This is a genomic window from Streptomyces sp. NPDC088261 (assembly GCF_044740805.1).
GTDB lineage: Bacteria > Actinomycetota > Actinomycetes > Streptomycetales > Streptomycetaceae > Streptomyces.
In genome coordinates this window covers 170402-228072 of the sequence record NZ_JBIURL010000010.1, presented here as the reverse complement: position 1 = coordinate 228072, position 57671 = coordinate 170402, and the positions used below count along the sequence as shown (strand labels likewise).

Genomic DNA, 57671 nt, shown 5'->3' with positions numbered 1-57671 from the left:
CAGCCGGGCGGCGACGGAACCGGCCAGGACTGGTGGGCGCAGCCGCCCCGCGCGGACGAGCGCTACCGCGCGGGCGGCGCCGGCGCCGACGACTTCGCCGACGAGCCCGCCGACGACGATGACGACGACCCGCCCCCGCCGTACCGCGCGGAGCTTGCGGGCACCTGGCGCGACGGCCCGTCCCCCTGGAACGACTCCTCGGGCTCGGTCCCGGCGGGCGGCGGCAGCCCGTACGGCCCCCACTCGACCGGCCCCTTCGGCGCGAGCGGGAGCGCGGGCGCGGGCGGCGGCGGCCGCTCGGGCGGCGGTGCGACCGGCCAGGGCGCGGACCCGGCGTCCGGGGACGGGCGCGACGGCCGCGACGGATCGTACGGCTCCGGCGGGGACGGACCCCGGCAGCTGCCCGGCGGCAGCCGGCCCGCGCTGCCCGCCGGAGGCGGCGGCACGCCAGGCGTGGCCATGGCACGCGGCGGCGACACGCCGTACACCGGCCCCGGCAGCGGGAGTTGGCAGCCCAGCGGGGCCCGCGACGCGCTGCGGGCCGACGCCCAGCGGCACTCCCCGCACCTCCCCGCCGTCACCGGCCAGGCCGCCGCGGGCCGGTGGGACGAGGTCGTGGCGAGCGGTTCCGTACCGGCGTACCGAGGCCCCGCCACCCCCCTTGCCGCCGAGCGGGCCCGCCAGGCGCGGATCGCGATCGTCGGCGCCGTCACCGAGCGGTGGGCCCCCGAGCAGGCCGGGCCCGTGCACGAGAACTGGCAACTCGCCCCGCCCATCGGCCCGTCCACCGACCTGTGGGCCCTCGGCGCGCTCCTGTACCGCGCCGTGCAGGGCCACGCCCCGTACCCGGAGGAGAGCGCCGCCGAGCTGGTCCAGCTCGTCGTCGCCGAGCCGCCCGCCTTCGCCGAGGAGTGCGGCCCGCTGCGGCCCGTCGTCGAGTCGCTGCTGCGCCAGGACCCCACGGAGCGGCCGGACTTCGAGGAGCTGCGCGGCTGGCTGCGCTCGCTCGTCCGGTCCGCGCCCGAGCCGGAAGCGGGTCTGGACGTCGTACAAGTTCCGTCCGTGGACGCCAAGTTGCCCATCAAGCGCCGCCGGGGCGAGCTGGTGCGCAGGCGCCGCGGCGGGCTGACCGGCGGGCGCCACCGGCACAAGAAGGGCAAGGAGCGCGCGGCGAAGGACGGCGGCAGGGCCGCCGTCGCGCCCGACCAGCGGGACGAGTCCCGGCAGGAGCAGCCGGAGAGCCGGTACGAGAGCGACGGGTACCAGAACCAGCGCCGGGGCGAGGGCCGTTACGAGCGCCCCGACGGACGCCGGGGCGGCCGGCTCCAGAACGACCTGTACCGCGACGAACGCCCGCAGTTCGTCCGGCAGCAGTTCGACCGTGAGGAGTACGAGACCGAGGAGCTGTACGACAGGTCGTCGCGCTCGTCGCGCGGACCCCGGAACCGCACGCCCCGTTCCCTCGGCCGCACGCTCCTCCTCCTGATACTCCTCCTGCTCGTCGGCGCCATCGCCTTCGCCGTGATGTTCATGCCGAAGGCCGACCCGCAGGAGGGCCAGCAGGGGCAGAGCGTCGGCGAGGCGAGCCCCACCCCCTCCGCCGGGGACCCCTCGTCCGACCCGCGGCCGTCGGACGACAACTCCGGTACGGAGAAGGCGGATCCGCCCCCGAAGAAGTCGACGGCGCCCCCCGCCTCCGGCCCCGCCGTCGACCTCGCCAAGGGATACGCCCTGCGCAAGGACCCCGAGGGCTTCCAGATCGCCGTCGGGGAGAACTGGCAGCGCCGCCCCATCAACGACAGTGGCCAAGTCCGTTACGTCGGCGGCGACTTCACGCTGATCGTCGTCCCCGGCCGGGACTCCGTCGCGGAGAACGGCGCCGACCCGATGGTCTACCAGCGCGAGAAGGAGCAGGAACTCCAGCCGTTCCGCGACTCCTCCTGGTCCAGCGCCTCCGGGCTGCGGCGGATCGACGTCGGCCGACAGGCCATGGCGGAGGGGCAGTTCACGTGGACGGACAACAACGGCCGTGAGGTGTACGTCCGCAACCTCGCGGTGGTCATAGCGGGCCGCTACCACGTCATCCAGGTCATCGGCCCGGACAGCCAGCGCGACCGGGTCAGCGAGATGTACCAGCAGGCCACGTCCGCGTACCAGGTGACCGACTGAGCGCCTCGTGGCCTCCGTACCCGCCGACACGACTGCCCCCGGGGGCAGTTGTCCCCGCCCGGCCCGGCGGCCCCGGGCGTCACAGTGTCGTCTCCGTCGGCCACCCGAGGTTCCCCGCGCGCACCTCCTCTCCGTAACCTGTGGGCAAGGAACGGGGCGGGGGACGTGGAACACTCACAGGGAACGGGCGCGGAGACCGGCGCCGGACTGATGCTCGCCGGGCGGTACCGACTGGGCGAGTGCATCGGCAGCGGCGGCATGGGAAAGGTGTGGCGCGCGCACGACGAAGTGCTGCACCGCACGGTCGCGGTCAAGGAACTGACCGCCGGACGGTACGTCAACGAGGCCGACCGGGCCGTACTGCACCAGCGCACCCAGAAGGAGGCCCGGGCCGCTGCCCGGATCACCCACCCCGGTGTGGTGACCGTGCACGACGTCCTCGACCACGACGGCCGGCCCTGGATCGTCATGCAGTACGTGGACGGCCCCTCGCTCGCCGACGCCGCCAAGGACGCCGGGCGCATCGACTGGCGCGAGGCGGCCAGGATCGGCCTCCAGGTGCTCAACGCGCTGCGCGCGGCCCACGGCGCGGGAGTGCTGCACCGCGACGTGAAGCCCGGCAACGTGCTGCTCGCGCGGGACGGCAACGTCCTGCTCACCGACTTCGGCATCGCGGCGATCGAGGGCGACGCCACGATCACCAGGACCGGCGAACTGGTCGGCTCCATCGACTACTTGGCCCCCGAGCGGGTCCGGGGCGCCGACCCGGGACCGGCCTCCGACCTCTGGTCGCTCGGGGTGACGCTCTACACCGCCGTGCAGGGCGTCTCGCCGTTCCGCCGCACCTCACCGCTGTCGACCATGCAGGCCGTGGTCACGGAGGAGCCGCCGCGCGCCGACCGGGCCGGGGAGCTGGAGCCGGTGATCGCCGCGCTGCTCGCCAAGGATCCGGCGGTACGGCCCGGCGCGGCCGAGACCGAGATGATGCTGCGGGAGGTGGCGGCGGGGCGGACGTCCGCGGGGGAGCGGGTGTACGCGCCGACGCGGACGACGACCCACATGCCCCGCCCCGCACCGGAGTCGGGCGCTCCCGCGCCCGCCACCGCACCGGCCGGTCCCGCCGCGACCTCCTTCGGGCCGCCGCTCCCCGCCGAGGCCACCGCGCCGACGGGATCCGGGACGCCTCCCGGGCCGCACACCGCGCCCACCCCGTACCACCCGCCCACCCCCGCCCGGCGGCCGGGCCGGCACCGTACCGCGGTCATCGCGATCGTGGCCGCCGCCGTCCTCGGCATCGGCGGCGGCTTCGCGGCGCTCAAGTTCGGTGGGGGCACGGACGGTTCGGCGGATCCGGGGACCAGCTCCTCCGGCGGATCCGGCGGGACCGCAGCGGGCCGGACCCTCAACGGCGACACGACGGACGGGAACGCGCAGGACACGGCGGACCCGGGGAAGCCGGAGAACGACCCGACCGTCCCGGCCGGCTGGCACCGTGTCGAGGATCCGGAGGGGTTCAGCCTCAACGTCCCGGACGGCTGGGAACGCCGGACGGACGGCGACCAGATCGACTACACGCCCGACGAGGGCGACCACTTCATCCGGATCAGCGTCGACACCCCGCAGTTCCGGGATCCGTACGCACATCTGCTGGACCTGGAGGACCAGTTCAAGAAGCGCGCCACGTACGAGAGGGTCAGGCTGGAGCCGAACACGTTCCGGGACCAGACCCTGTCCGCCGTCTGGGAGTTCACCTGGACCGAGGAGCAGGGGCACCCGGGGCCCCGGCACGCCATCGACCAGATGTACTACTCGGACAGCGGCGAGACGGAGTACGCGCTCTACATGTCGGGTCCCGAGGAGGACTGGGACACCACCCGACGCCAGTTCGACGCCGTCCTGCGCAGCTGGGAACCCCCGGCCGAGGCCGCCCCGTGACCGCCCCCGGCTCCCGCAGCGCCGTGCGGACCACCCTGACCTCCCTGACCTCCCTGACCACCCTGGTCGCCCTAGCCGCCACCCTTTCCCTGGCGGCCTGCGAAGCCGGAACCCCGGGTGGCGGCACCGGCACGGGCGGCGCGGTGGGCGCCGACGGGGTCTCGACCGTCCCGAAGGGGAAGCGGGTCCTCCCCGGCGAGCTCAAGGGCGACACGCTCGACGGGAAGCGGCTCGACGTCACAGGCAGCAGGGGACAGGTCGTCGTGATCAACGTCTGGGGCTCCTGGTGCCCACCCTGCATCGCCGAGGCCCCGCACTTCGTGGAGGTCGCGAAGGAGACCGAGGGCAAGGGCGTCGCGTTCATCGGCATCGACACCCGCGAGTCCGGCCGGATCGCCCCCCTCGCCTTCCAGAAGGACCTCGGCCTCCCGTACCCGAGCCTGTACGACCCGACGGGCAAACTGATACTCAACGGCTTCCCCAAGGGCACCCTCAACCCCCAGACGCTCCCCTCCACGATCTTCCTCGACCGCGACGGAAAGATCGCGGCCCGCGCCCTGAGGGCGATCAGCGCCGACACCCTCCGCAAGGTGATCGAGCCGCTGCTCGCGGAGAAGTGATCCGGCCGGGCAGCCAGTAGGGTGCTCGGGGTGACTACATCCCCCGTACTCCCCCGTTCGTTCCGGCTGCTCGTGACAGGCGGAGGAACCGGCGGTCACACCTACCCGGCCCTGACGGCGATCCGTACCCTGCAAGCCCGGCTCGCGGATGCGGGCAGCACGCTGGACGTCTTGTGGATCGGGACGGCGGACGGCCTTGAAGCGCGCGTCGCTCCGGCGGAGGGGATCGCGTTCAGGACCGTGGCGACGGGGAAGATCCGCCGCTCGTCCAATCCGCTCAAGATGCTGTCCGCCGCGAACGTGAAGGACATGGCGCGGGTACCGCTCGGCGTGGCTCAGGCCCGGTCGATCGTGTCGGACTTCCGACCGGATGTCGTTCTGGCGACGGGCGGGTACGTCGCGGTCCCGGCCGGGCTCGCCGCGCGGCTGTACCGCGTACCGCTGGTGCTGCACGAGCAGACCGTCCGGCTCGGGCTGGCCAACCGCAAGCTCGCCGGTTCGGCGACGCGGATCGCGGTGTCCTCCGAGTCCTCGCTGCCGCTTCTGCCGGCCGAGGTGCGTGAGCGCGCCGTGGTCACCGGGAACCCGGTGCGGCCGGAAGTACTGGGCGGCCGCGCGGACAAGGCGGTCGGGGCGCTGGCACTGCACGGCTTCGACCGGCGTCTGCCGACGGTCTACGTCACCGGCGGCGCGCAGGGCGCCCAGCAGATCAACGGTGTGGTGCGTGAAGTGCTGCCCTGGCTCCTGGCACACGCGAACGTGATCCACCAGTGCGGCCCGGCCAACGTGGACGACCTCCGGTCCGCGGCCGCCGGGCTGGACCCGCTCCTCGCCGGCCGTTACCACCTGACCGGGTTCCTCGGGCCGGAGCTGCCGGACGTCCTGGCGCTGGCCGACGTTGTGGTGTCGCGGAGTGGTGCCGGGACCCTGGCGGAGCTGACCGCGCTCGGCAAACCGGCGGTATTCGTCCCGCTCGCCACGTCGGCCGGGAACGAGCAGGCCCACAACGCCCGGCACCTGGCCGACGCGGGGGCGGCGCTCGCTCTGCTCACCGAGGTCACCGGCCCCTCTCTGCGGAGCGCGGTCGGCCCGCTCCTGACCGACCCGGTCCTTCGGGCGACGATGTCGGAGCGGGCCCTGACGCACGGGCGACCGGATGCGGCGGACAGGCTCGTGGACGTGGTGCTGTCCGCCGCGTCCGGCTGATCAGCCGAGCCGCGGGCGCCGGTGTCCGAATGATCCACCCACGGACGTGAGGGCCTGTTCGAGTGAGGTCGCCACGAAGTCGATGTCCGCCTCGGTGAGGTGCTGATGGAACGGCAGGCTGAGGATCTCCTCGCCCACCCGCTCGGTGGCCGGCAGGTGACGATGCCAGGCGGTGAAGGCGGGCTGGGTGTGGTTGGGCGGGTAGTGGACGCCCACGCCGATGTTCCGGCCCCGGAGGGTGGCGAACACCGTGTCACGGTGAGGAACGCGGACCTGGCACAGGTGCGGCACGGCGCGTTCCACATCGACGTCGATGAGCGTCACGCCGTCCAACGGGGCGAGGGCGTCCCGGTAGGTCTGCCACAAGCGGCGGCGCGTGTCCTCGGCAGCCTGGAAGCCGTCGAGCTGGACCAGGCCGATGGCCGCGTTGATGGCGGAGAGCTGGTAGCGCAGGCCGAAGCCCTCCACGCGACAGCTGGTGGTGTTCGCGCGCCCACCCCGGGGCTGGACGACGCCCAGGAGCCGGAGGCGGCGGATCGTGTCGGCCTCCTCGGGGGTGCGCGGGATGACCATGCCGCCCTGGCCGCAGGTGAGGTTCTTGATCGGCCCGAACGAGAAGCAGGTCAGTGCCCCATGGGCCCCCACACGCCGTAAGCCGTGGCGGGAGCCGAACGCGTGCGCCGCGTCCTCGATGACGACGACGCCCCGTTGGTCGAGTTCCTCCTGGATGACGGAGAGGTCGACGGGCCGACCGCCGAACAGGACCGGCAGGACGGCGGCCGTCCGGTCCGTGACGGCGTCCATGACAAGTTGGTCGCTGACGCACAGGGTGGTGGGATCGACGTCGACGAAGCGCGGGTCGGCGCCGACGGCCAGGATGGCTTGTACGGTCGCGCAGAACGTCATGGACGGCACGATCACCTCACAGCCGGGACCGATCCCGGCGGCGAGCAGGGCGGTGTGCAGGGCCGCGGTGCCGGAGGCGACGGCAACAGCGTCGGGGACGCCGAGGAAGCCGGCGATCCGCCGCTCGAACTCCTCGGTGACTTCGGTGTGGCCGTAGTGGCCACCCTCAAGGACCTGGGCGACCGCCTCGTTCTCCCGCCCGTACAAGTACGGGGCGGCGTTGCGCCGGGCATCGGGCCTCGTTGACGCACTCACGATGTTTCTCCCTTCGCCGGGGCGGTACGTTCCAACTCGGCGGCGTCTCCAACGGCCAGGGTTTCGGTGCAGCTGGTCAGGAACACGCCGGTCCGGTAGGTGAGGCGGCTGTGATCGACCGGCAGGCCGAACAGGCCCTTGACCATCTGGCCGACGAGGTCCGCTCCGGCAGCCTCGGCGAGAGGGAAGCCACCGGCGATCCGCGGGTTCAGCTCGGTGATGGTGACCGTGCCGTCGGCGGAGACGAATCCCTGCACGCAGCAGAGACCGCGTGCGCCGACAGCGCCCAGCGTCCGCACGACGAGGGCACGCACGTTCTGGTCGTCGAACGTGATGGACACCACGGCCAGGCCCGCCTTGACCAGATTCCGGCGGCGCAGAATGACGGAGGCGCGTCCGGCACGGTCCACCAGGCAGTCCGCCGTGAACTCCGAGCCGTGGATCCGCTCCTGCACGAGGGGCTCCGGGACGAGCTCGCACAGCAAGCGCGCGTGCTCCCGGCGACGAACGAAGTGGACATTCCGCGCGCCGTGACCGCGTCGAGGCTTGACGACGAGCTCGCCGTCGTCGGGAACCCGGTCCATCTCCCACGGCTGCCAGGTGCGCGGTGTCGCGATGCCGTGCTCGGTCAGTACCTCGTGGAAGAGGGCCTTGTCGGTGCACGCACGCACCGACAGCGCCTCGGGGAGCCACAGGCGCACGCCTGCGGCTTCGAGCTGGGGCACCATCTCCGTCAAGGGTTCCAGGTCCGGCTCGATGCCGGCCACCACGGCCTCCACCGCCAGATCCCTGCACAGGCCGGCCATGACGCCCGGAAAGTCGGGGTCGTCGGCGAAGGGGATGACGACGGGGATCACGGAGGGAATGAGGAATCCGGGGGCGAGGCGGTTGGCGTCGGCCGCGACGACCGTGTGGCCCAGGCGGATCAGGCTGCGGGTCAGTGCGAAGCCCGGGTTGCCGCCGACACCGGTCACCAGGATCCTGCGCGCGGTGCGCTGGTCAGTGGGCACGGGCTTCCTCTCCGGCGGCGGGAGTGGTCGCGTCAGTGGCGCGGGCCACGTACGGGGTACGCGTCAGCGGAGCCCAGCGGTCGGGGTTGCGCCGGTACCAGGCAACGGTTTCGGCCAGGCCCTCGTCGAGGTCGTGGATCGGCCGGAAGCCGAGAGCGGAGATCTTGTCCCAGAGCATCGAATACCGCAGATCGTTGGCCTGCCGGTCGGGAACGTAGGTCACCGAGTCCCAGTCCTTGCCGCACAGGTCCAGAAGTTTGGCGGTCAGGTCCCGGCAGGCGAGGTCGGTGCCGCCGCCGACGTTGTAGATCTCGCCGGGCTTCCCCTCGTACAGCCCGAGTTCGACGCCGGCGCAGTTGTCCTCGACGTGCAGCCAGTTCCGCACGTGCTGCCCCTGGCCGTGCAGCGTCACCTTTTCGCCCCGCAGCAGGCTGGTGATGAAAAGGGGGACCACCTTCTCGGGGAACTGGTGGGAGCCGTAGTTGTTCGAGCTGCGCGTCACGCAGAGGGGCAGGCCGTAGGTCTGGAAGTGGCTCAGGGCCACGAGGTCGCCGGCGGCCTTCGACGCGGCGTACGGGACGCCGGGCCGTAAGGGGGCGTCCTCGCCCGCCGATCCTTCGGACAGTGATCCGTACACCTCGTCCGTCGAGACGTGCACGAATTTCTCGATGCCGTGGCGTCCTGCGGAGGCGGCGAGGGTCTGGGTCCCCAGGACGTTCGTGGTGAGGAAGGTGCCGGCACGGGTGAGGGAGCGGTCGACGTGGGACTCGGCGGCGAAGTGGACGACGGCGGTGTGCCGGGCCATGAGCTCGTCCACGAGCGGGGCGTCGAGGATGTCGCCGTGGACGAACGTCAGCCTCGGGTCGAGCAGGGCCTTCCCCAGGTTCTCGGTGTGGCCCGCGTAGGTCAGGGCGTCCAGCACGGTCACCCGGGACACGTCGTCCCGGCGCAGAAGCCGCCGGACGAAGTGTGAACCGATGAAGCCGGCACCGCCGGTGACGAGGATTCTGTACATCTGACACCTCACTTGGTCGTGGACCGGAGCAGGGACGGCGGACCCCCGGAACTCCGGGGCGAGGGCCTTGCGGCGCGTTGCCGCCCGCATCCAGAGAACCGTCTGAGCCGGTGTGCGCGGGAGGCGAACCAGGGGGGCGAACAACGCACATCCGGTTCCCGGCGTCACCCTCGCGTCCTACGCTCGGATTTCGCACCCGCGGCATCCATGTCGCAGGACGCCGGCTGGCAGGAGGGGGCTCGGTGGCATCCACGAAGAGACACCGGGGCGATCCCAACGAGGATCTGGCCCGGCTCGTCAAACAGGCCGGCGCGAGCCACAAATCCCTGGCCGCGCAGATCAACAAGATCGGGGCCGCGGCCGGGGTGCCGCTCAGGTATGAGCACACCAGTGTCGCCAGATGGGTGAATCTCGGAATGATCCCGCGCGGCCGGGCGCCCGAGTTCCTGGCCGCTGCGCTGGGCGAACGCCTCGGCAGAGCGGTGAGCGTGGACGAGATCGGTATGTACAGCAGGTCGGGCGGAAACCCTGACGTGGGGTTGGATTTCGCCCGCGACCCCGTCGACGCGATCCGCGTCGCCGCGACCTACTGGAGAACCGTGGACCGCTCACGCCGCCGGCTCGTCAACAACGGCTTCGCCATCGCCGCCTTCGCCACCCCGGTCACCCGTTGGCTGGCCAAGCCGAGCGACGCCCCGATCGCGCATGAAGGGGGCCGTCAGGTCGGCCGCAGTGACCTCGACGAGCTGTGGAAGGCCGCTGACGAAGCACGCCTGTGGGACTCCCGTTTCGGCGGTGGGAACTGGAAGGCCGGCTCCGTCACCGAGTGCCTGCGCCTGAGCGCCGCACCGTTGTTGACCGGCACCTACACCGAGACCATCGGGCGCGAGCTGTTCGCGGCGACCGCTGAGCTGTCCCGGGTCGTCGGCTGGTCGGCGGTCGACACCGGCCACCACGACGTCGCCCAGCGCCACTTGGTCCAGGCTCTGCGCCTGGCGCGGGCCGCGGGCAGCGTGGAGAGCGGCTGCTACGTGCTGGCCACCATGGCACTCCAAGCCTTCCTGCGCGGCTGTCCCGAACAAGCCGTCGACATGGCCGAAGGCGCCTACGAACGCGGTCTTGGACACGCCGCACCCCGGGTGCTGGCCTTCGCCAAGCTGGCCGAAGCCCGCGCCCACGGGCGTACCGGAAACGCCGAAGCGGCGAAAGCCGCGCTCGGCCGTACCGAGGAGCTGCTCGACTCCGTCCGGCCGGGCAGTCACGATCCGGCACGGCTCGCTTACATGACCCATGCCCGGCTCGCCACCGACGCCACCGAAGTACACCGCGACCTCGCCGACCCCAAGGGCGCCTTCGCCTGGAACGAGCTGGCCGAGCCCATGCCGGCGGATCGCTATACCCGGGCCACCGGGATCCGTATGGCCGTTCTGGCCGCCAGCCACCTCCAGAACCGCGAACTCGAACGCGGCGTCACCGCCGCGAACACCTCGCTGCGCATCCTCAGCAACGTCCACTCCGCCCGTGCCCACGGCTACCTTCACGACGTCACCCGCGCCCTCACACCCTGGAAGGGGCACCCCGAGGTTGCCGACCTCATCCGGCGCACGCGCACCGAGCTGCCCGCCGCGGTCTGATTGCGGCGGACGACCGCCTCCCTTCCTTTCGTCGTGTCCCGGCCGGCGTTCAAGGAGTCCGGTGGGCCCTGTCCGGACCCCGGTCGGCGTGGTGGAAATTGGTTACCGTCGGGTATCCAAAGCGCGTGGGGGCGGCATACGCTCGGATTCATGACCGACTCGCAGGGCCGCGCCGCCGTTCTCGGGACCAATCCCGTCGCCCCCGCACCGGCCGGTGCGCGTACGGCCGGCGACGTGGTGACGCCCGAGGTCGTCGCGCAGTTGACGCACGGTGTGGTCGGGTCCGGGCGGACGGCGGGGCACAGCCCGTTCACCGGGGAGAAGCTGGCCGACCTGCCCGCGTCCACGCCCGAGGACGTCGCGACCGCCTTCGCGCGGGCCCGGGCCGCGCAGCCGCTCTGGGCCGCGCTTCCGGTGCGGCGGCGGGCCGCCGTGCTGCTCCGGTTCCACGACCTGGTGCTGGAGCGGCAGGCCGAGGTGCTCGACCTGATCCAGCTGGAGACCGGCAAGGCCCGGTTGCACGCGCACGAAGAGGTCCAGGGGCTGGCGGTGGAGGCCCGGCACTACGGGCGCAACGCCGTCTCCTATCTGCGGCCCCGGCGCCACACCGGAGTCGTACCGACGCTGACGAAGGTCACCGAACTGCGCCGGCCCCGGGGCGTCGTGGGGCAGATCGCGCCCTGGAACTACCCGCTGGAGCTGTCGGCCGGGGACGCGCTGCCCGCGTTCGCCGCCGGGAACGCCGTGGTGATGAAGCCCGACACCGAGACCGCGCTCACCGCCCTCTGGGCCCGTGACCTGCTGATCGAGGCCGGGCTGCCGGCCGGTGTCTTCCAAGTGGTGCTCGGCGAGGGCCCGGTGGTCGGACCCGAGGTCGTCAAGCACGCGGACTACGTCTCCTTCACCGGCTCGACCCGTACCGGCCGCGAGGTCGCCAGGGGCGCCGCCGGCCGGCTCATCGGCGCCTCGCTGGAGCTGGGCGGCAAGAACGCCATGCTGGTCCTGCGGGACGCCGACGTCGAGAAGGCAGCGGCCGGCGCGATCCGGGCGTGCTTCTCCTCCGCCGGCCAACTCTGCGTCTCCATCGAGCGGTTGTACGTGCACGAGTCGGTCGCCGACGACTTCCTGGAGCGCTTCACCGCCCGGACGAAGGCCATGCGGCTCGGCAACTCCCTCGCGTACGGGGCCGACATGGGCTCGCTCGCCGGGGAGAGCCAGCTCAACACCGTGATCCGGCACGTCGAGGAGGCCGTCGCCAAGGGCGCCAGGCTCGTCGCGGGCGGGGTGGCCAGGCCCGACGTCGGACCGTACTTCTACGAGCCCACCATCCTCGACGGCGTCGAGGCGCCCATGACGGTGTGCGCGGAGGAGACGTTCGGGCCGGTGGTCTCCGTCTACCGCTTCGGTGACGAGGACGAGGTGATCGGACTGGCCAACTCCACGGCGTACGGCCTCAACGCGAGCGTGTGGACGAAGGACGCCCGCCGGGGGCACGCGGTCGCGGCGCGGCTGCGGACGGGCACGGTCAACATCAACGAGGGTTACGCGGCGGCGTACGGGAGCGTCCGCGCGCCGATGGGCGGCATGAAGGACTCGGGGCTCGGCCGGCGGCACGGCGCGGAGGGGATCCTCAAGTTCACCGAGGCGCAGACGATCGCGCAGCAGCGACTCCTGCCGCTGGGACCGTCGTTCGGGATGGACGACGAGAAGTACGCGGCGCTCATGTCCCGGAGCCTGCGGCTGATGAAGGCGTTCCACCTGCGTTGAGAGGACGATCCCGTGGCTGAGTCCGTGGACGACGAGGTGGACGGCGGCTTCGACTACGACGTGATCGTCGTCGGGTCCGGCTTCGGCGGGGCCGTCTCCGCCCTGCGCCTCACGGAGAAGGGCTACCGCGTCGGCGTCCTGGAGGCCGGCCGCCGCTTCACCCGCGCCACCCTCCCGAAGAACTCCTGGGACGTCAGGAACTACCTCTGGGCGCCCGCCCTCGGCCTCTACGGCATCCAGCGCGTCCACCTCCTCGGCCATGTGATGGTCCTGGCCGGCGCGGGCGTCGGCGGCGGCTCGCTCAACTACGCCAACACCCTGTACGTCCCTCCCGCCGCGTTCTTCGAGGACCCCCAGTGGGCCGCGATCACCGACTGGGAGGGCGAGTTGAGGCCGTACTACGACCAGGCGCGCCGCATGCTCGGCGTCCGGCTCAACCCGACCGTCACCCCCTCCGACGTCCACCTGAGGGCGGCGGCGGAGGCGATGGGGGTCGGCGACACCTTCCATCTCGCCCCGGTCGGCGTCTACTTCGGGGACGGTGAGGACGCGGACGGTACGGTCACGGCGCGGCCGGGAGCGACCGTCGACGACCCGTACTTCGGCGGCGCGGGCCCCTCCCGCCGCGCCTGTGTCGAGTGCGGCGAGTGCATGACGGGCTGCCGGCACGGCGCGAAGAACACCCTCAACGAGAACTACCTCCACCTGGCCGAGCGGGCCGGGGCCGTCATCCACCCCATGACGACGGTCGTCGCCGTCACGGAGGACGGGGCGGGCGGCCACCGGGTCACCACCGTCCCGACCAACGCCCGGGGCAGGCGCGGGCGGCGCGCCCGTACCGTCCTGCGCGCCCGGCAGGTCGTGATCGCGGCGGGCACGTACGGCACGCAGACCCTCCTCCACACGATGCGGGACGAAGGACTGCTGCCCCGGATCTCGGCGCGGCTCGGCGCGCTGACCCGTACCAACTCCGAGGCCCTGGTGGGCGCGCAGACCGACGACCGGCGCTACCGCGCGCGGCACGGCGCGCCCCGGGCCGACTTCACGCGGGGGGTCGCCATCACCTCCTCGGTCCATCCGAACGCCGACACCCATGTCGAGCCGGTGCGTTACGGCCGGGGCTCCAACGCGATGGGCGTGCTGTCCATCCTCCAAGTCCCGTACAGCGAACGGCGGGTGCGCGCGTGGCTCGGCCACGCGGTCGCGCATCCCGTCCAGTTGGTCCGCTCGCTCTCCAACCGCCGCTGGTCGGAGCGGACGATCATCGGGCTGGTCATGCAGTCGCTGGACAACTCCCTGACGACGTACCGCAGGCCGGGTCGGGTGGGGAAGGGGTTGCTGACGGCCCGTCAGGGACACGGCGCCCCCAACCCGAAGCAGATACCGGAGGCGGCGCGGGCCGCCCGCCTCCTCGCCGAGGAGATCAACGGCTTCGCGGGGAGCAACGTCGGTGAGCTGATGGGCACCCCGCTCACCGCGCACTTCCTGGGCGGCTGCGCGATCGGCGCCACGCCGGACACGGGGGTCGTCGACCCGTACCACCGGCTGTACGGGCACCCGGGCATCTCGGTGGTCGACGGCTCGGCGGTCTCGGCGAACCTGGGCGTCAACCCGTCGCTGACGATCACGGCCCAGGCGGAGCGGGCGATGGCGCTGTGGCCCAACAAGGGCGAGCCGGACCCGCGTCCGGAGCAGGGCGCGGCGTACGTCCGGCGGGCGGCGGTCGCGCCCCGGTCCCCGGCGGTCCCGGCGGAGGCGTTCGGCGCGCTGAGGCTGCCGTTCCTGGAGATGCCGAAGGTGCCGCCGAAGAAGACCTGAGGCGGGGGCGCTCACACGTAAGTGGCTCCATGTATGTGGTCGGACGTAAAAGGCGCTGCACCCCCCTCCGAGTGCAGCGCCTCTTTTGTCAACGCATGCATGACCTGTGACACGACGGAATGGTTGTCGTCACGTTCACAGAAACTTCAAGTGGCGTACGTCACATCGGCTGCGCCCCGGCGAGGACCTGTACCGCAGAAGGGGGCGAGGGGGTGCGGAACGCACAAGACGCGAATCCGGGAGGCCGGCCGGCGCCGGGCGTCCCCGGGCCGGCCGGCCTTCGGTGACCGGGCTGCTGTCCCCTGCGTACCGGTCACGTGCGCCGGGGCGCGGTCCCACGGCGTGCCGCACGGCACGCCACACGCCCCAGCAGAGCCACGCGTGGAGTCAACTCTTTCCTGCTCGGCCCGCCCCTGGGTGGCACGGACGCACGGTCCAACGAAGTCCCGTACGGCCCGGTCACGCGCCGTACGGGTGAGGATGCGCCCGCACGCGTATACGACGGGCGTATACGGCGGGCGTACACGGCGACCACCGTCAGACACGGCCCCGGCTCAGTTCCAGCAACGTCATCGCCAGCGCCGTACCCGGCCTGCCCAGCGCGTCCCGGTAGCGGCCGAGGATCTCGTTCTCGCGGGACAGGTGGATCCGCCGGCCGCCCGAGGTCATCCGCGCCCGCTGGACGGCGGCGGAGACCGCCATCCGTTCCCGGACCAGGCCGATGATTCGGTCGTCCAGCGCGTCGACGCGCTCCCGCGCGCCGCCGATGAGATCCGCCGCCTCGGGGGTGCGGGCGCCGGTGGTGTCCGTGCCCTCCGCGGAAGGGGTGGTGGGGTTCATACGTGTCATGGGGTCCTCGTTCGGGTCGTGCCCGGCCGTACGTACGGCCCCGAACGCGACAGGCGCCCCGGAGCCTGTCGGCCCGGGGCGCCTGGGAAGTCGCTTGTCAGCTCAAGCAGCACGACCCTGGCAGCCGGACGGGCCGGTGCCATAGGTAAACGTGAAGATCGACCGCTTGTGCATACGGGCATTCTAACGGGGTCCCCCGGCCCCGTTAGAATCGAGGGGCAATCGAGGGGAACCAGACCCCGCGCTCGTCACCGCCGGAAGGCCGCCCGTGCCCGCAGCACCCCCCGCCGCCCCCGACGTCGTTCTCGTCGTCGACTTCGGCGCGCAGTACGCCCAGCTCATCGCCCGCCGCGTCCGCGAGGCCCGGGTGTACAGCGAGATCGTCCCGTCCACCATGCCGGTGGCCGAGATGCTGGCCAAGAAGCCCAAGGCGATCATCCTCTCCGGCGGCCCGTCCTCCGTGTACGCGGAGGGGGCGCCCCGCCTGGACCGCGAGATCTTCGACGCGGGCGTGCCCGTCTTCGGCATGTGCTACGGCTTCCAGCTGATGGCGACGGTCCTCGGCGGGACCGTCGACAACACAGGGGCGCGCGAGTACGGCCGTACCCCCCTCCACGTCTCCCAGACCGGCTCCACGCTCTTCGAGGGCACCCCCGCCGAGCAGCCGGTCTGGATGTCGCACGGCGACGCCTGCTCCGCCGCCCCCGAGGGCTTCACCGTCACCGCGTCCACGGACGTCGTGCCGGTCGCCGCCTTCGAGAACGACGAGAAGAAGCTCTACGGCGTCCAGCACCACCCCGAGGTGATGCACTCGACGTACGGCCAGCAGGTCCTGGAGCACTTCCTCTACCGGGGCGCCGGCATCGAGCCGACCTGGACCACCACCAACGTCGTGGACGAACAGGTCGCCCTCATCCGTGAAAAGGTCGGCACCAAGCGCGCCATCTGCGGGCTGTCCGGCGGCGTGGACTCCGCCGTCGCCGCCGCCCTCGTACAGAAGGCCATCGGTTCCCAGCTGACCTGCGTGTACGTCGACCACGGCCTGATGCGCCAGGGCGAGACGGAGCAGGTCGAGAAGGACTTCGTCGCCGCGACCGGCGTCCAGCTCAAGGTGGTCGACGCCCAGGAGCGCTTCCTCGGCGCGCTCGCCGGGGTCTCGGACCCCGAGCAGAAGCGGAAGATCATCGGCCGCGAGTTCATCCGGGTCTTCGAGCAGGCGCAGGCGGAGATCGTCGCCGAGGCGGGCGCCGAGGGCGAGGACGTCGCGTTCCTCGTCCAGGGCACGCTCTACCCGGACGTCGTGGAGTCCGGCGGCGGCAGCGGCACCGCCAACATCAAGTCGCACCACAACGTCGGCGGGCTGCCCGACGACATCGAGTTCCAGCTGATCGAGCCGCTGCGCAAGCTGTTCAAGGACGAGGTACGGATGGTCGGCCAGGAGCTGGGCCTGCCGGACGAGATCGTCCAGCGCCAGCCCTTCCCCGGCCCCGGGCTCGGCATCCGGATCGTCGGCGAGGTCACCAGGGAGCGGCTCGACCTGCTGCGCGCGGCGGACGCCATCGCGCGCGAGGAGCTGACCCTGGCCGGCCTCGACCGGGAGATCTGGCAGTGCCCGGTGGTCCTGCTCGCGGACGTGCGCTCGGTGGGCGTGCAGGGCGACGGCCGGACGTACGGACACCCGATCGTGCTGCGGCCCGTCTCGTCCGAGGACGCGATGACCGCCGACTGGACGCGGATGCCGTACGACGTGCTGGCGAAGATCTCGACCCGCATCACGAACGAGGTCGCCGACGTCAACCGGGTGGTCCTCGACGTGACGAGCAAGCCGCCGGGCACCATCGAGTGGGAGTGAGCGCGAAGTGAGGACCGTACGGGAGCGGCGCCCGCCCGGCGCGGCTCCCGTACGGTCCGTTTGCGGCCCTTCGTCCCGGTGGGGACGATGGGGGCATGAGTGATCCCAACGCAGCGGCCATCGAGGAGTTCCGTACGCACCACGGAGTGGTGGGCGGTCGCTTCGAGGGCAAGCACCTGCTCCTGCTGCACGCGGTCGGCAGGAAGAGCGGCACCGAGCGGGTGATGCCCCTGGTGTACGCCACCCACCACGGCAGCATTCTGATCTGCGGCACCCGGGGCGGCGCGCCGGAGGACCCGCAGTGGGTGGCCAACGTCGCCGCCGCGGACGAGGTGACGATCGAGATCGGCGAGCGGACGCTCCGCGCGAGGCGCACGGTCGTACGGCCCTCGGATCCGGAGTGGCCCGAGCTGTTCGGCGTATGGGCGGACTACTGGCCGGAGGCGCACGACTACCAGCGGAAGACCTCGCGCCGGTTCCCGATCGTGTCCCTGGACCCGATCCACGACTGAGCGGCTTCTGACGGATCGGCTTCCCGCTCGGCCGGCCGGTCGGTCAACCCGCCGACGGCGGCAGGTCCGCCGGATCCATCGTGAAGTCCGCGAAGTCGAAGCCCGGCGCGACCACGCACGTCACCAGTACGGGTTCGTCCCCGGCCGGCTCCGCCGACTGCCACGCCCCCGCCGGCACCAGCAGTTGCGGCTGCTCGCCCCGCTCCACCTCCGGCCCGAGCAGGTGCTCCTGGGCGCCCGACGGATCGTCCTGCGTCCCGCCGATGTAGAGCCGCAGCGGCCCGCCCCGGTGCCACAGCCACACCTCGTCCGAGCGCACCCGGTGGCGGCGCGACCGCTCGCCGGGGTGCAGCAGGAAGTAGATGCCGGTCGCGTGGGCGCGCGGTCCCGGATAGCCGTCGGGGGTGGCCGATCCGGCGGTCCGCCAGGTCTCCCTGAACCAGCCGCCCTCCACGTGCTTCTCCAGACCGAGCAGGGCGACCAGCGGTGAGTTGTCAGTCATGGCGCCCATTGTGTCCCGCCGCCCCCGCCACCCCGTGAACAACGTGACCGTCTCGTCACCCGCACCAACCGGCCCGAGGGCCCATCCGCACCCCTTTGTGCGGGACAATTCCCAGGCGTTGCAGGGAAGTTCACCGCAAGGGATTCCCCTGCACGGAATGTTCACTCCCGGGGAAGGGCGGCGTTCGGCGTGGCGGTGCATGAGGCGAGACAGGGCGCGCACGGCGGAGGCTGTACGTGCGGTGATTGCCCGCACGGCGCGCGCGAGGGCCACCGGCGGGCCGTGGCCGCGTTCCTGGCGAAGCGCGACGAACTGGCCGCCGGGCAGGGGCTTCCCGCCGCCGTCGCGCACTCCGCCGGCGCCTCCAGGCAGTGGGTCTCCGACGAACTCACCCAGTCCGCCCGCGCGGTGGCCGACCGCAGCCGCGAGGCGGGTGACGCCTGGCTGCACTCCGTCTGGCTGCGCACGCTCCAGGTGGTCTGGGGCGCCGTGGTGGTCCTCGCCCTGGCGCAGACCGCGACCGCGATAGGCGCCGGCTGGACCGGTGCCCGTACGGCCGGGCTGCTCGCGGCCCTCGTGGCCGCCGGGCTCCTGACCGTCGCCGCCCGGCTGCACCGCGCCCGGGGCGGCCTGCTCGCGCCGCTGATCGGCGAGGACAACCGGCTCTCCACGTCCCGTACCGTCGCCTCCGCCTGGGTGCTGTTCGTCGTCTTCGCCGTCCTCGTCCTCGCGCTCCAGCTCGCGGGCGCGTCCGGCACGTCCCGGCGGGACGACCTGATCGCCGGACTCGACCTGGCCCGGGGCGCGGGCCTGGTGACCGTGCTGGCCGTCGTCTGCGCCGTCGCCGTTCTCGTACGGCACGTCGTGTCGTCGCGGGTCCTCGGCCGGCGGCTCCAGAAGGTACGGGCCGAACGGCCGCGCCTGGCCGACCTGTTGTGCGACGACGCGGGGCGCGCCAGCTTCACCGACCTCCAGTACGCGCTGCTCAACGCGGTCGCCGTGGTCTTCTCCGCCGTCCTGCTGGCCCGGCGGCCCGGCCAACTCCCCGATCTGCCCTGGGCGCTCGCCCTGCTCGCCGCCGTCTCCGCCGCCACCTACTTCGCGGGCAAGTACGCGGAGGGCGGCCGGCCCGTCGTCCTGTCGGTCGTCCGGGCCCGGGAGGCCGGGGACCTGGACGCCCCCATCCGTACCGGGGACGACATCGAGATCCGCGGCGCCGGATTCGTACCGCCGGGCGCGGGCACCCCGGACCGGCTGGCCGGGATGGTCGTCAGGATCGGCGCGGTCCACGTACACGTGCCGCTCGTGCCCGTGCCGGGCGGCTTCGCCAACCCGTCGGACACGACGCTGACCGTGCCTGTCCCGGTGGAGGTGGAGCCCGGTACGGTCGACGTGCAGGTCGTGACAGCGGCCGGGGTGGAGACCAACCGGGTGAGCGTCGAGGTCATGGACTGAGCCGGGCGCGGCGGTCTCCCTACGGTTTGACCCTTTTACCGCTGAGTGCCGGGCGCGTCCTGTGCGTATGCATGGGCGAGGCGCGCGCGGACATTCGTCCCCGCGGCGGCGGGACAGGGAGAGGCGGGACCGGCGATGGCACACAACTACCGGACAGAGAGCTACGGACGGATCGGCGGCATCGGCACGGGCGGCGGCGGTGACCGGCCGGGCGGCCCGAAGGAGCTGGCGGCGCGGCACGCGCTGCTGCCCCTGAGGCTCTTCCTCGGCATCACGTTCGTCTACGCGGGCATCGACAAGCTCACCACCAGCGGTTTCTTCGCCGCGTCCGGGGCCGGTTCGGTCGGCGAGATGATGCACGGCGTACGGGACAGCGCGGCCATACCGGCACTGGTCGACCTCGCCCTGAAGAGCCCCTCGGGATTCGGCTACGCGATCGCCCTCGGTGAACTCGCCGTGGGCCTGGGCACGCTGTTCGGCCTGTTCGGGCGGGTCGCCGCGCTCGGCGGCGCGTTCATCTCGCTGAGCCTGTGGCTGACCGTCAGCTGGCAGAGCACCCCGTACTACTACGGCAACGACCTCGCCTACCTCATGGCCTGGCTGCCGCTCGTGCTCGCCGGCACGCCCGCCTTCTCGCTGGACGCCGTCCTCGCCGACCGCCGGCGCCGCATGCGGTAGTCGACCAGGGCCACCACCGCGGCGACGAGGAAGCCGCAGAGGAGGACGGGGAAGACGGCGAACCACGGGGTCGGCCAGGCGCCCGCCGCGTCGCCCGCGTAGGCGACGGCCGCGCCGAGCACCGTCACGCCCGCCACCAGCCGTCCCGGCCTCAGCTCATGACGTGGCACGGGTCACCTCCACCTGTCCGAATCCGACATAGACGTCCAGCACGATCCGGCCGGCCGGGTCCGCGCCGGCGCGCGGCGCGAGCGTGCTGGTCTGCTTGTTGCCGAGGGAGATGTCCACGTCGTTCGGTGGCCGCCCCGGCAGCCTGAGGTCCCCGAGCCCCGCCTCGGCCCGTACCACCACCGTCGCCCCGCGCGGGACGACGACCTTCAACTGCCCGGCGCCGACCTCCGCGTGCGTACGGACCGTCCGCCCGGCCGGGACCGCGAGGCCGCCGAGATCGAGCGTGCCGACCCCGGAGCCGAGCTGGTAGCGGGGCTGCACGACGCTGTACGAGGCCGGTGTCCAGGTCTCGCGGCCCCACTCCGTGGTGATGTCCTTGGGGATCGAGGCGGAGGCGGCGAGCAGGCCGCCCGTGACGACCGCGAGGAACAGCGTCCCCAGGCCCGTACGGCCCAGGAACGCGCTCACCGCGAGCCCGGCCCCGAAGACCGCGAGCGCCGCCGACAGGCCGATCTGGAGGCTCGTACCGAGAGGCTGGGTGTCCCACGAGAGGCCCGTGCCGAGGCCGCCCGCGATCAGCGCCAGCAGGAAGACCGCGCCGCCGATGCCGCGCGGGCCCGGGGGGCCGAGGGGGCGGGACGGGGCCGGGGCGTCCTGGCCCGGCCACGGGTTCTCGGCCACGCCCTCCGGGCCCCACAGGTAGTCGCCGCCGACCGGACCCGTGGTGCCGTCCTTCACGATCGGGTCCCGCCACCAGGAGGGACCGCCGGGCGAGGGCGGCGCCTTCGTCTCGGGCGGCGCCTCCGCCACCGCGTGCGCCGTCGCCGGGTCGAGCGGGCCGCCGGCGGGGGTGGCGCCCCGGCGCCGGTGGGACCAGACCGCAGAACCGGCGACCGCGATGGAGAGCATCGCGGCGAAGCCCAGCGTGCCGCCGTTGCCCACCATCGACAGGAACAGCCCGCAGCCGATCAGCGCGAGCAGCACCGCGATGAGGGAGGCGCCGTCGACGCGTCCCGACAGCAGCCTGCGACCCTCGTTCTCCTCCTCGCCCTCCTGCGGGATCAGCAGCCACGCGAAGCCGTAGAAGATCAGACCGATCCCACCGGTCACCGACAGCACCCCGACGACGATCCGGAAGATGACCGGGTCGACGTCGCAGTAGCGGCCGAGGCCGCCGCACACGCCCGCGAACACCTTCTGGCGGGGGCTGCGCGTCAGGTGCGGGCCGGGGGTGGTGGCGGGGGCGGCCGGGGAATCCGTCGCATCCGTGGAGTCCGTGGAGTCCGTGGAGTCCCTGGAGTTGGTGGAATCCGAGATTCCGGGAGACGCCGGGGAGCCCGGAGCGCCCGGCGGGGACTCGGGAGGCGCGGGAGGCGGCTGGGACGGCGGCGGGGTCATAGCTCCATGGTGACCGGGCGCGAGGCGTGCCTCCACCCGCGCCGACCCTGGGCTGTCCCTGATATTCGCCGGCGGTCTCCCCGTCGAGTCCGGCTCGGGTACGGCCTCGCGTACGGCCTCCGGTACGGCCCGGACCGGTCCCCCGGCTCGGGGTCGGCTCAGGGTCCCCTCAGGGACCCGACCCTGATGCCAGGAGCCGCGCCGCCGTGTGACCATCAAAGGCATGCCCGCCGCCCCGCCCCGCTCCGCCCCGCCCTCGTACTCCCGCGCCCCCGCGCCGGAGGACCAGCCGACGCGCAAGCTCTACCGCAGCGCCGACGGCCGCCTCCTCGGCGGGGTGGCCCGCGGGCTCGCCGGGCACATGGGGCTGCCGGTCGTCTGGGTACGGCTCGTCTTCCTCGGCCTCTTCTTCGCCCAGGGACTCGGCGCGCTCCTCTACGCGGTCTTCTGGATCGTCGTCCCGCTCGGCGTCGGCGGTACGGCGACCGAACCGCGCTCGCTCTTCGAGACCAGCCCCGACGGCCGGCGGCGGCTGCGCAAGCCCGACAAGGGGCAGGTCTTCGCGCTGATCGCGCTGGTCATAGGCGCCGGAGTGTTCATCGGCAACGTCAACCTGGGCCGCAACCACGCCGACCGCTACATCTGGCCCACCCTGCTGATCGGCGCGGGCGTCGTCCTGGTCTGGCGCCAGGCCGACAACGCGCGCCGGGCGCGCTGGACCGAGGTCGGCCGCCGCCGCAGACTCCTGCAACTGGCGCGCGGGTTCGCGGGCGTGGCCCTGGTCGGTCTCGGGCTGGCCGTCTTCATGGTGGTCAGGGGCGCGGCGGCCCAGCTCGGCAACGTCCTGACCGGCGCCATCGCCGTCGTGGCCGGGGTCGCGCTGCTCCTGGGGCCCTGGCTCGTCCGGATGACCCAGGACCTGTCCGAGGAACGGCTGATGAGGATCCGCGCCCAGGAGCGCGCCGAGGTCGCCGCACACGTCCACGACTCCGTCCTGCACACCCTCACGCTGATCCAGCGCAACGCGGACGAGCCCGGCGAGGTCCGCAGACTCGCCCGCGCCCAGGAACGCGAGCTGCGCGCCTGGCTCTACAACCCGGAGGGCACGGGCAAGGAGGAGGCGGACGAACCGGCCACCCTCGCCGACGCGGTGAAGCGGACGGCGGCGGAGGTGGAGGACTACCACGGGGTCCCGATCGAGGTGGTCGTCGTCGGCGACTGCCCGCTGGACGACCGGCTGGCCGCCCAGATGCAGGCCGCGCGCGAGGCCATGGTCAACGCCGCCAAGTACGGCGGCGACGGCGGGCCGGTGCAGGTCTTCGCGGAGGTGGACGGGCGGACGGTCTTCCTCTCCGTACGGGACCGGGGGCCCGGGTTCGACCTGGACGCGGTGCCGGACGACCGGATGGGGGTGCGGGAGTCGATCATCGGGCGGATGCAGCGGCACGGGGGGACGGCGCGGCTGCGGGCGGTGCCGGACGGGGGCACGGAGGTCGAGCTGGAGATGGAGCGGGCGGATTGAGGGCGGTGCGGGAGGCGGAACGTACCGTACGGGTGAGGACACGAAGCAGGGCGACGGCGAGGGGACAGGGACGATGAGCAGCGAAGGCGTACAGGCCGAAGGCACCGCGGGTCCGGCGGGAGGTCCGGCGGAGGGCGGCGTCGGGCGGCACGCGCGCGTGGTGCTCGTCGACGACCACCGGATGTTCCGTACCGGAGTGCAGGCCGAGATCGGCCGTACCGAACAGACCGGCGTCGAGGTGGTCGGCGAGGCGGCCGACGTCGACCAGGCGGTCAGCGTCATCACGGCGACCCGCCCCGAGGTCGTCCTGCTCGACGTCCACCTGCCGGGCGGCGGCGGCGTCGAGGTGCTGCGCCGCTGTGCACCGCTGATGGCGGCGGCGGAGAGTCCGGTGCGGTTCCTGGCGCTGTCGGTGTCGGACGCGGCGGAGGACGTCATCGGGGTGATCAGGGGCGGCGCGCGCGGCTACGTCACGAAGACGATCACCGGCGCCGACCTGGTCGACTCGATCTTCCGGGTGCAGGACGGGGACGCGGTCTTCTCGCCCCGGCTGGCCGGGTTCGTCCTGGACGCGTTCGCGTCCTCGGACGCGCCGCCGGTGGACGAGGACATGGACCGGCTGACGCAGCGGGAGCGGGAGGTGCTGCGGCTGATCGCGCGGGGGTACGCGTACAAGGAGATCGCGAAGCAGCTCTTCATCTCGGTGAAGACGGTCGAGTCGCACGTCTCGGCGGTCCTGCGCAAGCTCCAGCTGTCGAACCGGCACGAGCTGACGCGGTGGGCGACGGCGCGCCGGCTGGTCTGAGGACCGGCGCGTCTTTTGGGATCAGTCCGGATCAGTCCGAGCACTGCCACTGGGTGACGTACGCCTGCCCCTCGGCGTCCAGCAGGACCCCCCGGATGCATTCGCCGGGCTCCGTGTCGAGGTGGCCGCTCAGGGCGGCGACCCCGTCGCGCGTGCGCCGCGTACCGAACCAGTCCGCGAACGCCGTCACGCGGTGGTCCTTGCGCTGGTAGCCGAGGCGTACGGCGAGGTCGGGCCCGCCGCCGTGCCGCACGTACCGGGTGGTGAACCCGCCCTCGCCGCCGATCGGCCCCTCGATGCACAGGCGGCCCCCCGAAAGCTCGCCGCAGCCCCGGGGGGTGACGCCGACGGGCGCGAGGACGAAGAGCGCCCCGGCGCCGAGGACGGCGGCCCGCGCGGCGGCTCTCCTTCCCCGGCGTGTCACACGTATCACGGCTTCCCCTTCACGGACTCGCGGACCCACGGGCTCGTGGGCTCACGGCTAACGGCCCAGAGCCCTGTGGGCGTCCGCGCTCATCGTGACCCGGGGGCGGGGGAGCGGCATCCCGGCGGGGGCCAGTCCGGCGACGGCGGGGCGTCCGGGTGTGCTGCGGGCGTGCCGGCGGATGTGCTGAGGGGCTGGCGGGCCGCGCTACACGGGGCGGGTGGCGCCCGCGAACGGCATCTGGTCGATCGGGGCGATCCGGACGTTCGTACCGGTCCGCGGGGCGTGGATCATTTTCCCGTCGCCGACGTAGATCCCGACGTGACTGATGCCCGAGTAGAAGAACACCAGGTCACCGGGGGCGAGCTGGGAGCGGGGGACACGCTGTCCCGCGTTGATCTGGGTGTACGTGGTCCGGGGGAGGGAGACGCCGGCCGCGGCCCAGGCGGCCCGGGTGAGCCCGGAGCAGTCGAAGGAGCCGGGGCCGGTCGCGCCCCAGACGTACGGCTTGCCGATCGCCGCGTACGCGAAGGCGACGGCCGCGGCGGCGCGGCTGCTGGGCGCCTTCGTGGCGGGGCGGGAGGCGGAGCGGTCGGCGCGGGCGGGGGCGCCGTCCGTCCGCGCGGCGCCGTACGACGCCTGCCGGCCCTGGTCGCCCGCCGCCTCCTGCTCGGCGTACCGGGCGCGTTCCTGGGCGGTGAGCGTGTCCAGGAGGTCTTCGGCGGCCGTGAGGCGCTTCTGGACGGTGGCCTTCTGCGCGGCGACCTCGTTCTGACGGGCCTTGAGGTCCACGAGGCGGTCGTCGGCGCGGGTCCGTAACTCGGCGATCGCCGCCAGTTCCTTGCGGATCCGCGTGACCGTCGAGGCCTGGTGCGCGGCGGTCCGTTCGGCGAGGGCGGCGGCCTGGAGGAACGTGTCCGGGTCCGAGCTGAGCGCGAGCTGCACGGTGGGGGTGAGGCCTCCGGCCCGGTACTGGGCGGTGGCGATCGAACCGAGCGCCGCGCGCGAGGTGTTGAGCCGCTCGGTCCGCCGGGTGGCCTCGTCGCGCAGCGCGTCCAGCGCGTCGCGGGCGTCGTCGGCCTTCTCCTTCGCCCCGTTGTACTTCTCGGTGGCGGCCTCGGCCTGCTCGTAGAGCCTGTCGACCTTCGACTTGACCTGGGCCACCGTCAGGCGCGGTTCCGCGTGCGCGGATCCGGCCGCGGCCCCGGCCGTCGCCGTCGCGGCGCCCGCCAGGGCGAGGCTCGCGGCGGTACGGCCGGCGGGGCCGGTGAGCGGGCGCTGTTTGTGTTTCCGGTGCGCTGCCACGAGGGCGTCCACTTCCTTACTGGTCCAACATCGCACGTTTGGGGCCGTGCGGGCCGGGTGGCGGGGGTGGGCCACCTGGAGAAGGACGCTAGGTGAAGGTAACGGCGCGGTGTCGGCATGGCGGGAATTGACAGCAGGTGAGGGTTCCGGGGCGTTTTGCGACCGTACGATCGGCTGCGCGCGCCCGTCTTCCGATCAGGACCGGCCGGATCACCGGATCACCGGATCAGCAGATCGACGGGACGGTCCGGCGTCGCGGTTGCCCCTGCGTCAGGGTCGAGCCGGCCCCGGCGGCGGGACGCCGGGGTCGGCTTCGTCAGGCGGGGCGGACGCTGCCGTGGATGGGGAGGTAGTAGATCGATTCCTCGCGGACGTTCGCGCCCGGTTCGGGGGCGTGGATCATCATGCCCTCGCCGGTGTAGATCCCGACGTGGCTGATGTCGTCGTAGAAGAAGACCAGGTCGCCGGGGAGCAGGTCCTGGGTGGTGATGTTCGTGCCCGCGCCCACCTGCTCCCAGGTGGTACGGGGCAGGTCCACGCCCGCGACCCGCCAGGCGGTCTGGGTCAGACCGGTGCTGTCGTACGAGCTGGGGCCGGTGGCGCCGGACACGTACGGCTTCCCGATCTGTGCGCGCGCGAACGCCAGGACCTTCGCGGCCTTGGTGGCGTACGTGCTGTCGGGGGCGGTGACGGTGGCGGGGCCGGGCTGTGCGGGGACGGCCGGCAGGAGGGGGGCGAGGGGCTGCTGGAGAGGGGTCCGTGGCGGGAGCTGGGCGTCCAGGAGCTGCGCCTGGGCCTGCTGGGCGCGTGCCTGCTCCTGGGCTTCCTGGGCCTCCGCGCGGGCCTGTGCGTCCAGTTGGGCCTGGACCTGGGCCTGTGCGTCCAGTTGGGCCTGGACCTGGGCCTGTGCCGCGCGTGCCTGCGCCTCGGCTTCCGCCTGGGCCTGGGCCTGTTGGGCCTGTGCCTCCAACTGCTGGGCCAGCTGCGCCTGTGCCTGCTGTTCCTCCAGGAGGCGGGCCGCCTCCTCCTGGGCCCGTACGTCCGCCAGGTGCCGCGCCTCTTCGTCCCGCGCGCGTTCCAGCGCGGCCAGCCGGGCCGTCTCCTCCTGGACCAGCCGCGACAGCAGCGTCCGGGCGGTGACCAGCTTCTCCTGGACGGTCAGCTTGCTGAGGCGCAGCGCCGCCTGGGGCTCGGCGCCCTGTGCGCGGGCCGGCGTCCGGGCCGGGGCCTGGACCGGGCCCTGGACGGGCGCGGGGGTGGCCGCCTGGACGGGCGCCTGCGTCGGTACGGCCCCGGACGCCCGCGTCGGCTGCTGCGGGACGAGCTGCTGCGGGACCGGGACCGGCGCCGGCTGCGGCGGGACGAGCCGCGTCGGCGCCGGCGGGACCGGTGCGGGGCGGGGGACCTGGGGGCCGCCGGCGTAGATGGTCGCCGCGGCCGGCCGTATCGCGTCCCCCTGGCGGGGCGCCGCGCGGCGCGGCTGCTGACGCGGTGCCGCCTGCGCGGCCCGCGTCTCCCCGGTGGTCCGCGCCGCCGCTTCCCTGGACCGGGCGGACCGATCGGACCGGTCGGACCGGTCCGCCCGGTCGGGCTTCGCCGTCTTCGCGGTCTTCGCCGACTCTTTTGCCTGCGCGTACGGCCGCGTCGTACCGCCCGCCTGCCGGTACAGCGCGTCGACCTTCTTCTGCACGTCCTCCACGGACGGCTGCGACACGGCGGAGGGCGCGGCATCGGCGCTCTGGGCCGAGAGGAGCGTGACGGACGCCAGCGCCGCCGTGGTGAGCCCGACGGCGGGGGAGGTGGAACGGACTCCGCCGGTGCCGCGGGACTTGCGATGCGATGCCAAGATCGGCATTCCTTCCGGTGGACCGCAGGGGGACATGCGGAGTGCCTGGTCAAACACGCTAGCCAAAGTGTGGCGCTCATGTGAAGGACGATGGCCGATATGCCCGATACATTTTCGTGACCTTTGCGACGGTGACGGCATGAACGGTGTCCGGGTCGCTTCCGGGAAGTGTACGGTTACTTTCGGTGACTGTTCGACGGTGGCTGTTCGACCACCGGGCGCGGCCGGGTTCCCGGGGTGGACGCGCGGTGTCAGTGGGGCGCTCTAGACTCGAAGAGCGATGAGCAGCCTCTTTGACGACAGCTTCCTGGCGGACCTCCAGCCCTCCGGGGACGAGCATCCGCCGCCGCCCGAGGACCAGGACCGGCAGCCGCCTGAGCCGATCCCCGACGACCTCTTCGGAGGTGTGTTCGACGTGCCACCGCCCCGCGACCCGTACCACCGCGACGGCGCCCCGCGCACGGTCGTGGACCCGGCCGCGCTGCTCGAAGGGCTCAACGAGGAACAGCGCGCGGCCGTCGTGCACACCGGTTCCCCGCTGCTCATCGTGGCCGGCGCCGGGTCGGGCAAGACCCGCGTCCTGACCCACCGGATCGCGCACCTGCTGGGCACCCGCAGCGTGCACCCCGGCGAGATACTGGCGATCACGTTCACGAACAAGGCCGCGGGCGAGATGAAGGAGCGGGTCGAGCAGCTCGTCGGCCCGCGCGCGCGGGCCATGTGGGTGCTGACCTTCCACAGCGCGTGTGTGCGGATCCTGCGGCGCGAGTCCAAGAAGCTCGGCTTCACGTCGTCCTTCTCGATCTACGACGCCGCCGACTCCAAGCGCCTGATGGCCCTGGTCTGCCGCGATCTGGACCTGGACCCCAAGCGGCACCCCCCGAAGGCGTTCAGCGCCCAGGTCTCGAACCTGAAGAACGAGCTGATCGACGAGGAGACGTACGCCGACCGGGCCGCCGACGGCTTCGAGAAGACGCTCGCCGAGGCGTACCGGATGTACCAGTCGCGCCTGCGCGAGGCCAACGCGCTGGACTTCGACGACATCATCATGACCACCGTCCACCTGCTCCAGGCGTTCCCGGACGTCGCCGAGCACTACCGGCGGCGCTTCCGGCACGTCCTGGTGGACGAGTACCAGGACACGAACCACGCGCAGTACACCCTCGTACGGGAGCTGGTGGGCCCGTCCGGCGAGGGCAACGACCCCGCCGAGCTGTGTGTGGTCGGTGACGCCGACCAGTCCATCTACGCCTTCCGGGGCGCCACGATCCGTAACATCCTCCAGTTCGAGGAGGACTACCCGGACGCGCGGACGATCCTGCTGGAGCAGAACTACCGCTCGACGCAGACGATCCTCAGCGCGGCCAACGCGGTCATCGAGCGCAACGAGAGCCGCCGGCCCAAGAACCTGTGGACCAACGCGGGCGCGGGCGCCCTGATCACCGGCTATGTCGCCGACACCGAGCACGACGAGGCGCAGTTCGTCGCCGAGGAGATCGACCGGCTGACGGACGCCGGCGACACCAAGGCGGGCGACGTCGCGATCTTCTACCGGACGAACGCGCAGTCGCGTGTCTTCGAGGAGATCTTCATCCGGGTCGGCCTGCCGTACAAGGTCGTCGGCGGGGTGCGGTTCTACGAACGCAAGGAGGTCCGCGACGTGCTGGCCTATCTGCGCGTGCTGGCCAACCCCGAGGACACGGTGCCGCTGCGCCGGATCCTGAACGTGCCCAAGCGCGGCATCGGGGACCGCGCGGAGGCGATGATCGACGCGCTCTCGCTGCGGGAGAAGATCAGCTTCCCGCAGGCGCTGCGGCGCGTGGACGAGGCGTACGGCATGGCGGCCCGTTCGTCGAACGCGGTCAAGCGCTTCAACACGCTGATGGAGGAGCTGCGTACGGTCGTGGAGTCGGGCGCCGGACCGGCGACGGTCCTGGAGGCCGTGCTGGAACGGACCGGCTATCTGGCGGAGTTGCAGGCCTCGACCGACCCCCAGGACGAGACCCGGATCGAGAACTTGCAGGAACTGGCCGCGGTCGCCCTGGAGTTCGAACAGGAGCGGGCGCAGGCCGAAGGGGCCGCCGCCGCGGACGGTGCGGCGGCCGGTGGCACGACAGGCGCGGGCGCGGGCGCCGCGCCCGCCGCCGCCACGACCGGCACGCTCGCCGAGTTCCTGGAGCGGGTGGCGCTGGTCGCGGACTCCGACCAGATCCCCGACGAGGACGAGGACGGCTCCGGTGTCATTACGCTGATGACGCTGCACACGGCCAAGGGCCTCGAATTCCCGGTGGTGTTCCTGACGGGCCTGGAGGACGGCGTCTTCCCGCACTCGCGGGCCCTCGGCCAGGTGAAGGAGCTGGAGGAGGAGCGCCGTCTCGCGTACGTGGGCATCACGCGCGCCCGCGAGCGCCTCTACCTGACGCGGTCCGCGATGCGGAGCGCCTGGGGGCAGCCCGCGTACAACCCGCCGTCGCGGTTCCTGGAGGAGATCCCGGGACACCACCTGGAGTGGAAGCGGACGGGCGCGCAGATCCCGGCGGGCCCGACGTCCGGCATCACGTCCTCGCTGTCGTCCGGCGCCGCGCGCTCGCGGTCGGGCGGCGCGTCCGGCTTCGCCACGCGGCGTACGACCGACAAGCCGGTGATCTCCCTGGTGGTGGGGGACCGGGTGACCCACGACCAGTTCGGGCTCGGCACGGTCATGGCGGTCACGGGGACGGGCGCGGACGCGCAGGCGACGGTCGACTTCGGGGACGAGAAGCCCAAGAGGCTGCTGCTGCGGTACGCGCCGGTCGAGAAGCTGTAGCGGGCGGTACGGACAAGAGCCCCGCGCCCGGCCCGGTACGGGGGTCGGGCGCGGGGCTTTCCCGCTGCTGTCCGCCGCGCTGCGGGCGAGGCCGCGTCTACTGCGGGTTGAGGCCGTGGCTCTGGAGCCAGGGCAGCGGGTTGATCGCCGCGCCGCCGCCGGGCCGTACCTCGAAGTGCAGGTGGGGGCCGGTGGAGTTGCCCGAGTTCCCCGAGTAGGCGATGACGTCGCCCGCCTTGACGGTGCCGGAGCGGAACTTCGTACTGCTGAGGTGGCAGTACCACGTCTCCGTACCGTCGGGAGAGGTCACGATGGCCATGTTCCCGTAGGCCGAGTTGTACTGCGTGCGGACGGTGCCGTCCGTCGCGGCCATCACCGGCGTGCCGTACGCGACGGGGAAGTCGATCCCGGTGTGCACGGACATCCAGTTGACGCCGGCCTGGCCGAAGTAGGCGCTCAGTCCGTGCTGCGACACGGGGAGGGCGAACTTGGGGCGCGCCGCTTCCTTGCGCGCCGCCTCCTCCAGGCGTTTCTGCTTCTCCGCCTCCTGCCGGGCCGCGAGGTCGATGCGCTCCTGCGTACGGCTGGCACGGTCGCCGAAGTCGCGGGCGTCGGCGCTCATGGCCGTGACCTGGCTGTCGACCTGGGCGTTGGCGGCGGCGATCTTCTTCGCGGAGCTGACGTCGGCGGCCTGGGTGGAGACCGTGTTGTCCTGCTTCTCCTCGCCGGCGAGGTCACCGACGGAGGCGGCGGCGATGCCCGCGACGCCCATGACGCACACGGAGGGGACGGCGACGGTGAGGAGGGCGGAGCGCTTGGCCGGGGTACGGCGGCGGCCCCGGCTGCCGTTGCCGCCGCTCGCGGAGCGGCCGACCGGGCGGGGGGCGAGGACGATCGCGGGCGCGGTCATGGTCTCTTCCATGTGCACGCTGTGCGCGGCGGGTACGGGCTCCGCGAGCGGATCGCCGTCGTCCGCCGTGCCGTCCGTCGCCTCGTCCTGGAAGCCGTGGTCCGGCAGATCGGTGGGGGCGTCCTGCGTGTCGGGGGCGGGGCTGTACGGCGTGTCGTGGCCGTATGCGGCGTCCGCCTCGTACGCGGTCCCTGGCTGGTAGTGCTCCTCGGGCTGCTGGTACGGCGTCCCGTCCTGGTACGCGGCCTGCTGGTACGGGGCTTCCTGCCCGTTCCACGCGGTGGCGTCGTACGCGCCGGTCTCGTAGACGGGCGCGACCCACTGGGCGGTCGCGTCGTACCCGTAGGGCTGGCCGGCCTGCAAGGCGCTGACGTCGAACTGCGCCGTCGCGGGGTGGCCCTGGGGGTCGTAACCGAAGGCCCCGGCGGTTCCGGCGGCTCCGGCCGCGAAGTGCCCCGACGTGTCGAGCGGGTTCAGGGGGTCCTGCTGCGTGAGCGGATTCGCCTGGTTCCAGGCGTCCGCGTCCCACTGCCCGGTGGTGTCGTACTGCGGCGCCGCGTAGGCGTCGTACGTGACCGTGCCGACTCCGGCCGTACCGACCGCTTGGTGCGCACCCGAGTCCCACGGGGTGCTGCCGTACTCGCCGGTGGCCTGGGGGGTTTCGTAACCGCCCGGCAGGTTGCCGAAGAGAGGGTCGGTCTGGAAGCTGCCGTTCTGGTACCCGTCGTGCGTGGTGTACCCGGCGTTGGTGTGCTGGTCGTTCACCAACTTCTCTCTCGCCTCGGCAGCAGAACCTTCCGGGGGCCGGCCCTGATGGCGGGTGGGACCCCGGAGCAAAGCAATGGCCGCGACTGTACCCGGCGCTGTGCGACGCCGACAATCTTCGGCAAGTTTTAGGTTTCGCGGAAACGGGCATTCGGCCGTGTTTCGGGGGAGGGCGGGCACAGCTTTGGCCCTACGTTCGAGGGGTGTTCGAGAAAAATGGGGGAGGCGACGGCCTCCGCCCGGGCCGCTCACCCGCTAGGCGACGGACGAGTCGCCCTCCTGGCCCCCGGCGGCCCGGGTGCTCGCGGATCCCGGTGCGAACTCCTCGCGCTCCAGGGCGTGTCGGATGCCGGACACGACCGCCGGGTGGACGGGCAGGGCGAGATGGCCGACGCCGGTGACGCGGACGTTCCGGCTGAGGAGGTCGGGATGCGCGACGCGGGCCGCGCCGATCGGTGTCATCAGCTGGTCGAGGTCGCTCCAGAAGCTGACGAACCGGGTACGGCAGCCGGGGGCCGGCCCCCGCAGCTCCTCGATGAGGGGCGAGCCGGGCCGCATCTGCCGTACGACGGGGTGGGCGCTCATGAGGGGCGCCACGGCCGTGCCCTCGTGCGGGGTGCCCAGCGTGACCAACGTCCGTATCCGTGTGTCGCCGCCCAAACACTGCACGTAGTAGCGGGCGATCAGACCGCCGAGGCTGTGCCCGATGACGTCGACCTGGGCGTGTCCCGTACGGGCGCAGATCTCCTCGACGTGGCGGCCGAGCAGCTCGGCGGCGGCCCGGACGTCGCAGGTCAGGGGCGAGTAGTTGAGCGAGACGAGGTGGCGCCAGCCGTGCCGGGAGAGGGAGCGGCGCAGGAGGAGGAAGACCGAGCGGTTGTCGATGAAGCCGTGCAGCATCACGACGGGGGGCCGCACGCGGCCCTCGGTGGGGAGCTGGGTGGTTCCGGGTGTCAGGTCGGGGGCGCGGTGCTCCTGGGCGATTCCGGTCGGGTAGAGGATCAGATGGCCGGTGAGGATCGCGAGGTCGAGGGTGAGGGCGCGCAGCACGGGGTGGAAGGGGATCTGCGGCAGTGACCGGAGCGGCCCCAGCGGCCCGAGCGGCACGGAGAAAGGCAACACCCTCATCGGCAGACCTCCCGGACGATGCGCGGGGCCCCACGTGTGATTTCCCCCTCGCGGGCCTTCGCGAAACAGCGGGGTGCGGGATGCTGGGGATAACGTTCGTTCACTACTCCGGGCCTTGGCGGGCGCGGGGACCCGTGGCGATGACGGCACAGTCGGTTGTGGAGGCAGTGATGGGTGTGACCGGTCCGATCCGCGTGGTGGTGGCCAAGCCGGGTCTCGACGGGCACGATCGCGGGGCCAAGGTGATCGCGCGTGCGCTGCGTGACGCCGGGATGGAGGTCATCTACACCGGTCTCCACCAGACCCCCGAACAGATCGTGGACACGGCGATCCAGGAGGACGCCGACGCGATCGGCCTGTCCATCCTCTCGGGCGCCCACAACACGCTCTTCGCGAAGGTCATCGACCTGCTCGGGGAGCGGGACGCGCTGGACATCAAGGTCTTCGGCGGCGGCATCATCCCGGAGGCGGACATCGCCCCCCTGAAGGAGAAGGGCGTGGCGGAGATCTTCACCCCGGGCGCGACGACCACGGCGATCGTGGCCTGGGTCAACGCGAACGTCCGCCAGCCGACAGAAGCGTGACGCCCTGCCGGGCGGCGGCACGGGTGCGGCCGACGCGAAAGCCTGATGCCGACGCGACGACACGGGCCGCTGACGGGTGGGCGGCTGCCCGGGGGGCGTGGCCCAAGTCCCGGGGCCCGGGGCCCGGGGCCCGAGTCACGTGGCCCGTGGCGCGCGGCACAGGGCCGGGGCGCGTGGGCCGTGGCCCGTGGACCAGAGCCGGGGCGGGGCCCAAGGCCCCAGTGGGCGGATGCCGGTGGCGGTGATCGTGGCCCGGTCCCGTGGTGCTGAACGCTGGCGCGGTAGCCGGGAGGCCGGCTGAGCGAGGGGCGAGTGCTCGTCGTCGCCCTGCCCAGAGGCCTGCGGCCGGCGCGATCGGTGGTCCGGAGGCCGCACGCGGTCCCGGGGACGGTGGCCCGGTGCGGAGGGACGGGTGCCGGTCACGCTGGTTCCGGGGACCCGTGAGCGGGTGCCGGGTGCCGGGGGGTGAGTGGGCGCTGGGGGAGGCTCGGTGTCAGGCCGCCGGCCCGGCAGTCGGTGGTCGGTGGTACCCGGCGTGGCGGTCGGTGGCGATGGTACGGGCCCGATGGTTCGGCTGCGGCCCGCAGGACGGTGAGCCCACCAGCCCCATCGGGCTTCCGGGCCTTCCTGCGCCGGACATCGCGACCGGCATCCGCGCACCGGTCGTCGCCCAACGGGCCAAGGGACACAGTGATCGGCATCCGCCCACCAGGCCCCGGGCCGCGAGACTCGGTTCAGTCGGCCGCCCGCCAGTGGCCAACTGGCCGGCGGCCGCTCGCCACCTTGGCCAGTACAACCCCGCGTCTACGCAGCGGCCAACTGGCCTGCGGCCGTTCGCCACGGGGCCTCCGGGCCAGTACAACCCCGCGTCTACGCAAGGGCCGACTGGCCTGCGGGTTGCTCGCCGCCGGGCCACAGGGCCAGCAGGCCACCGGGTCGGTACAACCGCCCCCACGGCCGCGCCCGTACGACCGGCCATCAAGGCCCAACCGCCGGGCGGACGAATGGCCGGAGGCCGCACGCCGTCCCGGGGACGGTGGTCCGGTGTGGAGGGGGGGGTGGTGGTCGCGGCTGGTTCCGTGAACCGTGAGGGGGGTGCCGGGGGCGTTGGGGGCTCGGCGTCAGGTCGCCGGGCCGGTCGTCGCGGTATCTGGGGGTGTGGGCTGGGTGGGCGCCAGCTCCGTTTGTATCGTGGCGCGTAGGCGCAGCGTCGAGACCAGGCGTTGGAACGCCTCGGACCAGTAGCCCCCGGCACCCGGAGACGCGGACTCCGTTTCGTCCGGGGTGGCCGTGAGCAGTTCCAGGCGGCTTGCCTCGGCCGGGTCCAGGCAGCGCTCGGCCAGGCCCATGACCCCGCTGAAACTCCACGGGTAGCTTCCCGCCTCCCGGGCTATGTCCAGCGCGTCGACCACCGCGCGGCCGAGCGGATCCGCCCAGGGCACCGCGCAGACGCCCAACAGCTGGAACGCCTCCGACAGACCGTGCGCGGCGATGAACGCCGCGACCCACTCCGCCCGCTCCCCGGGCTCCAGCGCGGCCAGCAGCTTGGCGCGCTCCGCGAAGGACGACGTACCGGGACCGGTCGCCGGCGGGGCGGACGGCGGGCCGAGGAGCACCCGGGACCAGTGGGCGTCCCGCTGGCGGACGGCGGCCCGGCACCAGGCCGCGTGCAGTTCGTCCCGCCAGCCGTCCTGCACGGCGAGCGTGACGATCTCCTCCGGCGGCCGGCCCCCCAGCCGCTCCGGCCAGACGGCGAGCGGGGCCGCCTCCACCAACTGGCCCAGCCACCAGGACCGTTCACCCCGGCCGGCCGGGGGCACGGCCACCACGCCGTCCCGCTGCATGTCCGCGTCGCATTCGTGCGGCGCCTCGACGGCGATCGTCGGCCCGTCCCCCGTACGGTCCAGGCTCACGCAGGTCGCCGCCCGCGCCGCCATCCGGCCGGCGAGCGCGGAGTGCGGCAGGGCGGACAGCAGTTCGGCGGCGGTGGCGCGGACGTTGCGGCTGCGGTCCGAGAGCGCCTGCTCCAGGAACGGCTCGTCCACCCCCGACAACCCCGTACGCAGCGAGTCGAGGAACATCAGCCGGTCCTCGGCCCGTTCCGTCGACCACGTCGAGGCAAGCAACTCCAGCGCCGCGTCGGGCCCCGCCGCCCGTACGGCTCCGAGAAGGGTGACGCGCTCCACGAACAGGCCCTCCTGCCAGAGCGCCCGGACGGCGTCCGCGTCGTGCACGTCCGGCAGCGCCGAGCCGCCGGGCGCGCCCCGCAGGGCGAACTTCCAGTCCGGATTGAGCCGCGCCAGCCAGAGCCCGCGCGGCCCGGCGAACTTCAGGGCGCCGGGCCGCAGATCGGTACGGGCCCTTGCCGCGTCGAGCAGCGCGGGCAGTACGGAGGCGGGCGCCCGGTAGTCGTACGTGCCCGCCGTGGCCAGCCATTGCGGCAGCAGCTCGGTGAGGTCCGGTGCCGTACCGCGCCGGCCTCCCGCGCCGGCGGGCGCCGCCCGGTCGGCGAGCAGCTGGACCAGCCGCTGCCGCGCCGGCTCCGGCAACGGCCTGCGGGTGTCACGGGGCGCCGGCTCGGGACGCGCCGCCGCCCGCGCGGGAAGCAGCCCCGCCCGACGGCGGACGGTGTGGAAGGCGGCGGCGTCCAGCAGCGCGGTGGACGCGTCCTTGCCGGGGGCCAGGACCCCGGCGGGCGGGGTGCGGCGGTCCGTACCGAGCAGCGCCGACACGACAAGCTCCTCCCACGGCGCGCCCTGCGCCTCCGGGCCGCCCGAAGCCGCCCCACGGGGAGCGGTCTCCTCCGCACGGCCCGAGGTCGCGCTGTACGTACGGTCCGAGGTTGCTGCGGTGTCGGTCATCGGGTCCTCCATCGGGTCCTCCGAACGGGCTTGGCAAGAAGGGACGGTGGCGGATGGGGCGGTCTGAGCGGGTGGGCCGGGATCGGCCGGGCGAGGTACGGCGGGAGCCGCGGAGCGGGGGCGGGGCGGGGCGCCCGTACGGCAGCGCATGGTGGTGCGGGACGCGAGGAGTCCTCGCGCCGCAGTACGTGCCGGTCCGCCGGCGCCACCGGGGTCGCGTCCCACGCCATGCTCTGCCGAGGGACGGAAGGACCGGCGGCCCGGCGGCCCGGCACACTGCGCCACGGTTTCCGGCGGTACGGGTGGCTCCACAGCCCCGCCACGGCCTCCCGCGCGGCCGACGGGATGCCGCGGCGGAGCCGGACGCGGGGGCGACGGCGAGGACGTCCACGGCGGCCGCCGTCAGCGCCGTGGCGCTGTGCGTTCAGGTGTCCGACGCGGGCAGCGCTGCCGGACGCCGTCACGTTCCCCCGCGCGGCCACACATACCGCCGCCCCGCCCTGCCCGGCGGCTCCGTCCCGCGCCGCTCACGTCAGCGTCACCGTCCCCGTCGCCTCCGGCGACCACGCCGCGCCGTGGCGCTGTGCGCTCAGGTGTCCGACGCGGGCAGCGCTGCCGGACGCATTCACGTTCCCCCGCGCGGCCACACGTACCCGCGCCCCGCCCTGCCCGGCGGTCCCGTCCCGCGCCGCTCACGTCAGCGTCACCGTCCCCGTCGCCTCCGGCGACCACGCCGCCAAGGGGTGGAATCCCCGGTGCCCGCACTCGCCGAAGACCGTGACAGGGCCGCCCCCGGAGACCGCGGCCAGCTTCCACAGGGCCGGCCGGGAGAGGACCGGCGCCGCCAGGGGCAGCGCCCCTTCGCCGTTCGCGTCGGCCACCTGCCAGCCGCCGCCCGGGTCCGGCACCGGTATGATGTCGGTCAGCGTCACCGGCCAGGAGTCCAGCCAGGGATCGTCCCGCAGCGCGGAGCCGTACGCCGCCAGCGCGTCCGACGTGGACCCGCCGGGCGGCGGCCCGTCCACCGGCGACGGCGCGCCGAACTGCTCGCGCCAGTCGGCGCGCAACTGCCCCGCGCCCCCGTGCGGCGTGACCTCCGCGTCGAGCATCGCGCCCACCGGCAGGGACAGCTGCGGGGACCTGCCCGCCGCCCCGAAGGACAGGACCAGCGCCCAGCGGCCCGACCCCCGCCCGTGGAGCCAGACCCGGCGGGTGACGACCTTGCCGTCCGAGGTGTCGTACTGCGCCAGGACCAGCCAGTGGTCCCGCACCGCCGCGCCGGACGACGGCGACGGCAGACCGATCCGGGTGCGGACCGTCGTCGCCAGCGGCTCCGGCACCCGGTCGAGCCCCAGCCAGCCCGCGTTCAGCAGGTGCAGCAGCGACGACTCCTCCAGCAGCCGCGCCGGCCAGCCCGGACCCGAGCCCGGGATCGCGCCCAACTCCCGCACCCGGCCCGCCAGACCGGGCGCCTGCGCGTCGACCATCCGGGCCGCCGTCTCCTCCCACAGTCCGTACCCCGCCTGCTCCGCCGGGGCGAGACCGCCCCGCAGCAGATCCGCCAGCCGCCGCTCCAACTCCACCGCCCCCGCCGTGATCCGCCCCGCCCGGCGCTCCGCCCTGCGCCGCGCCGCCTCCGGATCGGCGGCCCGCCCCGCCCCGCCCCCGGCAGGGCCCCCCTCGCCGCCGCTCCGCTTCCCCCGCGCGTCGAGCCACTCCCGCGCCCAGTCCGGCGCCTCGGCCTCCCCCACGGCCGTCTCGTCCGCCGCCCGGAGCAGCAGCAGCCCGAGCGCGTGCTTGCAGGGGAACTTCCGGCTCGGGCAGGTGCACTTGTACGCGGGACCCGTGGTGTCCACCACCGTCCGGTACGGCTTGCTCCCGCTGCCCTTGCACAGGCCCCACACCGCCCCCGCGGCGCTGCTCCCCGCCGCCGACCACGGCCCGGCCGTGCCCAGCTTGTTGCCCGCCTTGCGTGATGAGTCGTCAGGAGCCAGAGCCAGCACCTGTTCCGTCGTCCAGCGCACCCCCGCTTTATTCATGTGTACGACGGTAGAACCCCCCACTGACAATCCGTCTGACCTGCGGATTCGCCAGCCGGGAACCCACCGCGCTTTGCTTTCTCTTTGCTATCGTGGGTACTCCGCACGACCCATGCCCACCAGGGGGACCCTTCATGAACCGCACCGTCAGAGCCGTTGTCACCACCGCCGCGGTCACCGGCCTCGCGTTCGGTCTCGGCGCCTGTTCCGAGGCCGCGGACCGGGTGGACAAGGCCGTCACCGACGAGGTCGACAAGGCCGTCAACGAGGAGTACGAGGTCACGTACGAAGTGACCGGCACGAACGTCGACTCGATCGACTACCACGCCAGCGGCGGCAAGGCGACCGACCCCAAGATCGAGACGGTCGAGAAGCCCACCCTGCCGTGGAAGAAGACGGTCACGCTCAGGGGCATCACGCCGCCCGGCGTCATCCCGAGCGCGCTGGACGCGTCCGGCGCCGAGGTGAAGTGCACGATCACCTACAAGGGCAAGGTCATCAAGGAGGCCGAGGGTGCGGGCCCCGTCGCGGCGGGCGGCTGCATCGCGATCTCGCCGATCGTGCAGTGACCGTGCGGTAGGCGGTCGCTACCCCTCTGACCAGCGACGACCACCGATTGTCAGTGGCGTGGTGCACGGTGGAACCCACACCCGGTCCATCGATCTGGAGGGGGATCCATGACCGTGCCCGAGACCACGGACACCACCGGCGGCGAGGTCCTGCGACCGCACGCCGAGCACGCGTTCGCCGGCGAGCTCAGGGCGCTGGCCGCGGCCGACGACCGGCCGCGGCCCGCCCGTTGGCGACTGTCGCCGTGGGCCGTGGCCCTGTATCTCCTCGGCGGCACGCTCCCCGACGGAACGGTGATCACGCCCAAGTACGTGGGCCCGCGGCGCCTCGTGGAGGTCGCGGTCACCACGCTCGCCACCGACCGGGCGCTCCTGCTGCTGGGCGTGCCGGGCACGGCGAAGACGTGGGTGTCCGAGCACTTGGCCGCGGCCGTCAGCGGCGACTCGACCCTGCTCGTGCAGGGCACGGCGGGCACGCCCGAGGAAGCCATCCGGTACGGGTGGAACTACGCACAGCTGCTCGCCCACGGCCCCAGCCGTGACGCGCTCGTCCCGAGCCCGGTGATGCGGGCCATGTCCGAGGGCATGACCGCGCGCGTCGAGGAGCTGACCCGTATCCCCGCCGACGTACAGGACTCGCTCATCACGATCCTGTCCGAGAAGACACTGCCGGTCCCCGAGCTGGGGCAGGAGGTGCAGGCGGTCCGCGGCTTCAACCTGATCGCGACGGCCAACGACCGCGACCGGGGCGTCAACGACCTGTCGAGCGCTCTGCGCAGGCGGTTCAACACCGTGGTCCTGCCGCTGCCGGCCACCCAGGACGCCGAGGTCGACATCGTCTCCCGGCGCGTCGGCCAGCTGGGGCGCTCGCTCGACCTGCCGTCCGTCCCCGAGGGCATCGACGAGATCCGCCGGGTCGTCACGGTCTTCCGTGAACTGCGCGACGGCGTCACGTCCGACGGACGCACCAAACTCAAGTCCCCGTCCGGGACGCTCTCCACGGCGGAGGCGATCTCGGTCGTCACCAACGGCCTCGCGCTCGCGGCGCACTTCGGCGACGGCGTCCTGCGCCCCGGCGACGTGGCGGCCGGCATCCTGGGCGCGGTCGTCCGCGACCCGGCGGCGGACCGGGTGATCTGGCAGGAGTACGTCGAGACGGTGGTGCGGGAGCGCGACGGCTGGAAGGACTTCTACCGCGCGTGCCGCGAGGTGAGCGCGTGACGCCCCGGGGGCCGCTGCTGCTGGGGGTCAGGCACCACGGCCCCGGGTCGGCGCGGGCCGTGCTGCGGGCGCTGGACGCGGCGGCGCCGGGGGTGGTCCTGGTCGAAGGGCCTCCCGAGGGGGACGCGTTGGTGGCGCTCGCCGCCGACGAGGCGATGCGCCCGCCGGTCGCGCTCCTGGCGCACGCCGTGGACGATCCGGGGCGCGCGGCCTTCTGGCCGATGGCCGAGTTCTCGCCCGAATGGGTCGCGCTCCGGTGGGCGTCGGCCCATGACGTACCGGTCCGGTTCATCGACCTGCCCGCCGCCCACTCCCTCGCACTCCCCTCCGAGGACGGAGACGGGGAGGCGAAGGAAGGCGGCGAAGAAGGAGACGGAGAGGGAGAAGGAGACACGAGCGGCGACACCGGCGGGCTCCGGATCGATCCGCTCGCCGTGCTCGCCGAGGCCGCCGGGTACGACGACCCCGAGCGGTGGTGGGAGGACGTGGTCGAGCACCAGGGCCCCGGCCGTACGGGCGACCCGTTCGCGCCGTTCGACGCGGTCGCCGAGGCCATGGGTGCCCTGCGCGAGGAGTACGGCTCCGGAGGGGACCGCCGTGACCTCGTCCGCGAGGCCCACATGCGGATCCGGCTGCGCGCCGCGCGCAAGGAGTTCGGGGACGACCGGGTCGCCGTCGTCTGCGGCGCCTGGCACGTCCCCGCCCTCACCGGGACGCACACCGCCACCGCCGACCGCGCGCTGCTCAAGGGACTGCCCAAGGTCAGGGCGGAGATGACGTGGGTGCCCTGGACCCACCGCAGGCTCGCCCGGCACAGCGGCTACGGCGCCGGGATCGACTCCCCGGGCTGGTACGGCCATCTCTTCGCCGCGCCCGACCGGCCCGTGGAGCGGTGGCTGACCAAGGTCGCCGGTCTGCTGCGCGACGAGGACCGGATGGTGTCCTCCGCCCATGTCATCGAGGCGGTCCGGCTCGCCGAGACCCTCGCCGTGATGCGCGGCCGCCCGCTCGCCGGGCTCACGGAGACCACGGACGCGATCCGGGCCGTCATGTGCGACGGGTCGGACGTGCCGCTCTCGCTCGTCCACGACCGCCTGGTCGTCGGCGACGTCCTCGGCGAGGTGCCCGACGCGGCGCCCGCCGTGCCGCTCCAGCGCGACCTCGCCAGGATCCAGCGCACCCTGCGCCTCAAGCCGGAGGCGCACGAACGCGAGCTGGACCTCGACCTCCGCAAGGACACCGACGCGGCGAAGAGCAGGCTCCTGCACCGGCTGCGGCTCCTCGGCGTCGGCTGGGGCGTCCCCGGCGCGGGCCGGGGGAGCACCGGCACGTTCCGGGAGAGCTGGCGGCTGTGCTGGGAGCCCGAGCTGTACGTGAAGGTCGCGGAGGCCGGCGTCTGGGGCACGACCGTGCTCGCGGCCGCCACCGCCCGGGCCGAGTCCCGGGCGATGTCGGCGACCGCGCTCGCCGAGGTCACCGCGCTGGCCGAGGAGTGCCTGCTGGCCGAACTGCCGGACGCGCTGCCCGTCGTGATGCGCGCCCTCGCCGACCGCGCCGCCCTCGACGCGGACGTCGGCCACCTCGCCCAGGCGCTGCCCGCCCTGGCCCGCTCGCTGCGGTACGGAGACGTACGGTCCACGGACACCGCCGCGCTCGGCGAGGTCGCGGCCGGGCTCGCCGAACGCGTCTGCGTGGGCCTGCCGCCCGCGTGCGCCGGGCTCGACGCGGACGGGGCGGCCCAGATGCGGACACACCTGGACGGCGTCCACACGGCCATCGGCCTGCTGCCCGCCGTCCGGGACCGCGATCTGGCCGCGCGCTGGGGAGCCGTCCTGCTCAAGCTCGCCGCGCGGGACACGGTCCCCGGCGTCCTCCGGGGGCGGGCCGCCCGCCTGCTCCTGGACGACGGCCGGCTCCCCGAGGACGACGCGGCCCGCTTCATGGGGCTCGCGCTGTCCCCCGGCACCCCGCCGGGCGACGCGGCGGCCTGGATCGAGGGCTTCGTCGGCGGCGCGCCCGGCGGCGGCATGCTCCTCGTCCACGACGCCCGCCTGCTGGGCCTGGTCGACGCGTGGCTGACCGGCGTCCCCGCCGAGGCGTTCACGGACGTGCTGCCGCTGCTGCGCCGCACGTTCTCGGCGTACGAACCGGGCGTCAGGCGCACGCTGGGCGAGCTGGTCCGGCGCGGCCCCGCCACCGCCCCGGAGGCCGGGACGGCCGCCCCGTACGAAGCGGCCGCCCCCGGCTTCGCCGCCACGCTCGACGCGGCACGCGCGGACGCCGTCCTCCCGGTGCTGCGCCTCCTGCTGGGGACGGGCGCCGGACAGGCCGACGTACGTGATCAGATCGACGTACGTGATCGGGCCGACGTACGCGAACAGACCGGCGTACGAGAAGAGAGCCACGTACGGGCACCCGCCCACGTACCGGAACAGGCCCACGCGACGACGGAAGGGAAGCGATGACCACGGACCGAACCGGATCCGCCGTCGACGAGCGGCTGCGCCGCTGGCGCCTGGTGCTCGGCGGGGACGGCGCGAGCGACGGCACCGGCTGCGCCCTCACCGGCACGGACGCGGCGATGGACGGCGCGCTCTCCGCCCTCTACGGCTCCCGCAAGGCCGGCGGCACAGGGGGCACCGCGAGCAGCTGCCGGTCCGCCGGGCTCGGGGCCTCCGCGCCCTCCGTGGCCCGCTGGCTCGGCGACATCCGTACGTACTTCCCCAGCTCCGTCGTCCAGGTCATGCAGCGCGACGCCATCGACCGGCTCGGACTCTCGGCGCTCCTCCTGGAGCCGGAGATGCTGGAGGCGGTCGAGGCCGACGTGCACCTCGTCGGCACGCTCCTGTCGCTGAACAAGGCGATGCCCGAGACGACGAAGGAAACGGCACGCGCGGTCGTCCGCAAAGTGGTCGAGGACATAGAGAAGCGGCTCGCGACCCGCACCCGCGCCACCCTGACCGGCGCGCTCGACCGGTCCGCGCGAATCAACCGGCCGCGCCACCGGGACATCGACTGGGACCGCACCATCCGGGCCAACCTCAAGAACTACCTGCCCGAGCACGGCACGATCGTCCCCGAGCGCCTCATCGGGTACGGCCGCGCCTCGCAGGCGGTGAAGAAGGAGGTCGTCCTCTGCATCGACCAGTCGGGCTCGATGGCGGCGTCCGTCGTGTACGCGTCGGTGTTCGGCGCGGTCCTGGCCTCGATGCGCACGCTCGACACCCGGCTCGTCGTCTTCGACACCGCCGTCGTGGACCTCACCGACCAGCTGGACGACCCGGTCGACGTCCTCTTCGGCACCCAGCTCGGCGGCGGGACGGACATCAACCGCGCCCTCGCCCACTGCCAGGCCCGCATCACCCGCCCCGCCGACACGGTGGTCGTCCTGATCAGCGACCTCTACGAGGGCGGGATACGCGACGAGATGCTCAAGCGGGTCGCCGCGATGAAGGCGTCGGGGGTGGAGTTCGTCGCGCTGCTCGCGCTGTCCGACGAAGGCGCCCCCGCCTACGACCGGGAGCACGCGGCGGCCCTCGCCGCGCTCGGCGCGCCCGCCTTCGCCTGCACCCCCGACCTGTTCCCCGAGGTGATGGCGGCGGCTCTGGAAAAGCGCCCGCTGCCCGTCCCCGACACCCCCTAGGAGGCTCTGTGACAGGTATCACCGCTCAGGTGCGATCCGCGATTTAGGGACCTACCGCCCACGGGGATAACCTGCGAGACGGACATGCCGCGTACCGGACAGCGTGTACGCCTCCCTCAGTGACGGTGCAGTCACGTTGCCCTTCGCGGCACGCCCACGCCGACAACGAACCCGCGATCACCAGGCTGCGGATTTCAGAACACAAAGGGACGGACACGCGTGGACCTGTTCGAGTATCAGGCGAGGGACCTCTTCGCCAAGCACGGTGTACCGGTGCTGGCCGGTGAAGTCATCGAGACGCCTGAGGCGGCCCGCGAGGTGACCGAGCGTCTCGGCGGCAAGGCTGTCGTCAAGGCGCAGGTCAAGGTCGGTGGACGCGGTAAGGCGGGCGGCGTGAAGCTCGCCGCGGACCCGGACGAGGCCGTCGAGAAGGCCGGCCAGATCCTGGGCATGGACATCAAGGGCCACACGGTCCACAAGGTGATGCTGGCCGAGACCGCGGACATCGCGGAGGAGTACTACGTCTCCTTCCTGCTCGACCGCACCAACCGCACCTTCCTCGCCATGGCCTCCGTCGAGGGTGGTGTCGAGATCGAGGTCGTCGCCGAGGAGAACCCCGACGCGCTCGCCAAGATCCCGGTCGACGCCTACGAGGGCTGCACCCCGGAGAAGGCCGCGGAGATCGTCGCCGCCGCGAAGTTCCCGGCCGACATCGCCGGCCAGGTCGCGGACGTCCTCCAGAAGCTGTGGACCGTCTTCATCGAGGAGGACGCCCTCCTGGTCGAGGTCAACCCGCTGATCAAGTCGGGCGACGGCAGGATCATCGCGCTGGACGGCAAGGTCTCGCTGGACGAGAACGCCGACTTCCGGCAGCCCGGCCACGAGGCGCTGGAGGACAAGGCCGCGGCGAACCCGCTGGAGGCCGCCGCCAAGGCCAAGAACCTCAACTACGTCAAGCTCGACGGCCAGGTCGGCATCATCGGCAACGGCGCGGGTCTGGTCATGTCGACCCTCGACGTCGTCGCGTACGCCGGTGAGGCCCACGGCGGCGTGAAGCCGGCCAACTTCCTCGACATCGGCGGCGGCGCGTCCGCCGAGGTGATGGCGAACGGCCTGGAGATCATCCTCGGCGACCCGGACGTCAAGTCCGTGTTCGTCAACGTCTTCGGTGGCATCACCGCCTGCGACGAGGTCGCCAACGGCATCGTGCAGGCCCTGGAGCTGCTGAAGTCCAAGGGCGAGAACGTCGAGAAGCCGCTCGTCGTGCGTCTCGACGGCAACAACGCGGAGCTGGGTCGCAAGATCCTGTCCGACGCCAACCACCCGCTCGTGCGGCGCGTGGACACCATGGACGGCGCGGCCGACAAGGCCGCCGAGCTCGCCGCAGCAGCGAAGTAAGGACGAGGGAAACCACAACCATGGCTATCTTCCTCACCAAGGACAGCAAGGTCATCGTCCAGGGGATGACCGGCGCCACGGGCATGAAGCACACCAGGCTCATGCTCGCCGACGGCACGAACATCGTCGGCGGCGTCAACCCCCGTAAGGCCGGCACGTCCGTCGACTTCGACGGCACCGACGTACCCGTGTTCGGGTCCGTGGCCGAGGCCATCGAGAAGACCGGCGCCGACGTCTCCGTCGTCTTCGTCCCGCCGGCCTTCGCCAAGGCCGCCGTGGTCGAGGCGATCGACGCCGAGATCCCGCTGGCTGTCGTGATCACCGAGGGCATCGCGGTGCACGACTCCGCGGCGTTCTGGGCGTACGCGGGCGTGAAGGGCAACAAGACCCGGATCATCGGCCCGAACTGCCCCGGCCTGATCACCCCCGGCCAGTCCAACGCGGGCATCATCCCGGGCGACATCACCAAGCCCGGCCGTATCGGTCTCGTGTCCAAGTCCGGCACGCTGACCTACCAGATGATGTACGAGCTGCGTGACCTCGGCTTCTCGTCCGCCGTCGGCATCGGTGGCGACCCGGTCATCGGTACGACGCACATCGACGCGCTCGCCGCGTTCGAGGCCGACGCCGACACCGATCTGATCGTGATGATCGGCGAGATCGGCGGCGACGCCGAGGAGCGCGCGGCCGACTTCATCGCGAAGAACGTCACGAAGCCGGTCGTCGGCTACGTCGCGGGCTTCACCGCGCCCGAGGGCAAGACCATGGGCCACGCCGGCGCCATCGTCTCCGGCTCCTCCGGTACGGCCCAGGCGAAGAAGGAAGCCCTGGAGGCCGCAGGCGTGAAGGTCGGCAAGACGCCGACCGAGACCGCGCAGCTGGCTCGCGCGATCCTCGCGGGCTGACACAGGCTGACGCGATCCTCGCGGGCTGACACAGGCTCACACGGGCTGACGGCACGGGCAGCCGCACGGGCCGACACAGCTCGACGCTTCTCAGGTCGCCGGACGGGCGGGAAAGCCCGTCCGGCGACCGGGGCACGCGGGCCCGCCCCCCTCCGCCGGGTGTCAGAGGGCCAGCGGTACCAGCCGCTCCGGACCGCTGAACGGCGTGTCCCGCAATTGGTCCCGCAGGGCCAGGTCCCGTTCGCTCCACGCCTCGGGACCGTTCGTGACCGGCACCCCGCCGACCGGCCGCGGGGCCGCCAGCGGCTCCCAGTACCGCGTCGGCGCGGTGGCGAGCGTGAAGCCGGTCGCCCCCACGATCAACGCCGTGAAGGCGATCGCCGACCGCGTCCACAACCGGGCGCGGCGCTCGGCACTCCTCCGCACCGCCGCCGCCGGAGGGACGGCCGGCGGGGTCACGGCCGTCGTGAGCGCCGCCAGTCGCCGGTGCAGCGCCTCCGGGTCCGCCAGTTCGGGCAGCCGGTCGGCCACCGCCTCGCGTGCGTGCAGCAGCCGCCGCGCCGTCCCCAGCGTGCTCGCCTCCGTCTCCGCCGCCGTCTCCGGCAGGTCCAGGCCCAGCCCGTCGTACAGCATCAGGACACGCCGGTACTGCGGCGGCAGCTCCAGCAGCGCCTCGCGCAGCGCCCGCCCGTCCCGCCCGTCGTGCTGACCGGTGATCAGATCGACGCGCCGGTGGGCGCGGCGGAAGCGGTGCCAGGGCGACAGGGCGTACTCGTACGCGGCGGCCCGTACCCACCCCGCCGGGTCCCGGTCCACCGCGACCTCGGGCCAGCGCCCCCACGCCTGATGGAAGGCGCGTTCGACGGACTCCGTGGACAGGCCGGGCCGCCCGGTCAGGAGATACGCCTGTCGTACGAGGGAGGGCGCGTGGTGGGTGTAGAGCGCGTCGAAGGCCTGCGCGGGCGTGAACGGGTCCGCCCCCGCCGCCTCCGTACCTGCGTCGTGGTCCTCTGGGGAACGGGTGAAAAAGTACATAAACATATATTGGGCGACACCACGGTCATTAGCTTGTTACCCGGATAAAGCGCGTGTCGTTGGCAGCATGGCGCCGTGACCCAAGTGACCGATCGCAGCACGACGTTGTCCTCGGCCTCGGCGGCCGAACGGGGCCGGGCCGCCGCGCTGACCGCGTCCTTCCTCCGCGGAGCCATCGCCGCGGGCCTCGGCCTCGGGGCGCTCGCCGTGCTGGTCATGGCGATGTGGATCACCTCGCCCTACCCCGACAGCGGCGCCCGCGGCGCCCTGCACGTCGCCGCCGCCATCTGGCTGCTCGCGCACGGCGTCGAGCTGGTACGGCCCGACACCATGTCAGGAGCCCCCGCCCCGCTCGGCGTTGTCCCCCTGCTGCTGGTGGTCCTGCCGGTGTGGCTCACCCACCGCGCGGCCAGGGACGCCCTCGAACCGGAGGAGGGCAGGCCGCAGCTCACCGCGCTCGGCGCCGTGGCCACCATCTCCGGCGGATATCTGCTGGTCGGCGGCGCCGTCGTGGTCTACGTGTCGGGCGGCCCGCTCACCGCGCACCCGCTGCGCGCGGCGCTCCTGCTGCCCCTGGTGACCGTGGTCTCCTCGGCCGTCGGCGCCTGGTCGGGCAGCGGCCGGCCGGTCGGCCCGCTGCCCCTGTGGCTGCCCGCGGGGCTGCGGGAACGTCTCGTCCGTACCGTCTGGGCACCGCCCGCCCGCCGCAGGACCGCCGTCGCGACGCGGGCCGCCGCCGCCTCGGTCCTGGCGCTGCTGGGTGGCGGGGCGCTGCTCGTCGGGGCGTCGCTGGTGTGGCACGGGGGCGCGGCGCGGGTGTCGTTCGGCCTGCTCGCGGGGGACTGGTCGGGGCGGTTCGCCGTCCTCCTGCTGGGGCTGTCGCTGGTGCCGAACGCCGCCGCCTGGGCCGCCGCCTACGGCCTGGGGCCCGGTTTCGCGCTCGGTACGGCGGCCACGGTCACCCCGCTGGGGGTCACGGGCACTCCCGCGCTGCCGTCGTTCCCGCTGCTCGCCGCCGTCCCGCAGGGGCACGGGACGCCGCTGCACTGGGCGGTGGCGGGGGTGCCGGTGGTGGCGGGCGTGGTGGTGGGGTGGTTCACGGTACGAGTGGCGGCGCCACCCTTCTCCGTGCGGGAGGAGGCGTGGAGCCTGCGCGCGACGGTGCTGACGGCCGCGCTCGGGGGCGCGTTCGGGGCGTTGCTGACGGGGGTTCTGGCGACGGCGGCGGGCGGGCCGTTGGGCACCGCGGACCTGGCCGTGTTCGGGCCGGTGGGGTGGCTGACGGGGCTGGCGGCGCTGGGGTGGCTGGTGGGGGTGGGGGTGCCGGTGGCGGTGGTGATCAGGGCGTGGCGGCTGCGGGAGCGGCGGGTGAAGGTGGGACGGGAGGCTGATCTGGGGGCGGAGGCCTCCGCCGCGCCGGTCGCGGGGGTCGGCGGCGCGGAGTCCGGAAGCGCGGAATCCGGGCGTGTGGGGTGGGCGCCGTGGCGCCGTAAGCGTAAGAGCGCACCGCTCGCTGCGTCGGCGGAGGCCACTTCCGCGGAGGTCGCGCCGGCCGGGGGCGCTTCGGACCAGGGGAAGTCGGCCGGGAAGGACCGGGCGAAGGAGGACGGGACGGCCGGTGGGACGGGGGCCGTCACCCCCGCCGACCCGGTCCCTGACCTGGAGTCGTACGACGTCCTGCCGGCCGACGCCTGGCACGACCGGGGGACGCGGGAGGCGCGGTGGGCCGCGATCAAGGACGCGTCGGGCGGCCTGATGGCCGACTTCCCGGCCGTACCGCTGTTCCCGGCCGTACCGCCGCCACCGCCCCCGGAGCCCGAGCCCGCGACGGCGTCGGAGCCGCCCTCCGGCGAGGAGGACGGCTCCGAGGAGTCCGAGGAGGACGCGGAAGAGGAGGACGCGGAACCGGACGCGGACGCGGACCCCGGTCCCGGTCAGCCGGGCGAGCCCCGCGTCACTCCTTGACGCCGTACATCGGCCGCAGTGAATCCGGGAGGTGAGTGTTGCAGGACAGCTTGGCCTCCTGCGTCAACGAGTCATTGACGCAGGTGAAGTAGTCGCGGTACACGAGCTGTACGGAGAACGTCACCGCCACGATCGCCAGCGCCAGGCCGGCCGTCACCAGGCCGCTCACCGCGGCCGTCTTCTGCTGGCGGTTCTGGTTCGGGTTCGCCGCCGCGCCGGTCGCGGGGGCCGGCGCCTCGGGAGCGGAACGCGCCGGGGCCGCGTCCGTACGGAGGGCCGCTCCGGGGCCCGAGGCGGCGGAGCCGTCGGCCGCGGGCGCCCGCGAGGTGTTGCGCAGGGAACTGATGCCCCAGTAGACGCCCAGCGCACCGAGCAGCAGGGCGATCTCCGTGAGGTCGAAGAGCGAGAAGAAGAAGGCCCACATCCCGGCGAGCAGCGCGTAGCGGGCGCGCCGCTGGAAGGGGTCGGTCGGGTCCCAGCGCAGGCCGCCGCGGCCTCCCTCGGAGCCGTCCTGCCGGCCGTTCCCGGGGCCGTTCCGGTCGTTCTGCCCGCTGCCCTGATTCCCGGGGCGGCTCCCGAAGCCGCCCGAGGAGCGGCCGGGCTGGCGGCTGCTCCACTGGCTGCCCCAGCCGCCGCGGTCGCCCCGGTCGGCGTCGGACCCGCCGTTCTCGGGCAGGCGGGGCTGCCACGGCTGGTCGGGCCGGTCGGCGGGCGGCGGCGCGAACGGATTGTCGTCGCCGGAGCCGCCGGAGCCGCCAGACCCCACGGACCCTGACGACCCCGCCGAACCCGACCCCGAAGCCCCCGCCGAACCCGAGGCGCCGGAAGGCCCGTCCGACCCCTCGGAACCGCCCGGAGCCCCCGAGGCCCCCGCGGAGGAGGACTGGCGTTCCCGCGGCAGCAGCACCGGCCCGGAGGGCGGCGGGAGGTGGAGTGCCGTGCGGCGGCGTCGGTCCTGCATCTGGTGAACGTCTTCCCCTCAGACCCAGCGCGCGGGGGTCTTGTGTCGTATTGGGCCGTCCCGGAGACGGAACCCTGTCCCCAGACGCTACCTCCCGGCCACGCCCCCGTCCCGTGGGGGCCGCTCGGTGTGCCGGTATCGTTGCTGACGGTCGGCTCCTTCGTAGAGTTCCCCGTATCGGGGATCGTGACGCGTTCGTACGACCGCACAACACCGCCGACCACACCGGCCCCGCACGCTCGGCGAGGCCGTGCCCGCTCCCAGAAAGGCGCCCACCGTGGCCTCCCTGCCCCCCACCGGTCTGCCCCCCACCGGCCGGCCGGCCCGGCTCGTGGTCCTGGTCTCGGGTTCGGGTACGAACCTCCAGGCGCTGATCGACGCCATCGGCGCCGACCCCACGGGTTTCGGAGCGCGGATCGTGGCCGTGGGCGCCGACCGTGACTCGATCGAGGGACTCGAACGGGCGGAGCGCGCGGGCGTGCCCACCTTCGTCTGCCGGGTACGGGACCACGGGACGCGCGAGGCGTGGGACGCGGCGCTCGCCGCGGCGACGGCGGCGTACGAGCCGGACCTGGTGGTGTCGGCCGGCTTCATGAAGATCGTGGGGAAGGAGTTCCTCGCGCGCTTCGGCGGCCGGTTCGTCAACACGCATCCGGCTCTGCTGCCCAGTTTTCCCGGTGCCCACGGCGTACGCGACGCGCTCGCGCACGGCGTGAAGGTGACCGGCTGCACCGTCCACTTCGTCGACGAAGGCGTCGACGAGGGCCCGATCATCGCGCAGGGCGTGGTGGAGGTCAGGGACGAGGACTACTCGGACGACGGCGTCGCGCTCCACGAGCGCATCAAGGAAGTCGAGCGACGCCTGCTCGTCGATGTCGTGGGGCGTCTGGCCCGGCACGGCTACCGCATTGAGGGACGAAAGGTAACGATCCAGTGACCGCCGAAGGTACGAAGCGGCCGATCCGCCGCGCGCTGGTCAGCGTCTACGACAAGACGGGCCTGGAAGAGCTGGCCCGTGGACTGCACGAGGCCGGGGTCACCCTGGTCTCCACCGGGTCCACCGCCGCGAAGATCGCCGCCGCCGGGGTGCCGGTCACCAAGGTCGAGGAGCTGACGGGCTTCCCCGAGTGCCTGGACGGGCGGGTCAAGACCCTGCACCCGCGGGTGCACGCCGGGATCCTCGCCGACCTGCGGCTCGACGCGCACCGCGCGCAGCTGGCCGAGCTGGACATCGAGCCGTTCGAGCTGGTCGTCGTCAACCTGTACCCGTTCCGCGAGACGGTCGCCTCGGGGGCGACCGACGACGAGTGCGTGGAGCAGATCGACATCGGCGGCCCCTCGATGGTCCGCGCCGCCGCCAAGAACCACCCGTCCGTGGCGGTCGTCACCAGCCCGGAGCGGTACGGGGACGTCCTCGGGGCCGTACAGGACGGCGGGTTCGACCTGACGACCCGTAAGCGGCTGGCGGCGGAGGCGTTCCAGCACACCGCCGCGTACGACGTGGCCGTGGCGTCCTGGTTCGCCGCCGACTACGCGGCCGTCGACGCGGAGGCGGACAGCGGGTCCGCCGCGGACCGGCTGCCGGACTTCCTCGGAGCGACGTACCTCCGTAAGAACGTGCTGCGTTACGGCGAGAACCCGCACCAGCCCGCCGCGCTCTACACCGGTGCCGAGGGCGGCGGCCTGGCCGAGGCGGAGCAGCTGCACGGCAAGGAGATGTCGTACAACAACTACACGGACACGGACGCGGCGCGCCGTGCCGCGTACGACCACCCCGAGCCGTGCGTCGCGATCATCAAGCACGCCAACCCGTGCGGGATCGCGATCGGCGACGACGTCGCCGAGGCGCACCGCAAGGCACACGCGTGCGACCCGCTCTCCGCGTTCGGCGGGGTGATCGCGGTCAACCGTCCGGTGTCCGTGGAGATGGCCGAGCAGGTCGCGGAGATCTTCACCGAGGTGATCGTCGCCCCGGACTACGAGGACGGCGCGGTCGAGGTGCTGGCCCGCAAGAAGAACATCCGCGTGCTGCGCTGCGCGGACGCGCCGTCCGCGCGGGTCGAGGTCAGGGCGATCGACGGCGGGGCGCTGCTCCAGGCCACCGACCGCTTCCAGGCCGCGGGCGACGACCCGGCGAACTGGACGCTGGCGACCGGCGAGGCGCTGTCCGCGGCGGAGCTGGCCGAGCTGGCGTTCGCGTGGCGCGCGAGCCGCGCGGTCAAGTCCAACGCGATCCTGCTCGCCAAGGGCGGGGCGTCGGTGGGCGTCGGCATGGGGCAGGTCAACCGCGTCGACTCCGCGAAGCTCGCGGTGGAGCGGGCGGGGGAGGAGCGGGCGCGCGGCGCGTTCGCCGCGTCCGACGCCTTCTTCCCCTTCCCCGACGGCCTGGAGATCCTGCTGGAGGCGGGGGTCAGGGCGGTGGTGCAGCCGGGCGGGTCGGTCCGTGACGACCAGGTGGTCGAGGCGGCGCGGAAGGCCGGCGCGACGATGTACTTCACGGGGACGCGGCACTTCTTCCACTGAGTCCGCCCAGTTGGTCCGTGGACGACGAAGGCCGCGCTCCCGGTCATGGGGAGCGCGGCCTTCGGTCGGTACGAGACGTGGCACTAATGCGCCCGGTTCGCCCGCCATGCGATCAGTTGGACTTGATGACCAGCGACGAGCAGACCTTGTCCGCGAGCGTCTGGTTCTTCGAGTCCCACAGCGGCCACAGGAAGCCGATGTAGCAGATGACGCCGTCGAGGAAGTGGGCGAGACGGCGGACGAACGCCATACCGATGCCGAGCGGCTGGCCGTCGGCCTCGCGCAGCAGACGGATGTTCAGGGCCTTCTTGCCGATGGTCTGGCCGGTCTTGCCCTCCTGGATCAGCTGCCAGACGGCCACCGCGATGACCGCGAGGAGCCCGATCAGGCGCAGGAAGCCGCCGAAGCCGCCGCCGATGGCGGCACCCGCGAACACGAGGATGTACGGCACGAGGAGGACGAGTCCGTCGACCAGGGTGCCGAGAACACGCGAGCCCCAGCTCGCGAGTTCCGGCATGCCGCCGTAGCCGGGGCCCTGCGGGGCGGCGTAGGGCGCGGGGCCGCCGGGAGCGGGGTAGCCGTACCCCTGCTGCGGCACGCCCTGCGGGGCCTGCTGCGGGTAGCCGTAGCCCGGCTGGGGCGGCTGACCGGGCTGGCCAGGCTGACCGGGCTGCTGCCCGTACGGGTTCTGGGGGTCGCCGAAGCTCATTTGGGGACTTCCTCCGTTGGATGCGGGACGGCGCGGATCCGCGCGGAGGAACGGTGGTTCTGAAGCGGTCCGGCCCCCCGCACTGCCCGCTGTGGTGCGCCGATCATGCTGGTAGGACTGTCCTCTTTTTGTCCAGTCGGTATCCGTATGCGTTGTGCAAGTGCAACCTGGGCGGATCCGTGACGACCCGGACCGCGCTCTCTCGGGCCCGCGGCAGGCGTTCACAGCCCTGGACCGGGCCCCGAATTGGAACCGGGGTGGGTCCATCCGCGAGGATGGGGACATGACCGCCCAGATTCTCGATGGCAAGGCCACCGCAGCCGCGATCAAGTCCGACCTGACCGCCCGCGTGGCGGCCCTCACGGCGCGGGGCGTCCTGCCCGGCCTGGGGACGCTGCTGGTCGGGGACGATCCTGGCAGCCGGTGGTACGTGAACGGCAAGCACCGCGACTGCGCGGAGGTCGGCATCGCGTCGATCCAGCGCGAACTCCCCGACACCGCGACCCAGGAAGAGATCGAGGCCGTCGTCGCGGAGCTGAACGCCAACCCCGAGTGCACGGGGTACATCGTGCAGCTGCCGCTGCCCAAGGGCATCGACACCAACCGCGTCCTGGAGCTGATCGACCCGTCCAAGGACGCGGACGGACTGCACCCGATGAGCCTTGGCCGGCTGGTGCTCAACGAGACGGGGCCGCTGCCGTGCACCCCGTACGGCATCATCGAGCTGCTGCGCCACCACGGCGTCGAGATCGCGGGCGCGCATGTGGTGGTCGTGGGACGCGGGATCACGGTGGGGCGTTCGATCCCGCTGCTCCTGACCCGTAAGTCGGAGAACGCGACGGTGACCCAGTGCCACACCGGCACGCGCGACCTGTCGGCGCACCTCAGGCAGGCGGACATCATCGTGGCGGCGGCGGGCGTGCCGCACATCATCAAGCCCGAGGACGTGAAGCCGGGCGCGGCGGTCCTCGACGTCGGCGTCAGCCGGGACGAGCACGGCAAGATCGTGGGCGACGTGCACCCCGGGGTCGCCGAGGTGGCCGGGTGGATCTCGCCCAACCCGGGCGGTGTCGGCCCGATGACCCGCGCCCAGCTGCTGGTCAACGTGGTCGAGGCGGCCGAACGCGCCGTCGCCGCGGGCTGACTGACCGGGTCCGAACGGGAAAGGGGCACCCATGGGTGCTGGTACGAGCGCGAGTGACACGCCGGATCCGAACGGTGTACGGCGGGCCGTCGCCGTGGAGCCGGGTGCGGCGGAGGCCGACGCTGACGCGGGGGTGACGCCGGACGCCGTTGTTGACGCGGGCGTGGACCGTGAGGGCGCCGATGTTGACGCGAACGTCGTCTCGCGTGTGAGCGCGGGTGCGGGTGCGGGCAAAGACACGGGGGCGGCCGTACGTACGGACGAGGCCGACGCGGTCCCGGACGCCGACCCGGGCGAGGACGCCGTACCCACCGCGTCCACGTCCGACGCCGATCCGGCCGGCGACTCCGCTCCGGAGGAGCCCGACGCCGAGTCCGAGTCGCGCCGCTTCCCCGCCGTCACGACCGACACCGCGCGGCCCGAGGGCGGCGGCCGCGCCGCACCCCCGGACGCGCCCGCGCCTGCCCGGCAGTGGCCGCTGCTCAGCGTCCTCGGGACCGTCGGCCTCGGGCTCCTGGTCGTCGGCACGCACCCCTTCGACGAGGCGTTCCGGATCGGCACGATCCTCATCGGCGTCGCGCTGATCGGCGGCGCCGTCCTGCGCCGCGTCCTGCCGTCCGTCGGCATGCTCGCCGTGCGTTCGCGCTTCACCGACATGGTCACGTACGGCCTGCTGGGTCTCGTGATCATCATGCTCGCGCTGATGACGCAGCCCAAGCCGTGGCTGGAGATCCCGTTCCTGGAGGACATCGTCCACTCGACCGTGCCCTAACAAAACGCGTGGATCAGCGAGTTGTACGAGAACGGCGCTCGTCCCCTCCCCCGAGGGAGGACGAGCGCCGTTCGGCTGGGTCCGGGGTGTTTCCCGTACGGACATCAGCGTCAGGGACGCGCCGGAGGGGATCAAGGGTTGCCCGCCGCCTGTGGCAGGGAGGTGACGATTCCGCCATGGGGCACTCGATAGGTCCGCCAGGTGGCGCCCGTCCGCGCGCGGAGTACCGCGTCAAGTCCGTGAGCCGTGCCACAAAGGGGGCGGCGATCCAGGGGCGCCGGGGTCCGATAGCCTGACCGCTGGATATCTCTTCACGTCAAGATTCGCATCGGGGTTGAGTCCGGAACCCCGTCCGGCGCCGGGGAGATGTCCCGCACCAGGGGCAGGGACCCCCGCCACCCAGCTGTCTTACGGAGATCGCCATGACCCGCACTCCCGTGAATGTCACCGTCACCGGCGCGGCCGGCCAGATCGGCTACGCGCTGCTCTTCCGCATCGCCTCCGGCCATCTGCTCGGCGCGGATGTGCCGGTCAAACTGCGTCTCCTGGAGATCCCGCAGGGTCTCAAGGCCGCCGAGGGCACGGCGATGGAGCTCGACGACTCCGCGTTCCCGCTGCTGCGCGGCATCGAGATCACGGACGACCCGAACGTCGCCTTCGCCGGCGCCAACGTCGCGCTGCTGGTCGGCGCCCGCCCCCGGACGAAGGGCATGGAGCGCGGCGACCTGCTCTCCGCCAACGGCGGCATCTTCAAGCCGCAGGGCAAGGCCATCAACGACAACGCCGCGGACGACATCAAGGTCCTCGTCGTCGGCAACCCCGCCAACACGAACGCCCTGATCGCCCAGGCCGCCGCCCCGGACGTACCGGCCGAGCGCTTCACCGCGATGACCCGCCTGGACCACAACCGCGCGATCTCGCAGCTCGCCCGGAAGACGGGCGCGGCCGTCTCCGACATCCGCCGCCTGACCATCTGGGGCAACCACTCCGCCACGCAGTACCCGGACATCTTCCACGCGGAGATCGCCGGCAAGAACGCCGCGGAGACCGTCAACGACGAGGCGTGGCTGGCCGACACGTTCATCCCGACCGTCGCCAAGCGCGGCGCCGCGATCATCGAGGCGCGTGGCGCGTCCTCGGCCGCGTCCGCCGCCAACGCCGCCCTCGACCACGTGTACACGTGGGTCAACGGCACCGCCGAGGGCGACTGGACCTCCATGGGCATCCCGTCGGACGGCTCCTACGGCGTGCCGGAGGGCATCATCTCGTCCTTCCCCGTCACCACGAAGGACGGCGTGTACGAGATCGTCCAGGGCCTGGACATCAACGACTTCTCGCGGGCGCGCATCGACGCGTCGGTGAAGGAGCTCCAGGAGGAGCGCGACGCGGTGCGCGAGCTCGGCCTGATCTGATCGTCAGCACATCAAGGCCCCGATCCGCCGACCCACCCGGTCGGCCGGATCGGGGCCTTGTGCGTTCCCCGACGTGACACCGCGCACTTTCGGCCACCGGAACCGCATGCTTCCCGCCCCCTGGGGCAGGCGCCCCGATCGCCAGTTCTCGCTGGTGGAGGACGTTCCGTACGGGAAGGCAAGGCGCGACGTGTCGGCACAACAGACCATCCACGTGGACGGAGAGTGGCGTGAAGCCGTCTCCGGTGCCACCCGCGACATCCTCGATCCCGCCGACGCGACGGTGCTCGCCGTGGTGTCCGAGGGCGGGACCGAGGACGCGGACGCGGCGGTCGCCGCGGCGCGTACGGCGTTCGACGAGGGCTCCTGGCCCCGGACCCCGGTCGCCGAGCGGGCCGCGCTGCTGCGCCGTACCGCCGATCTGCTGATCCGTAACCGCGAGAGCATCGCGCTGCTGGAGAGCCGGGACTCCGGGACGACCCTGGAGGAGGCCCGCGTCGACGTCGACCGCGTCGCCGGGACCTTCCGCCACTTCGCCGACCTGGTGACGAACGAGAGCGGCGGCCGCGTCGTCGACGCGGGCCCGGACTCCGTCCACAGCGTGGTCGTCCACGAACCCGTCGGCGTCTGCGCGCTGATCACCCCCTCGAACTCCCCGCTCCTCCAG

The 57671-nt window shown here is 73.1% G+C and carries 45 protein-coding genes (2 of these 45 running past the window's edge); 28 read left to right on the top strand and 17 right to left on the bottom strand.

What is annotated here, in order from left to right; all coding sequences use genetic code 11:
* From ACIODU_RS21090 to ACIODU_RS21075, 4 genes are all read left to right on the top strand, one after another.
* Window positions 1–2169 carry the 3' portion of a protein kinase gene (locus ACIODU_RS21090; protein ID WP_401769436.1) on the top strand. The gene continues 1182 nt to the left of window position 1, outside the view, so 2169 of the gene's 3351 nt are visible here — the last part of the coding sequence; the start codon falls outside the window, past its left edge; the stop codon is at window positions 2167–2169.
* 210 nt (window positions 2170–2379) lie between these two features.
* A complete protein-coding gene (locus ACIODU_RS21085) occupies window positions 2380–4104 on the top strand; it encodes a protein kinase (protein ID WP_401769522.1) in 1725 nt (574 codons plus the stop codon).
* Window positions 4101–4724, top strand: coding sequence for a TlpA family protein disulfide reductase (locus tag ACIODU_RS21080; protein WP_401769434.1), 624 nt, complete (start codon window positions 4101–4103; stop codon window positions 4722–4724). Before ACIODU_RS21085 ends, ACIODU_RS21080 begins: the two co-directional genes overlap by 4 nt.
* A 30-nt stretch (window positions 4725–4754) precedes the next feature.
* A complete protein-coding gene (locus ACIODU_RS21075; RefSeq protein ID WP_401769432.1) occupies window positions 4755–5930 on the top strand; it encodes a UDP-N-acetylglucosamine--N-acetylmuramyl-(pentapeptide) pyrophosphoryl-undecaprenol N-acetylglucosamine transferase in 1176 nt (391 codons plus the stop codon).
* Here ACIODU_RS21075 and ACIODU_RS21070 read toward each other — a convergent pair whose 3' ends face one another.
* From ACIODU_RS21070 to ACIODU_RS21060, 3 genes are read right to left on the bottom strand one after another with little or no spacing between them, the layout of a single operon-like run.
* Entirely contained in the window at window positions 5931–7091 is a 1161-nt protein-coding gene (locus ACIODU_RS21070) for a DegT/DnrJ/EryC1/StrS family aminotransferase (protein ID WP_401769430.1), read from the bottom strand.
* Window positions 7088–8065 carry an ATP-grasp domain-containing protein gene (locus ACIODU_RS21065; protein WP_401769428.1) on the bottom strand — a complete coding sequence of 326 codons (978 nt, stop codon included), beginning with the start codon at window positions 8063–8065 and terminating at the stop codon, window positions 7088–7090. The genes ACIODU_RS21070 and ACIODU_RS21065 overlap by 4 nt, the downstream gene beginning before the upstream one ends.
* 25 nt (window positions 8066–8090) lie before the next feature.
* The gene (locus ACIODU_RS21060; protein WP_401769426.1) at window positions 8091–9116 is read right to left on the bottom strand and encodes a dTDP-glucose 4,6-dehydratase; all 1026 of its coding nucleotides are present in this window, start codon (window positions 9114–9116) and stop codon (window positions 8091–8093) included.
* 242 nt (window positions 9117–9358) lie between these two features.
* Here ACIODU_RS21060 and ACIODU_RS21055 point away from each other — a divergent pair, with 242 nt between their 5' ends.
* The 3 genes from ACIODU_RS21055 (at window position 9359) to ACIODU_RS21045 (ending at window position 14335) form a co-directional block, all read left to right on the top strand.
* Window positions 9359–10750 (top strand): sporulation protein, encoded by a 1392-nt coding sequence (locus ACIODU_RS21055; RefSeq protein ID WP_401769424.1) that lies wholly within the window; start codon window positions 9359–9361, stop codon window positions 10748–10750.
* Between the two features lie 150 nt (window positions 10751–10900).
* Complete coding sequence (locus tag ACIODU_RS21050) at window positions 10901–12517, top strand: succinic semialdehyde dehydrogenase (protein WP_401769422.1); 1617 nt, start codon at window positions 10901–10903, stop codon at window positions 12515–12517.
* A 12-nt stretch (window positions 12518–12529) separates the two neighbouring features.
* Entirely contained in the window at window positions 12530–14335 is a 1806-nt protein-coding gene (locus tag ACIODU_RS21045; protein WP_401769420.1) for a GMC oxidoreductase, read from the top strand.
* Between the two features lie 537 nt (window positions 14336–14872).
* Here the strand turns inward: ACIODU_RS21045 and ACIODU_RS21040 are convergent.
* Window positions 14873–15184, bottom strand: a complete 312-nt coding sequence (locus ACIODU_RS21040) for a chorismate mutase (protein WP_356424092.1) — start codon at window positions 15182–15184, stop codon at window positions 14873–14875.
* Window positions 15185–15452: 268 nt separating this feature from the next.
* On the opposite strand from ACIODU_RS21040, the gene guaA reads away from it, so the two are divergent.
* Entirely contained in the window at window positions 15453–17036 is a 1584-nt protein-coding gene (gene guaA / locus ACIODU_RS21035) for a glutamine-hydrolyzing GMP synthase (RefSeq protein ID WP_401769418.1), read from the top strand.
* Between the two features lie 95 nt (window positions 17037–17131).
* Window positions 17132–17548, top strand: a complete 417-nt coding sequence (locus tag ACIODU_RS21030) for a nitroreductase/quinone reductase family protein (protein WP_356424086.1) — start codon at window positions 17132–17134, stop codon at window positions 17546–17548.
* A 43-nt stretch (window positions 17549–17591) separates the two neighbouring features.
* Here ACIODU_RS21030 and ACIODU_RS21025 read toward each other — a convergent pair whose 3' ends face one another.
* Window positions 17592–18050 (bottom strand): cupin domain-containing protein, encoded by a 459-nt coding sequence (locus ACIODU_RS21025; protein WP_401769416.1) that lies wholly within the window; start codon window positions 18048–18050, stop codon window positions 17592–17594.
* A gap of 189 nt (window positions 18051–18239) precedes the next feature.
* On the opposite strand from ACIODU_RS21025, the gene ACIODU_RS21020 reads away from it, so the two are divergent.
* The gene (locus tag ACIODU_RS21020; protein ID WP_401769414.1) at window positions 18240–19505 is read left to right on the top strand and encodes a hypothetical protein; all 1266 of its coding nucleotides are present in this window, start codon (window positions 18240–18242) and stop codon (window positions 19503–19505) included.
* Between the two features lie 135 nt (window positions 19506–19640).
* Entirely contained in the window at window positions 19641–20183 is a 543-nt protein-coding gene (locus ACIODU_RS21015) for a DoxX family protein (protein ID WP_401769412.1), read from the top strand.
* On the opposite strand, the gene ACIODU_RS21010 is transcribed toward ACIODU_RS21015, so the two are convergent.
* Both ACIODU_RS21010 and ACIODU_RS21005 read right to left on the bottom strand, forming a co-directional pair.
* Window positions 20090–20353: a hypothetical protein gene (locus ACIODU_RS21010; protein WP_356424074.1), complete on the bottom strand. Its 264-nt coding sequence runs from the start codon at window positions 20351–20353 to the stop codon at window positions 20090–20092. The genes ACIODU_RS21015 and ACIODU_RS21010 overlap by 94 nt on opposite strands.
* Window positions 20340–21752 carry a PspC domain-containing protein gene (locus tag ACIODU_RS21005; RefSeq protein WP_401769409.1) on the bottom strand — a complete coding sequence of 471 codons (1413 nt, stop codon included), beginning with the start codon at window positions 21750–21752 and terminating at the stop codon, window positions 20340–20342. Before ACIODU_RS21005 ends, ACIODU_RS21010 begins: the two co-directional genes overlap by 14 nt.
* A 223-nt stretch (window positions 21753–21975) precedes the next feature.
* Here ACIODU_RS21005 and ACIODU_RS21000 point away from each other — a divergent pair, with 223 nt between their 5' ends.
* Together ACIODU_RS21000 and ACIODU_RS20995 are read left to right on the top strand one after the other, a co-directional pair.
* Window positions 21976–23274, top strand: coding sequence for a PspC domain-containing protein (locus tag ACIODU_RS21000; RefSeq protein WP_356424242.1), 1299 nt, complete (start codon window positions 21976–21978; stop codon window positions 23272–23274).
* A 73-nt stretch (window positions 23275–23347) separates the two neighbouring features.
* Window positions 23348–24079: a LuxR C-terminal-related transcriptional regulator gene (locus ACIODU_RS20995; protein ID WP_401769407.1), complete on the top strand. Its 732-nt coding sequence runs from the start codon at window positions 23348–23350 to the stop codon at window positions 24077–24079.
* Between the two features lie 31 nt (window positions 24080–24110).
* Here the strand turns inward: ACIODU_RS20995 and ACIODU_RS20990 are convergent, their stop codons facing one another.
* The 3 genes from ACIODU_RS20990 to ACIODU_RS20980 all read right to left on the bottom strand — a co-directional run bounded on the left by ACIODU_RS20990 (window position 24111) and on the right by ACIODU_RS20980 (window position 27663).
* On the bottom strand, window positions 24111–24512 hold the full coding sequence (locus ACIODU_RS20990) for a hypothetical protein (protein WP_356424067.1): 402 nt from the start codon (window positions 24510–24512) through the stop codon (window positions 24111–24113).
* A gap of 198 nt (window positions 24513–24710) precedes the next feature.
* On the bottom strand, window positions 24711–25808 hold the full coding sequence (locus ACIODU_RS20985) for an NlpC/P60 family protein (protein WP_401769405.1): 1098 nt from the start codon (window positions 25806–25808) through the stop codon (window positions 24711–24713).
* Window positions 25809–26124: 316 nt separating this feature from the next.
* A complete protein-coding gene (locus ACIODU_RS20980; RefSeq protein WP_401769403.1) occupies window positions 26125–27663 on the bottom strand; it encodes an NlpC/P60 family protein in 1539 nt (512 codons plus the stop codon).
* Between the two features lie 271 nt (window positions 27664–27934).
* Here ACIODU_RS20980 and ACIODU_RS20975 point away from each other — a divergent pair, with 271 nt between their 5' ends.
* The gene (locus ACIODU_RS20975; RefSeq protein ID WP_401769401.1) at window positions 27935–30460 is read left to right on the top strand and encodes an ATP-dependent DNA helicase; all 2526 of its coding nucleotides are present in this window, start codon (window positions 27935–27937) and stop codon (window positions 30458–30460) included.
* Window positions 30461–30557: 97 nt separating this feature from the next.
* Here the strand turns inward: ACIODU_RS20975 and ACIODU_RS20970 are convergent, their stop codons facing one another.
* Window positions 30558–32135 carry a M23 family metallopeptidase gene (locus ACIODU_RS20970; RefSeq protein WP_401769399.1) on the bottom strand — a complete coding sequence of 526 codons (1578 nt, stop codon included), beginning with the start codon at window positions 32133–32135 and terminating at the stop codon, window positions 30558–30560.
* A gap of 255 nt (window positions 32136–32390) precedes the next feature.
* Window positions 32391–33263, bottom strand: a complete 873-nt coding sequence (locus ACIODU_RS20965) for an esterase/lipase family protein (RefSeq protein ID WP_401769397.1) — start codon at window positions 33261–33263, stop codon at window positions 32391–32393.
* A 170-nt stretch (window positions 33264–33433) separates the two neighbouring features.
* Between ACIODU_RS20965 and ACIODU_RS20960 the strand changes: the two genes are divergently transcribed.
* Window positions 33434–33847: a cobalamin B12-binding domain-containing protein gene (locus ACIODU_RS20960; protein WP_401769395.1), complete on the top strand. Its 414-nt coding sequence runs from the start codon at window positions 33434–33436 to the stop codon at window positions 33845–33847.
* Window positions 33848–34968: 1121 nt separating this feature from the next.
* On the opposite strand, the gene ACIODU_RS20955 is transcribed toward ACIODU_RS20960, so the two are convergent.
* Entirely contained in the window at window positions 34969–36708 is a 1740-nt protein-coding gene (locus ACIODU_RS20955; protein WP_401769393.1) for a DUF5691 domain-containing protein, read from the bottom strand.
* A gap of 692 nt (window positions 36709–37400) precedes the next feature.
* Window positions 37401–38747 (bottom strand): SWIM zinc finger family protein, encoded by a 1347-nt coding sequence (locus ACIODU_RS20950; protein WP_401769391.1) that lies wholly within the window; start codon window positions 38745–38747, stop codon window positions 37401–37403.
* Window positions 38748–38881: 134 nt separating this feature from the next.
* Here ACIODU_RS20950 and ACIODU_RS20945 point away from each other — a divergent pair, with 134 nt between their 5' ends.
* The 6 genes from ACIODU_RS20945 to sucD all read left to right on the top strand — a co-directional run bounded on the left by ACIODU_RS20945 (window position 38882) and on the right by sucD (window position 46483).
* The gene (locus ACIODU_RS20945; RefSeq protein WP_356424042.1) at window positions 38882–39316 is read left to right on the top strand and encodes a hypothetical protein; all 435 of its coding nucleotides are present in this window, start codon (window positions 38882–38884) and stop codon (window positions 39314–39316) included.
* Between the two features lie 108 nt (window positions 39317–39424).
* A complete protein-coding gene (locus tag ACIODU_RS20940) occupies window positions 39425–40537 on the top strand; it encodes an AAA family ATPase (RefSeq protein ID WP_401769388.1) in 1113 nt (370 codons plus the stop codon).
* On the top strand, window positions 40534–43002 hold the full coding sequence (locus tag ACIODU_RS20935) for a DUF5682 family protein (protein ID WP_401769386.1): 2469 nt from the start codon (window positions 40534–40536) through the stop codon (window positions 43000–43002). The genes ACIODU_RS20940 and ACIODU_RS20935 overlap by 4 nt, the downstream gene beginning before the upstream one ends.
* Complete coding sequence (locus tag ACIODU_RS20930) at window positions 42999–44180, top strand: VWA domain-containing protein (RefSeq protein ID WP_401769384.1); 1182 nt, start codon at window positions 42999–43001, stop codon at window positions 44178–44180. Before ACIODU_RS20935 ends, ACIODU_RS20930 begins: the two co-directional genes overlap by 4 nt.
* Before the next feature lie 219 nt (window positions 44181–44399).
* Window positions 44400–45578 carry an ADP-forming succinate--CoA ligase subunit beta gene (gene sucC / locus ACIODU_RS20925; RefSeq protein WP_401769382.1) on the top strand — a complete coding sequence of 393 codons (1179 nt, stop codon included), beginning with the start codon at window positions 44400–44402 and terminating at the stop codon, window positions 45576–45578.
* A gap of 20 nt (window positions 45579–45598) precedes the next feature.
* A complete protein-coding gene (gene sucD, locus ACIODU_RS20920; protein ID WP_161310566.1) occupies window positions 45599–46483 on the top strand; it encodes a succinate--CoA ligase subunit alpha in 885 nt (294 codons plus the stop codon).
* Window positions 46484–46645: 162 nt separating this feature from the next.
* Here the strand turns inward: sucD and ACIODU_RS20915 are convergent, their stop codons facing one another.
* Window positions 46646–47518 carry an RNA polymerase sigma factor gene (locus ACIODU_RS20915; RefSeq protein WP_401769380.1) on the bottom strand — a complete coding sequence of 291 codons (873 nt, stop codon included), beginning with the start codon at window positions 47516–47518 and terminating at the stop codon, window positions 46646–46648.
* Window positions 47519–47593: 75 nt separating this feature from the next.
* Here ACIODU_RS20915 and ACIODU_RS20910 point away from each other — a divergent pair, with 75 nt between their 5' ends.
* Window positions 47594–49483: a DUF6350 family protein gene (locus ACIODU_RS20910; RefSeq protein WP_401769378.1), complete on the top strand. Its 1890-nt coding sequence runs from the start codon at window positions 47594–47596 to the stop codon at window positions 49481–49483.
* On the opposite strand, the gene ACIODU_RS20905 is transcribed toward ACIODU_RS20910, so the two are convergent.
* Complete coding sequence (locus ACIODU_RS20905; protein ID WP_401769376.1) at window positions 49473–50444, bottom strand: hypothetical protein; 972 nt, start codon at window positions 50442–50444, stop codon at window positions 49473–49475. The two genes, ACIODU_RS20910 and ACIODU_RS20905, sit on opposite strands and share 11 nt — an antisense overlap.
* 286 nt (window positions 50445–50730) lie before the next feature.
* Between ACIODU_RS20905 and purN the strand changes: the two genes are divergently transcribed.
* Together purN and purH are read left to right on the top strand one after the other, a co-directional pair.
* Complete coding sequence (purN, locus tag ACIODU_RS20900) at window positions 50731–51381, top strand: phosphoribosylglycinamide formyltransferase (protein ID WP_202533492.1); 651 nt, start codon at window positions 50731–50733, stop codon at window positions 51379–51381.
* Entirely contained in the window at window positions 51378–52967 is a 1590-nt protein-coding gene (gene purH / locus ACIODU_RS20895) for a bifunctional phosphoribosylaminoimidazolecarboxamide formyltransferase/IMP cyclohydrolase (protein ID WP_401769374.1), read from the top strand. Before purN ends, purH begins: the two co-directional genes overlap by 4 nt.
* Before the next feature lie 112 nt (window positions 52968–53079).
* Here purH and ACIODU_RS20890 read toward each other — a convergent pair whose 3' ends face one another.
* Window positions 53080–53676, bottom strand: a complete 597-nt coding sequence (locus ACIODU_RS20890; protein ID WP_401769372.1) for an RDD family protein — start codon at window positions 53674–53676, stop codon at window positions 53080–53082.
* A 283-nt stretch (window positions 53677–53959) separates the two neighbouring features.
* Here ACIODU_RS20890 and ACIODU_RS20885 point away from each other — a divergent pair, with 283 nt between their 5' ends.
* From ACIODU_RS20885 to ACIODU_RS20870, 4 genes are all read left to right on the top strand, one after another.
* Window positions 53960–54820, top strand: coding sequence for a bifunctional methylenetetrahydrofolate dehydrogenase/methenyltetrahydrofolate cyclohydrolase (locus tag ACIODU_RS20885; RefSeq protein ID WP_161310570.1), 861 nt, complete (start codon window positions 53960–53962; stop codon window positions 54818–54820).
* A gap of 31 nt (window positions 54821–54851) precedes the next feature.
* Window positions 54852–55592, top strand: coding sequence for a DUF3017 domain-containing protein (locus ACIODU_RS20880; RefSeq protein ID WP_401769369.1), 741 nt, complete (start codon window positions 54852–54854; stop codon window positions 55590–55592).
* A 422-nt stretch (window positions 55593–56014) separates the two neighbouring features.
* The gene (locus ACIODU_RS20875; RefSeq protein ID WP_327234884.1) at window positions 56015–57004 is read left to right on the top strand and encodes a malate dehydrogenase; all 990 of its coding nucleotides are present in this window, start codon (window positions 56015–56017) and stop codon (window positions 57002–57004) included.
* A 190-nt stretch (window positions 57005–57194) separates the two neighbouring features.
* Window positions 57195–57671, top strand: partial view of an aldehyde dehydrogenase family protein gene (locus ACIODU_RS20870; protein ID WP_401769521.1) — the start only. It continues 1026 nt past the right edge of the window; only the first 477 of its 1503 coding nucleotides appear in the window; the start codon lies at window positions 57195–57197; its stop codon lies beyond the right edge, outside the window.

Bases quoted from the DNA above. Each gene is read 5' to 3' on its own strand.
- ACIODU_RS21050 (WP_401769422.1), top strand. From the start codon at position 10,901: ATGACCGACTCGCAGGGCCGCGCCGCCGTTCTCGGGACCAATCCCGTC.
- ACIODU_RS21015 (WP_401769412.1), top strand. From the start codon at position 19,641: ATGGCACACAACTACCGGACAGAGAGCTACGGACGGATCGGCGGCATC.
- ACIODU_RS21030 (WP_356424086.1), top strand. From the start codon at position 17,132: ATGAGTGATCCCAACGCAGCGGCCATCGAGGAGTTCCGTACGCACCAC.
- ACIODU_RS20950 (WP_401769391.1), bottom strand. From the start codon at position 38,747: ATGAATAAAGCGGGGGTGCGCTGGACGACGGAACAGGTGCTGGCTCTG.
- ACIODU_RS20890 (WP_401769372.1), bottom strand. From the start codon at position 53,676: ATGAGCTTCGGCGACCCCCAGAACCCGTACGGGCAGCAGCCCGGTCAG.
- ACIODU_RS20980 (WP_401769403.1), bottom strand. From the start codon at position 27,663: ATGCCGATCTTGGCATCGCATCGCAAGTCCCGCGGCACCGGCGGAGTC.
- ACIODU_RS21060 (WP_401769426.1), bottom strand. From the start codon at position 9,116: ATGTACAGAATCCTCGTCACCGGCGGTGCCGGCTTCATCGGTTCACAC.
- ACIODU_RS20965 (WP_401769397.1), bottom strand. From the start codon at position 33,263: ATGAGGGTGTTGCCTTTCTCCGTGCCGCTCGGGCCGCTGGGGCCGCTC.
- ACIODU_RS20945 (WP_356424042.1), top strand. From the start codon at position 38,882: ATGAACCGCACCGTCAGAGCCGTTGTCACCACCGCCGCGGTCACCGGC.
- ACIODU_RS21040 (WP_356424092.1), bottom strand. From the start codon at position 15,184: ATGACACGTATGAACCCCACCACCCCTTCCGCGGAGGGCACGGACACC.
- ACIODU_RS21085 (WP_401769522.1), top strand. From the start codon at position 2,380: ATGCTCGCCGGGCGGTACCGACTGGGCGAGTGCATCGGCAGCGGCGGC.
- ACIODU_RS20905 (WP_401769376.1), bottom strand. From the start codon at position 50,444: ATGCAGGACCGACGCCGCCGCACGGCACTCCACCTCCCGCCGCCCTCC.
- ACIODU_RS21005 (WP_401769409.1), bottom strand. From the start codon at position 21,752: ATGACCCCGCCGCCGTCCCAGCCGCCTCCCGCGCCTCCCGAGTCCCCG.
- ACIODU_RS20885 (WP_161310570.1), top strand. From the start codon at position 53,960: ATGACCGCCCAGATTCTCGATGGCAAGGCCACCGCAGCCGCGATCAAG.
- ACIODU_RS20880 (WP_401769369.1), top strand. From the start codon at position 54,852: ATGGGTGCTGGTACGAGCGCGAGTGACACGCCGGATCCGAACGGTGTA.
- ACIODU_RS20995 (WP_401769407.1), top strand. From the start codon at position 23,348: ATGAGCAGCGAAGGCGTACAGGCCGAAGGCACCGCGGGTCCGGCGGGA.
- ACIODU_RS20960 (WP_401769395.1), top strand. From the start codon at position 33,434: ATGGGTGTGACCGGTCCGATCCGCGTGGTGGTGGCCAAGCCGGGTCTC.
- ACIODU_RS20930 (WP_401769384.1), top strand. From the start codon at position 42,999: ATGACCACGGACCGAACCGGATCCGCCGTCGACGAGCGGCTGCGCCGC.
- ACIODU_RS20940 (WP_401769388.1), top strand. From the start codon at position 39,425: ATGACCGTGCCCGAGACCACGGACACCACCGGCGGCGAGGTCCTGCGA.
- ACIODU_RS20915 (WP_401769380.1), bottom strand. From the start codon at position 47,518: ATGTACTTTTTCACCCGTTCCCCAGAGGACCACGACGCAGGTACGGAG.
- ACIODU_RS21000 (WP_356424242.1), top strand. From the start codon at position 21,976: ATGCCCGCCGCCCCGCCCCGCTCCGCCCCGCCCTCGTACTCCCGCGCC.
- ACIODU_RS20955 (WP_401769393.1), bottom strand. From the start codon at position 36,708: ATGACCGACACCGCAGCAACCTCGGACCGTACGTACAGCGCGACCTCG.
- ACIODU_RS20875 (WP_327234884.1), top strand. From the start codon at position 56,015: ATGACCCGCACTCCCGTGAATGTCACCGTCACCGGCGCGGCCGGCCAG.
- ACIODU_RS20975 (WP_401769401.1), top strand. From the start codon at position 27,935: ATGAGCAGCCTCTTTGACGACAGCTTCCTGGCGGACCTCCAGCCCTCC.
- sucD (WP_161310566.1), top strand. From the start codon at position 45,599: ATGGCTATCTTCCTCACCAAGGACAGCAAGGTCATCGTCCAGGGGATG.
- ACIODU_RS21025 (WP_401769416.1), bottom strand. From the start codon at position 18,050: ATGACTGACAACTCACCGCTGGTCGCCCTGCTCGGTCTGGAGAAGCAC.